The 42,460-nt window shown below is 74.5% G+C and carries 32 protein-coding genes; 20 read left to right on the top strand and 12 right to left on the bottom strand.

Annotated features, from left to right (window positions below; translation table 11 throughout):
• Positions 1-45: 45 nt before the first annotated feature.
• The 6 genes from FHE66_RS04625 to FHE66_RS04600 form a co-directional block, all read right to left on the bottom strand.
• Complete coding sequence (locus FHE66_RS04625) at positions 46-6,006, bottom strand: carboxypeptidase regulatory-like domain-containing protein (protein ID WP_139071807.1); 5,961 nt, start codon at positions 6,004-6,006, stop codon at positions 46-48.
• A 7-nt stretch (positions 6,007-6,013) separates the two neighbouring features.
• Positions 6,014-8,581, bottom strand: a complete 2,568-nt coding sequence (locus FHE66_RS04620) for a carboxypeptidase regulatory-like domain-containing protein (RefSeq protein ID WP_139071806.1) — start codon at positions 8,579-8,581, stop codon at positions 6,014-6,016.
• Positions 8,574-10,793, bottom strand: coding sequence for a carboxypeptidase-like regulatory domain-containing protein (locus FHE66_RS04615; protein WP_139071805.1), 2,220 nt, complete (start codon positions 10,791-10,793; stop codon positions 8,574-8,576). Before FHE66_RS04615 ends, FHE66_RS04620 begins: the two co-directional genes overlap by 8 nt.
• A 7-nt stretch (positions 10,794-10,800) precedes the next feature.
• Entirely contained in the window at positions 10,801-11,457 is a 657-nt protein-coding gene (locus tag FHE66_RS04610; protein WP_168202673.1) for a DUF4255 domain-containing protein, read from the bottom strand.
• 111 nt (positions 11,458-11,568) lie between these two features.
• Positions 11,569-11,961, bottom strand: a complete 393-nt coding sequence (locus tag FHE66_RS04605) for a DUF4280 domain-containing protein (RefSeq protein WP_139071803.1) — start codon at positions 11,959-11,961, stop codon at positions 11,569-11,571.
• A gap of 18 nt (positions 11,962-11,979) precedes the next feature.
• Positions 11,980-12,444: a septum formation family protein gene (locus FHE66_RS04600; protein WP_139071802.1), complete on the bottom strand. Its 465-nt coding sequence runs from the start codon at positions 12,442-12,444 to the stop codon at positions 11,980-11,982.
• Between the two features lie 177 nt (positions 12,445-12,621).
• Here FHE66_RS04600 and FHE66_RS04595 point away from each other — a divergent pair, with 177 nt between their 5' ends.
• The 3 genes from FHE66_RS04595 (at position 12,622) to FHE66_RS04585 (ending at position 18,221) form a co-directional block, all read left to right on the top strand.
• Entirely contained in the window at positions 12,622-14,529 is a 1,908-nt protein-coding gene (locus tag FHE66_RS04595) for an ATP-binding protein (RefSeq protein WP_139071801.1), read from the top strand.
• Positions 14,530-14,611: 82 nt separating this feature from the next.
• On the top strand, positions 14,612-17,722 hold the full coding sequence (locus FHE66_RS15355; protein WP_218013609.1) for a DUF4157 domain-containing protein: 3,111 nt from the start codon (positions 14,612-14,614) through the stop codon (positions 17,720-17,722).
• A 25-nt stretch (positions 17,723-17,747) separates the two neighbouring features.
• Positions 17,748-18,221 carry a hypothetical protein gene (locus FHE66_RS04585; RefSeq protein ID WP_139071800.1) on the top strand — a complete coding sequence of 158 codons (474 nt, stop codon included), beginning with the start codon at positions 17,748-17,750 and terminating at the stop codon, positions 18,219-18,221.
• Here the strand turns inward: FHE66_RS04585 and FHE66_RS04580 are convergent.
• Positions 18,172-19,050 (bottom strand): alpha/beta fold hydrolase, encoded by an 879-nt coding sequence (locus FHE66_RS04580; RefSeq protein WP_139071799.1) that lies wholly within the window; start codon positions 19,048-19,050, stop codon positions 18,172-18,174. The genes FHE66_RS04585 and FHE66_RS04580 overlap by 50 nt on opposite strands.
• An 85-nt stretch (positions 19,051-19,135) precedes the next feature.
• On the opposite strand from FHE66_RS04580, the gene FHE66_RS04575 reads away from it, so the two are divergent.
• Positions 19,136-19,852, top strand: coding sequence for an HAD family phosphatase (locus FHE66_RS04575; protein ID WP_139071798.1), 717 nt, complete (start codon positions 19,136-19,138; stop codon positions 19,850-19,852).
• Between the two features lie 18 nt (positions 19,853-19,870).
• On the opposite strand, the gene FHE66_RS04570 is transcribed toward FHE66_RS04575, so the two are convergent.
• On the bottom strand, positions 19,871-20,800 hold the full coding sequence (locus FHE66_RS04570; protein WP_139071797.1) for a RecB family exonuclease: 930 nt from the start codon (positions 20,798-20,800) through the stop codon (positions 19,871-19,873).
• Positions 20,801-20,887: 87 nt separating this feature from the next.
• On the opposite strand from FHE66_RS04570, the gene FHE66_RS04565 reads away from it, so the two are divergent.
• From FHE66_RS04565 to dop, 6 genes are all read left to right on the top strand, one after another.
• On the top strand, positions 20,888-22,012 hold the full coding sequence (locus tag FHE66_RS04565; RefSeq protein ID WP_139071796.1) for a site-2 protease family protein: 1,125 nt from the start codon (positions 20,888-20,890) through the stop codon (positions 22,010-22,012).
• A gap of 48 nt (positions 22,013-22,060) precedes the next feature.
• Positions 22,061-22,495: an MmcQ/YjbR family DNA-binding protein gene (locus tag FHE66_RS04560; protein WP_139071795.1), complete on the top strand. Its 435-nt coding sequence runs from the start codon at positions 22,061-22,063 to the stop codon at positions 22,493-22,495.
• A gap of 66 nt (positions 22,496-22,561) precedes the next feature.
• Entirely contained in the window at positions 22,562-22,840 is a 279-nt protein-coding gene (locus FHE66_RS04555) for a DUF2277 domain-containing protein (RefSeq protein WP_139071794.1), read from the top strand.
• A gap of 44 nt (positions 22,841-22,884) precedes the next feature.
• A complete protein-coding gene (locus tag FHE66_RS04550; protein ID WP_139071793.1) occupies positions 22,885-23,925 on the top strand; it encodes a tRNA (adenine-N1)-methyltransferase in 1,041 nt (346 codons plus the stop codon).
• A gap of 65 nt (positions 23,926-23,990) precedes the next feature.
• Entirely contained in the window at positions 23,991-25,628 is a 1,638-nt protein-coding gene (arc, locus tag FHE66_RS04545; RefSeq protein WP_139071792.1) for a proteasome ATPase, read from the top strand.
• Positions 25,629-25,641: 13 nt separating this feature from the next.
• The gene (gene dop / locus FHE66_RS04540) at positions 25,642-27,210 is read left to right on the top strand and encodes a depupylase/deamidase Dop (protein ID WP_139071791.1); all 1,569 of its coding nucleotides are present in this window, start codon (positions 25,642-25,644) and stop codon (positions 27,208-27,210) included.
• A gap of 20 nt (positions 27,211-27,230) precedes the next feature.
• On the opposite strand, the gene FHE66_RS04535 is transcribed toward dop, so the two are convergent.
• On the bottom strand, positions 27,231-27,833 hold the full coding sequence (locus FHE66_RS04535) for a hypothetical protein (protein WP_139071790.1): 603 nt from the start codon (positions 27,831-27,833) through the stop codon (positions 27,231-27,233).
• A gap of 191 nt (positions 27,834-28,024) precedes the next feature.
• Here FHE66_RS04535 and FHE66_RS04530 point away from each other — a divergent pair, with 191 nt between their 5' ends.
• The 4 genes from FHE66_RS04530 (at position 28,025) to FHE66_RS04515 (ending at position 31,947) form a co-directional block, all read left to right on the top strand.
• A complete protein-coding gene (locus FHE66_RS04530) occupies positions 28,025-29,380 on the top strand; it encodes an aromatic acid exporter family protein (protein ID WP_168202674.1) in 1,356 nt (451 codons plus the stop codon).
• 83 nt (positions 29,381-29,463) lie between these two features.
• The gene (locus FHE66_RS04525; RefSeq protein WP_139071788.1) at positions 29,464-29,655 is read left to right on the top strand and encodes a ubiquitin-like protein Pup; all 192 of its coding nucleotides are present in this window, start codon (positions 29,464-29,466) and stop codon (positions 29,653-29,655) included.
• The gene (gene pafA / locus FHE66_RS04520; RefSeq protein ID WP_139071787.1) at positions 29,652-31,034 is read left to right on the top strand and encodes a Pup--protein ligase; all 1,383 of its coding nucleotides are present in this window, start codon (positions 29,652-29,654) and stop codon (positions 31,032-31,034) included. The genes FHE66_RS04525 and pafA overlap by 4 nt, the downstream gene beginning before the upstream one ends.
• A 1-nt stretch (position 31,035) precedes the next feature.
• A complete protein-coding gene (locus tag FHE66_RS04515; RefSeq protein ID WP_139071786.1) occupies positions 31,036-31,947 on the top strand; it encodes an FKBP-type peptidyl-prolyl cis-trans isomerase in 912 nt (303 codons plus the stop codon).
• Position 31,948: 1 nt separating this feature from the next.
• Here the strand turns inward: FHE66_RS04515 and FHE66_RS04510 are convergent, their stop codons facing one another.
• From FHE66_RS04510 to hisF, 3 genes are all read right to left on the bottom strand, one after another.
• Positions 31,949-32,293, bottom strand: coding sequence for a VOC family protein (locus FHE66_RS04510; protein ID WP_255303604.1), 345 nt, complete (start codon positions 32,291-32,293; stop codon positions 31,949-31,951).
• A 73-nt stretch (positions 32,294-32,366) separates the two neighbouring features.
• Positions 32,367-33,008 carry a TIGR03085 family metal-binding protein gene (locus tag FHE66_RS04505; RefSeq protein ID WP_168202675.1) on the bottom strand — a complete coding sequence of 214 codons (642 nt, stop codon included), beginning with the start codon at positions 33,006-33,008 and terminating at the stop codon, positions 32,367-32,369.
• Positions 33,009-33,062: 54 nt separating this feature from the next.
• Positions 33,063-33,833, bottom strand: a complete 771-nt coding sequence (gene hisF / locus FHE66_RS04500) for an imidazole glycerol phosphate synthase subunit HisF (protein WP_139071783.1) — start codon at positions 33,831-33,833, stop codon at positions 33,063-33,065.
• Between the two features lie 71 nt (positions 33,834-33,904).
• Here hisF and FHE66_RS04495 point away from each other — a divergent pair, with 71 nt between their 5' ends.
• From FHE66_RS04495 to FHE66_RS04470, 6 genes are all read left to right on the top strand, one after another.
• Entirely contained in the window at positions 33,905-34,450 is a 546-nt protein-coding gene (locus FHE66_RS04495) for a 4-amino-4-deoxy-L-arabinose transferase (RefSeq protein ID WP_139071782.1), read from the top strand.
• A 174-nt stretch (positions 34,451-34,624) separates the two neighbouring features.
• The gene (gene bsh / locus FHE66_RS04490) at positions 34,625-35,572 is read left to right on the top strand and encodes a choloylglycine hydrolase (protein WP_139071781.1); all 948 of its coding nucleotides are present in this window, start codon (positions 34,625-34,627) and stop codon (positions 35,570-35,572) included.
• Positions 35,573-35,709: 137 nt separating this feature from the next.
• Positions 35,710-37,116 (top strand): glutamate decarboxylase, encoded by a 1,407-nt coding sequence (locus FHE66_RS04485; RefSeq protein ID WP_139071780.1) that lies wholly within the window; start codon positions 35,710-35,712, stop codon positions 37,114-37,116.
• 12 nt (positions 37,117-37,128) lie between these two features.
• A complete protein-coding gene (locus FHE66_RS04480) occupies positions 37,129-38,784 on the top strand; it encodes an APC family permease (RefSeq protein WP_139071779.1) in 1,656 nt (551 codons plus the stop codon).
• Between the two features lie 144 nt (positions 38,785-38,928).
• Positions 38,929-40,815 carry an ABC transporter ATP-binding protein gene (locus FHE66_RS04475; RefSeq protein ID WP_369692752.1) on the top strand — a complete coding sequence of 629 codons (1,887 nt, stop codon included), beginning with the start codon at positions 38,929-38,931 and terminating at the stop codon, positions 40,813-40,815.
• On the top strand, positions 40,812-42,460 hold a 1,649-nt coding region (locus FHE66_RS04470), incomplete at its 3' end, for an ABC transporter ATP-binding protein (RefSeq protein ID WP_139071823.1). The genes FHE66_RS04475 and FHE66_RS04470, both read left to right, overlap by 4 nt.

Below are 42,460 nucleotides of genomic sequence, written 5' to 3'. Positions count from 1 at the left end.
TGTGGACTTCTGGACCTCACAGGTCCAGAAGTCCACACCGAGGCGTCAGGGCTCCGCCAGGACCGTGAAGGGCACCGGGGAGGACGTGCTCGGGGCGCGGCCGGGGTCCCGCGGGAAGAGCTGGGCGTAGGCGCTGTAGGTCCCGGGCGCCGCCGTCCACGTGAGGCTGACGGGCCCGGAGGCGTCGGCCTCGAGCACCGTGCCGGCAGGCCCGGTGACGACGACGCGTACGACGCCCGGGACGTCCGGGGTCACCGTGAAGGTCACGGAGCCGGCGCCGGCTGCCGCGGAGAGCGCGACGCTCGACGGCGCCGTCCCCGGGTCGGCCGCGAGGACGAACGCCGAGGCCGCCGTCGCCGAGGGCGCGAAGCCCGTGGCGCCGGAGTACGTCGCGGAGAACTCGTGGATCCCGGCGGTGAGGCCGGGGACGACGGCGGTGGCCGTGCCCGAGGTGAGCGCGACGGGCCCCAGCGCCCGGCCGTTGTGGACGAACGTCACCGTCCCGCCCGCCGCCGGCGGGGACGATGCCACCCGGGCGGTGAGGGTGACGGACCCGCCGGTGGTCACCGTGGCGCGGTCGGCCGCGACCGTCGTCGTCGTGACGGCGGGCAGGACGACCGGGGTGTCGCTCGTCAGCCGGAAGGCGGCGACGGCCTCGGAGGCCGGGCCGGTCGCGTCGACCTCGACGGTCGGGCTGGCGAGGGTCCAGCCCGGCACGGCGGTGGCCGTGACGGTGTAGCGGCTCCCGGCGGGCAGGTACACCGACTCCTGCGTCCCGCCCACGCCGACGCTGAGCTCGGTACCGGGCGTGTCCCCGGTCGAGCGGACGGTCACCCCGAGGGTGGCCGGGGGCTCCGGCCCGTCGGCCGTCGCCGAGACCCGCAGGCGGACCTCGCGGACGTCGATCGTCGCCGTCGTGCCCGAGATGCTCGCCCGGTGCGTGCCGAGGTGGCCCACCGGGCCGGAGGCGACCGCCTCCCAGTCCGGTCCTCCGCCGCTCACCGGCGGGACCTGGTTGAAGACCGTGCGGTAGGTGCCGTCGGTGGCCCGGGCGACGGGCTGCGGGGCGAGGGAGCCGGCCGGGCCGCCCGGCGGCTCCAGGCGCACGAGCATGCCGGTGAGGTCGAAGCCGTTGACCGAGCGCACCGTCACCTCGACCTGCCGGGCGGCGGCGTACAGGACGATGTCCACGGTGAGGACCTGCCCGCGCTCGACCTTCACCGACCGGCTCGCGGCCGGGCCGAAGGAGGGGTGCTCGGCGGTGAGGACGTACTCGCCGTCGGGGACGCCGTCGAAGGTGAACCGGCCCGCCCCGGCGCCGCTGCTCCCGGTCTCCACCGTCTCGGTGTCGCCCGACGCGGACTGGAGCGTGACCGTGGCCCCGCCGACCGGTGCGGCGGCCCCACCGCCGGCCTGGCCCATGATCGTGCCCGTCACCGTGTTGCGCCGGGAGGCGATGGACAGGCTCACCGACGTCGCCTCACCGCTCGCGGGGACGGTGATCGTCGTGACGAGCGGGGCGTAGTCGCCGCCGGTCACGCTCACCGTGTAGACGCCCGGGACGACGTCGGCGAAGTAGTACCGGCCGTCGGGGGAGTCGAGGTCGGCCCCGGTGTACCGCCGCGAGCCCTGGAGGAGGGTGACGCTCAGGCCCTCGACCAGGCCGTCGGCGGCGGCGTCGGGGTCGTAGACGTCGACGTAGACGTCCACCGGGAGCGGCGCCAGGGCGACGTCGAGGGGCGCGGGGGAGGAGCCCTCCGAGACGAGCACCTCGACCCGGTTGGGCTGGGAGGCGCCCGTGTCGCTCACGTACCCGGCGGCCGCGAAGGTGAGCACCCAGGGCTGGTCGGACTCACGCAGCCCCTCGCGGGAGTCGGTGCCCGTGATGCGGAACGAGCCCGTCGTGTCCGTCGTGGCGAGGAACGGCTCGCCGCCGTCGGGTGGCCGGGCGCTCACCGTCACGCCCGCGAGCGAATCGCCGCCGGTGCTCCGCACGGTGCCGGAGATGGTGCCCAGGCGCCGGACCTCCACGGGGACCGGCTCGGCCTGGGCCGGGGCCACGGTGATGGTCGAGACCGTGAACTCGTGCCCGGCGGCCTGGACGTAGACCTCGTAGGTGCCCGGTGCCACGGGACCGAAGTTCACCCGGTTGGTGCCGACCACCGCCCGGGCGGTCCGGTCGCCCTCCTGGGGGCGCATGAGCGTGACGACCGGGTCGAGCACCCGGGTGCACCCTCCGTCGGCGCACGAGCCGGTCTGCACCACCTCGACGACGAGCTGGCCGTACTGCGCGAGCGAGACCGTGATCCTCACGGGGTCGGTCACGCCCTCGCCGCGCGGGGCGACGAGCACCTGCACGGGGTTGGTCTCGTAGCCGCCCAGCTCGGGGGTGATCGTGTAGAGACCGGGCCGGATGAGCGTGCCCCGGCCGTACTCGCCGGGGACCGCGAAGGGCTGGGCGAGGTCGTCGTGCCAGACGTAGGTCGTGGCCGCGCCGGAGCCGTTCGTCGCGACCCGGGCGCGCTGGGCACCGGGCGGCGCCTGCGTGACCGTGAGCGCGAGGTTGGCGCGGTCGGCGTCCGCGACGCCGTCGACGAGGATCTCGACCGGCCGGCCGAGCGGCTCGAGCTCGAGTGTCACGGCGGGCTCGGTGATCGCCACGTCGGTCAGGCTCAGCGGGGCGTAGCGTCCGAGCGGGTCCTCGACGGTGATCGAGACGCGGTCGCTGACGAAGGTCATCCGGCCGGTCGGGTCGCCCGGGACGTCGGGGGAGCCGTCCTCCGCCACCACCTCGAACTGGCCCGCCGCGCCGGTGGTCATCGTCACCGTCTCGCGGACCGGGACGAGGCCCGCGTAGCCGGTGATGCCGTTGACCGAGACGGACACACCCGCCACCGGCGGTGTGCCGCCCGCCCCGAGGTTGGTGAAGACCGCCCCGTCGACCGCGTAGCCGGTGCCGCCCGTGAGGACGAGCTGGCGGGTGACCTCCTGGTTGAGCCCGACGGTGAGCACCGGCGTGGCCCCCGTGTAGGTACGGCCGCTGCCCGGCGGCGTGTAGGCGACCTCGAGGCGGTAGCTGCCCGGCGTGAGGTGGGTGAGGCCGGCCAGCCCGGTGGGGCCGGTGGTCACCGCGTCCGGGGTGTCGCCGGCGAGGCGCACCGGCGTGACCGCGGCACCGGCCGCCGGCTCCAGGACGCCGCCACCGCGGTCGTAGAGCACGGTGAGGTCGACGCGGCCCAGGCGGTTGAGCGTGGCGTCGTACCGGCGCAGCTCGCCCGGCTCAAGCACGAGACTCACCGCGGCCACCGGCAGGTACTCGCTGCCGTCAGGGGGCCGCACGGCCACCGACCAGGAGCCCGAGCTCAGCTGCTCGAGGGTGTAGGACCCGTTCGTGGCCAGGCCGGCGCAACGCGCCCCGGCGGGGAGCGTGGCCCCGGAGACCGTGCACACGCCGCCGGAGTCGACCGTGCAGTCGGCGTCGGCGGCGGCGCCGGTGCCGGGGACGGCGAGGACGCAGGTGCCGTCGGGGACCATGCCGACCCGCGTGGAGACGACACCCGTGACGGACGGCGAGCGGTAGAGGGCCACGGGGTTGGCCTGGACCGTCTCGCCCATGGGTACCTGGACGGTCACCCGCCCCGGCTCGTAGCCCGGGGCCGAGACGTCGACCTGGTACAAGCCCGGCAGCAGCCCCGGCTGGTCCGCCGGCGGCAGGGTGTAGGGCAGGTCCGGCGCCACGGTCACCGTGACGGTGCGGGTGGTGCCGTCGAGGGTCTGCGCGCGGGTCGTCACGGTGACGACGCAGTCCTCCGGATCCGTCCCGGCCGGGCACTCGATCTGGCCGTTCGTGCTCGCGTCGGACACCGCACCCTGGACGCGGGCCGTGTCGAGCAGGCCCTCGTCGGCCACCGGGGTGAGGACGAGGTCGGCCGACGCCGCCCCGCCCGCCGCGACGGTGACCGGGGCCAGACCGGTGAGGTGGCCGAAGAGCTCGGCCTGGAGCACGTAGTCGCCGGGGGCGATGCCGTTGAACCGGAAGGAGCCGCGCGCGTCGGACGCGCTCATCGTCTTGTACGTGCCGGAGTCCCCGCGCAGGGTGAGGCCGGCGCCACCCAGGCCGACGCCGTCGGGGGCGGCGACGGTGCCCTGGACGACGCCGGAGGAGACGCCGAGGCGCACGTCGACGGTGGTCGCGGCGCCGTGGCCGAGCTCCACCTCGCGGGTGTGGGACGCGTACCCGTCCCCGGTGACGGTGACGGTGTACCGCCCGGGCACCGGCAGGTCGGCGAGGACGTACCGCCCGGAGAGGTCGCCGGTGGCGGTGGAGGCGGTGCGGGTGGTGGTGCCGTCGGTGGCGGTCACCGTGATCCCGCCGAGCCCGCCGACGGCACCGAGGGAGTCGGGGCCGGTGACGACGCCGGTGAGGGTGCTGACGGCGGTGTCCAGCGCGAGGTCCACGCGCTCGGCGCCCGCTGCCGCGAGCGGGACGAGCGCGGCCTCGGTGCCGAGCCCGTTGCCGCTGGCGGTGACGAGGTAGGTGCTCGGGGTGGACAGGCCCTCGACCGCCCAGGCGCCGACGTCGCCGGTCGTGTTCGTGCTGGTCGTGATGGTGGTCGTGCCGTCGGTGATGGTGATGTCCACGCCGCCGACGGGGTGGCCGCCGGGGCCAGTGGTGGTGCCGGAGAGCCGGCCCGCGCCGGCCACGAGCTCGACCTCGAGCCCGGCGGCGGCCTCGGCCCCGGACATGACGAAGCGCTGGGTCTGGTAGCCCGGCTTGGACAGGGTGATGAGGTAGTTCTGGGTGGCGGGCAGGCCGGCGAAGGCCCAGGTGCCGTCCTCGTGGGTGGAGGTGCTGCGGGTGGCGTCCAGCGGCTCGGTCCGCGTGACGGGCAGGGCGCCCGAGGGCACCTTGCCGGCCGGGTCCGCCGGGGGCCGGGCAGCGCGCAAGAGGGGGACGGAGGTGCCGAGCGGCCCGCCGCCGGTCGCACCCGCGGCACCCGCCGGCGGGGCGCCGGTCGTGGCCGGGACGGTGCCGGTCTGCTGGTCGAGCAGCGACGCGGGGGCGATGTCGACGCGCACCCCGGCGGGGTCGGAGCCGGTGACCGTGCCGCCGATGCGCACGCCCTCGGGGGCCCCGGCCCCGTCGTCAAGCAGGTCGTCCGCCCCGCCGTCGCCGGTGCCCGTCGCGCCGTCGCCGCCGACGTCGTCCCCGGTGCCCCCGGCGACGACGTCGGCCTGGTCGGGGCCGGCGACCTGCTCGGCGACCCACGGCACGCCGAGGCCGAGCGCGCCGGCCCACACGGCCAGCGCCGTGACGACGGAGAACACCCGCAGGACCCCGGACGTGAGCAGGGGGCGCGAGGTCAGCGTGCCGTGGACGCGGGCCGGCGCCTGGCGCCCGCGCGCGGTCACGGTGAACGCGAGCCGGTTGTGGTGCCCGACGACGCGCGGGCGCCGGACGGACAGCCGCGCCGGCACCCGGACGGTGCCGTGCGCCGGGACGGTGACGTGCCGGCGGTCGAGGTGCAGGCTCAGCCCGCGCTCGGTCGTGCCGCCCATCTCCAGCGGGACGGGGACGTCGCCGCCGTTGGCGACGACGACGGAGACGGTGCGGCGGCGCACGGCGCGCGTCTCGGCGGGCTCGACGCTGAGCACGACCTCGCTCGGGGCGTCGACGCGCAGGCTGCCCTCCGTGACCGTCCGCGCGGTGGGCCGCCCGCCCGGCCGGTGGGCCTCGACCGCGAGCGCGAACGGGTAGTCGCCGGGGACGGCGCCCGCACCGACCGGGACGGCGAGCTCGACGGTGACAGTCGCGTCGGAGGCGACGTCGGCCACGCGGACGGGCGCGGGGAGCCAGTCGATCCCGAGCGCGGTCACCGTGAGGTCGCGCGGACCGTCGGCGAGGTTGCGCACGTGGACCCGCACGGTGGCGGCCTGCCCGGCGGGCGCGTGCGCGCCGGGCACGACCGTGACGGTCGGGGCGCTGGTGGGGAGGTAGGTGCTCAACGGTGCCTCACGGGGTGGTCAGGTCGGCGGTGGCGGCCTCGCTCGCGCCGAGGGTGACCGGCGCCGAGGTCACGAGTGGCGCGCCGGTGGGGGAGCGGCGCAGCTCGACGATGTAGTGCGCCGGTGCGTCGACGTCGGCGAACGCGTACCGGCCCCCGCGCGCGGTCGTCGTGGCCACCGGTGGTGCGGCGGTGCCGTACTGGGAGGCGAGGTAGAGGTGGACGACGGCGCCCTCGGCGGCCTCGCCGGCGAGCGAGACGCGGCCGGAGATCGACGCGGGCGCCACGAGCACGGGGTCGATCCGCAGCCGTTGGCTCGCCCCGACCGTGACGATCTGCGACGTCGGCGCCGTGCCCCGGCGGGAGAAGGTCACCGTGTAGGTGCCGGGGACGAGGTCCTCCAGGACGTAGGTGCCGACGGCGTCGGCCGGGGTCGACGCCGTCGTCACCGAGTACTCGTTCGTCCCGGACGTCGCGGTGACGCGGACGTTTCCCGCCGGTGCGGCGGAGCCGGCGGCCGCGTCGCGGTACTGGGAGACGGTGCCGGTGAGCACGCCCGTGGCCGAGCGCATCACCGCATCCACGCGGTCGGGCGCCGGTGCGCCGGCGGTGACGTTGCCGAAGCCGTCGATGCTCACCGAGACCACCTGGGAGGCGAGGTCGGCCCGGGTGAAGGTCACCGTGTACGTGGAGGGGATGCGTAGCCCTGCCACCGACCAGCTGCCCACGGGGTCGGTGGACTGGGTGACGGTCTGGCGGGTGCTCGACCCGTCGGTGACGGTGACGTTCACCCCGCCGCCGCCGTCGGGCGCGGTCACGGTGCCGCCGAGGGAGCCCGCGGCGGCACCGAGGGTGGCGGCGACGCCGTCGAGCTGCTGGCCGGCGCCGAGGTTGAGGCTGAGGGTGGCGGGGGCGTGGCCCTCGGCGGTGACGATGACGGTGAAGGTGCCCGGCGTGGGCAGGCCGCGCAGCGTGAAGGAGCCGACCTCGCCCTCGGTGAGGGAGACCGTGCGGGCGGTGACCTCGCCGGAGGTCGCGGTCACCGTCGCCCCGCCGAGCGGGCCGGCGGCCCCCGTGACGCGGCCGGTGATCGCGCCGTCGCCGTCGAGGAGCTGGAGCTGCAGGTCGGTGCGGTCCTCCCCGGCGGCCACGTCGACCCGCTGCACCTGCTCGCTGTAGCCCGGCTTGGCGACGACGACGTCGTAGACGGCGGGGGAGGGGATGTCGGCGAGCTCGAAGGCGCCGTCGGACCCGACCGGGACGGTGCGCACGACGGCGCCGCGCACCCGCCCGGCGCCGGTGTCCTCGCTCGCGCCGAGCTGTCCGAGGAGGGCGGGGGAGTCGAGCGGCAGCTCGAGGGTGGCGGTGGCGCCCGCGACGTCGTCGCCGCTCACGGTGCCGCCGACGGTCGCCGGGACCCCGCCGAGGAGGACGGCCAGGCCGGCGGCGCTCTCCCCGGGGCCGACCTCGACGGACGCGGCCTCCGCGTCCGTCGCCGCTGCGGGGTACCAGACCTCGTCGAAGCCGGCGCCGCGGAAGCGGAGCTTGTAGCTGCCGGCGGGCAGCGAGGAGACGGCCCACGCCCCGGTCTCTCCCGAGGCGGTCGTGGCCACGGGCGCGGAGGTGTCAGTCACGTCGAAGGCCTCGACGGACACGCCGGCCACCGGCTCCCCGCTGGAGAGCAGCAGGGCGAGCCCGGACAGCGAGGAGGTGCCGGTGGTCGCTACCTGCTCGCGGGCCTGGGAGACCTGGAGGGCGAGGTCGCGGTCGGCGGCCGAGCGGGCGGCGACGGTGTTGAGGGCGGTGACGATGACGAGGGCGAAGACCGTCACCGCGAGGAGCAGCCCTGCCAGGCTGACCGAGGCGCGGGACAGTACCGGCCGCTGGACGAACACGCCCATCGCCGCGGGAGGGGTGTCGGGCTGGGTGACGGCGCGGGCGGCGTCCCCGGGTGGGGCGTCGCGCCGCCTGCGCGGGGCGGGCTGGGCGCGCTCGTCGGCGCGCAGCTCGAAGGCCCGTGCCACGGGGGAGCCGAGCAGCCGCCGCTTGCCGCTGACGGTGAGGGTGGCGGTGAGGTGCTCGCCGGGGGCCAGCCGTAGCCGCGGGGGCTCGAGGTGGAAGTCGAGCCGGTGCTCGGGGTCGGTGCCCACGATCGCGGCGTCCACCAGGGTGTTGCCGGTGTTCTCCACGACGACGCCGTAGGCGGCCCGCCGCCCGCCGGTCACGGTGCCGGGCTCGAGGCGCACGCCGAGGCGCGGTGCGCCCGCGACGTCGACGACGAGCTCCTCGATGGCGATCGCCTGCTCGCCGGTGACCTCCCGGACCTGGACGGCCAGCCGGCGCTCACCCGCGGGCAGCCCCGGCGGCAGGCGCAGCTCGAGGGCGACCGTCGTCGACTCCCCTGGGAACAGCCGCGGCTCGGGGTCGCTCAGGCGCACCCACGCCGGGTCCGCGCCGAGGACGCGCACCGCGTACCCGCCGATGACGTCACCGGTGTTGGTGACCGTGACGATGACCGGCTCCCCGGTGCCGGCGGTCAGCCGGCGGGGCTCGAGCTCCACGCGCACGTCAGCCACCCGCCAGGGCGAGGTTGCGCGAGGCGGTCGCGCCGGCCGTGACCCGCACGACACCGGTGCTCTCCACGCGCCCGTCGATCGCCACCGAGACGGTGTAGGTCCCTGCGGGCAGGTCGGCGAAGAGGTAGTAGCCCGGCGTGTTGGCACCGCCGGGTGAGGACGGCGGGCGCGTGGTCGTCGTCGTGGTCCGGGTGGTGCGCCCGTCGGTGGCGGTGACGTCGACGCCGACGGCACCCCGGCCACCGTCGGTCACGATGCCCTCGATCCGCCCGGTGGCGGGGTGGAGGGTGACGGCGACCGGGGCGGGTGGGCCGTCCGTGAGGTCGACCGGGACCGAGACCGAGCGGTAGCCGGGGTGGGTGAAGGTGAGGGTGTAGGTGCCCGGGGCCAGGCCGCTGAGGGTGAAGCTGCCGACGTCGCCGGCGGTGAGGGTCGTCGCGGCGAGGGTGGTCTCGGCCCCGCCGGCGGTCACGGCGACGCCGCCCAGGCCGGCGCCGGTGGGCAGGGTGACGCGGCCGGTCACGGTGCCGGCGCCGCCGCGCAGCACGACGGTGAGGTCGGTGTGGGACTGTCCGGCCGTGAGGTCGACGACGGCGCTCGCGCTCGTGTAGCCCTCGAGGTCGAAGGTGAGGACGTAGGTGCCCGGTGTCGGCAGGCCGGGGACGACGAAGGTGCCGACCTGGCCGACGGTCGGGGTGCCGACGACGACCTCGGCGTCCGCGACCGTCGTGCGGACCGTGACGCCGCCGAGCGGCAGCACGCCGTCGGTCACGGTGCCGCTGATCTGCCCGGCGCCCGCCGCGAGGCGCACGTGCTGGGCGAAGCGCTGCTGGCCGCCGGTGATGCGCTCGGTGATGGTCGTCGGGGCGTACCCCTCGGCGGTGAACGTGAGCTCGTAGGTGCCCGGGGCGGGCAGCTGCGGCAGCACGTACGCGCCGTCCGGCCCGGCGGTGGTCTCGACGACGACCTCCTCACCCTCCTCGGTCCACGTGGCGACCGCCCGCACGGTGGTCTCCACCGGCTGGGTCGTGTCCCCGACGTCGACTGTGCCCGCGATCTCACCGGGGTGCCCGACGAGCGCGACGTCGAGCCCGCCGGTCACCGTCTGCGCCTCGGCGGTGACCGTGTCGGCCCCCGCGGCGTCGGGCGCCGCGGGGTACCAGACCTCGTCGTAGCCGTCGGCCGCCACCCGCAGGAGGTAGCCGCCGGGGAACAGGCCGGCGATCTCGAAGCTGCCGTCGGCCTGGGTCGCGGCCGACCCGACGAGCACGAGGCCGTCGCGGCCGTGGCGCCACGCCTCGGTGGTGATGCGCCCCAGGCCCACGCCGTCGGTGTCGCCGACGACCGTGCCCGTGAGCGAGCCGCCGACACCGGCCGGCAGCAGCCCGTCCTTGGCGACGGCACCGGCGGGGGCGTCCGAGCCACCCGCGCCGTCCTGCCCCGTGGCGGCGAAGAAGGACGCGGGGGCCGTGCGGGTCATCGGGTCGGTGCCGAGCATGCCGAGGATGCCGAGGAGGAAGATGCCCGCCCAGACCGCGATGATGCCGAGCAGGACGAGTGCCGTGAGCAGGCCGCGCCCGACGGCGGGCCGCTGGGTGAAGGTGAGCGCGACGTGCTGCTCGACCCCCTCGGCGGTCGCGGTGACCCGCAGCGGCCGCTCGACGTCCGAGCCGAGCAGGTGGCGCGGACCGCGCACCTGGACGGCGCACGCGGCGACCGCGCCGGGCTCGACGTGGACCGCGGAGGGCGTGATCCGCGACTCGACGCTGCGGTCGGTGTCCGTGGCGCGCAGCGCGACGTCGAGCGGCACGTTCCCGGTGTTGCGCACCGCGAGCTCGAAGCCCGCGCGGCGCCCGGCGCGGACGGCCGAGGGCACCGCGGCGAGGGAGAGCGCGGGTCGTGCGCCGACGACGACGTCGAGGTCGTGGTGGGCGGGCACCGAGCCGGGTGCCTGCCCGTCGACCTCCACCGTCACCGGGTGGGTGCCCGCCGGGAAGGTGTCGGGGACCGTGATCCGCACGTCGATCCGGCCGGTCGCGTCGGGGAAGAGCGCGAGGACGGGCGGGCTGGTCGTCACGTGGTCGGCCGGCAGCCCGAGGACCCGGGCGGAGATCGCGTCGATGACGGCGCCGGTGTTGACGACGTCGACGGGGACCTCCCCGGTCTCACCGGGCTGGACGCGCAGGACGTCGGTGGTGCTCAGTGCTCTCATGCGGGCGTCACGACCGCCCCTCGGTGAGCGCGGAGCGGACCAGGCCGCCACCCGAGCGGCGCACCGGGCCGGCGGCCTCCGCGGCGGCGTCGCGCGCCGTCGCGGGGCGGTGCGGGACGGGGGCGGCGAGGCCCTCGACCGAGGAGACGCCGGTGGCGGCGGGCTGCCAGCCGAAGGCGTCGCTGGCCATCGTGACGACGAGGGTGAACGCCGCGCGGTGGTTGCTGCCCAGCGCCGCCCACAGCTCGCGCGGACGGTTGACCTCGTCGCTCGCCAGGGAGAGCTGGACCGAGGAGGTGAGCGTGGCCGGCAGGTGCGCCGCGGGGACGGTCTGGTGGGAGAGGAACCGGGTGAGCACGTCACCCAGGAGCTGGTGCTCGTCGCGGGTGCTGCCCGCCCACGCGCTCACGAGGTAGGACAGCTGGACGAGCGGGAGCGAGGGGCGCCGCTCGGTGCCGCCGGGGCCGCTGCGCGCCGCCGGTGGCAGCGGGGGCAGCGGGCTGCGTGCGACGGCGTAGAGGAAGAGGTTGACCGTGACCCGGTTGACCTGCGCCGACCACGCGCCCGACGGCGCCTCGAAGGAGACGTCGCCGACCTCCTCGGGCAGCGGCAGCGTGGCGCGCAGGAGCGCCTCGAGGCCGTCCTCGACCGTGGGAATGAGCACGTGGGATCTCCTGGAGGGCGCGGGCCCTGGGCGCACGACAGGGCAGGACGATGGCGAGAGCGAGCGTAGGAACGGGCGGCCGGGACGGGCATCGGTAATCGCTACCGAACCTCAGGCCTCTGTGGTGCGGACCGCTCCCGGGTTGAGGATCTGGACGACCCCGCCGTAGGCGCACGCACACGTGGCACCGGCGGTGAGCGCCGGACTGCCGGCGACCGTGGTCGCCGCCGCCCCGCCCGTCCACGGCGTGCCGGTGGCCGGGACGCAGGGCATCGGGGTGAGCACGCCGAGCGCCGCGGCCGTCGCGGCGGCGACCATCGGGTTGGAGGGAGAGCTGCACATGCCGAAGGGCAGGATGTTGACCAGCGGGACGGAGTCGGTCACGGTGGCCGCAGGGCGGCCCTCGACGAGCACGCGCGAGACCGGCAGCACGTTGAGCGGGGCGGGGGACAGGCCCATGCTGCACTGGAGCATGGCGGTGGAGACGGCGGCTGGACGGCCCATGTCAGCGCCCCTCGACGGTCACAGCGCGCTGTCCCGCACGGTGGCGGTCAGTGGCTCGCCGGTCGTCGTGACGAAGCACGTGACCTCCCGGTCCCCGTCCTGCTCCCAGCTGCGCGCGGAGGGCAGGAGGTAGGTGAGGAAGAGGCTCGAGTCGCGGTAGTCCACGCCGACGTAGCCGGCGAACTCCGCCGCGCAGGAGCCGTCGGCGAAGTCCTTGAGCGCGCCGTCGCCGGGGTAGCCCTCCGTGCCCTCGCCGGTGACGTAGTCGACGACGGCGTAGGCCTCCTGGTCGTGGGCGCTGTCGCACGGCACCCGCGTGATCTCGGTGAGCTCGGCGACGATCTCCTCCGGCGCGAGGAAGCACTCACCCGGTGCGGCGTCGAACACCGACACCTGCTCGGGCCCCTGCCCGAACAGGGAGCAGCCCGTGAGGGCCGCGCCCGTGAGTACCGCCACGGCGGCCGGCGCCAGGCGTCTGCGCATCCCATCTCCTTCACTCGTGTGCGCTGTCGAACCTAGCCGCGCGGCCGACTCGTCCTCATCAGTAGTTGTTGCGCAACTTCCGCCTCATTTGCGTAGTGATTGCCGTAGCCGCCCCGGGCGGCCGGGCGGGACGCTGGAGCAACCGCCGCACCGGGCGGGCGGGACTGGAGGCAGTGGATGAGGGAGCTCGTCGCCGCGCTCGCGCGCGCGCTGGAGCGCCGGCCCGGCCTGCCCGCCACCGCCCACGCCGCGCTCGCCGCACTCGAGGCCGACGCCGCGGACCTCACCGCCGTGGACGGCCCGCTCGAGGAGGTCGCCGGCCGGCTCGGCCTCGGCGGGCTGGACAGCGGGCTCCTGGCCGTCGCCCTCGCGCCCGAGCTGCACCCCTCGGCGCACCTGCTCCTCGGTCTCCTCTCCGGCGACGACGGCGCCGCCCGCCCGTCCGTGGCTCTCGCCCTCGAGCTCACCGGCTCCTCGACGCTGGCGCCCGCCCCGCGCCGCCGGCTCGGCCTGCGCGCTCCACTGCGTCGCTTCGGGCTCCTCGACGTCCTCGGGGAGGACGTCCTGCTCTCACGGCGGCTGCGCGTCGCCGACCGGGTGGTCGCCCACCTGCTCGGGGACGACACCGTGCCCGCCGCGCTCGCCCCGCTGCTCGCGCCCGCCCTGCCGGTCACCGTCGAGGGCACGAGCGAGCTCGCGGGCTCGCTCGCCGGCGGCGCCGGACTCTGCTGGGTCAGCGCCCCGCCCGGCACCGCCGGCACCGCGCTCGCGGTGGCCGCCTGCCTGGAGCTCGACGTGCTGTGCCTCGTCGCCGACCTCACCCGCCCCGGCGCCCCCGACGCCGCCGACACCGCCGGCGTGCGGCAGACCGTCCGGGGCCTGGTCCTCGAGGCGGCGCTCGGCGGCGCCGTGCTCGTCCTCGCCGGGGCGGAGACCGCCGCGCCGGCCATGGACCTGCTCGCGGACGCCCCCGTCCCCGTCGTCGCCGTCGGGTCACGCCCGTGGGACGCCCGCTGGCACGCCTCCCTGCCGCCGGTGGTCACGGCGCCCCGGCTCACCACCGAGCAGCGGCGCCAGGAGTGGCGCACCGTGCTCGGCGGCGCCGACCCCGGTCCCGAGGTCACCGCGCTGCGCCTGGATGCCGAGCAGATCCACCTCGTCGGGCGCGCCGCCCGCGAGGAGGCGGCGGCCCGCGGGAAGCAGCTCTCGCCCGGTCTCGTCGCGGCGACCGCCCGCCGGCTGGGCCGCTCCACCCGCGCCGGGCACGGCGGCGGGACCGCCACGCTCGGCGACCTCGTGCTGCCCGCGCACGCCCGGGACGAGGTCGAGCGCCTCATCAGCTGGGCGCGGCACCGGGACGACGTGCTCGCCCTGGGGGACCTCCAGGGCAAGGGCGGCAAGGGCGGCGGCATCGCGGCCCTGTTCTCCGGCAGCCCCGGGACCGGCAAGACCCTCGCCGCGCACGTCGTCGCGGACGCCCTGGGGATGGACCTGTTCCAGGTCGACCTGTCGGCTGTGGTCGACAAGTACATCGGGGAGACGGAGAAGAACCTCGAACGCGTCTTCACCGAGGCGGAGTCGCTCAACTGCGTGCTCTTCTTCGACGAGGCCGACGCCGTCTTCGGCTCCCGCTCGGCGGTGTCCGACGCCAAGGACCGCTACGCCAACCAGGAGGTCGCCTACCTCCTCCAGCGCATGGAGGCCTTCGACGGCATCACCGTCCTCGCCACGAACCTGCGCGGCAACCTCGACCAGGCCTTCGCCCGCCGCCTGCACTTCATGATCCACTTCCCAGACCCGGACGCCGGGACCCGGCGCCGGCTGTGGGAGCACCACCTCGCCCCGCTCGCGCTCGACCCGCACGACCCCGTCGACCTCGACGTCCTCGCCGAGCACGTCGAGCTCGCGGGCGGCGACATCCGCAACATCGTGCTCGCCGCGACGTTCGAGGCGGTCGCCCGCGACCGGCCGGTGGGCATGGCCCACCTCGGGGGCGCGACCGTGCGGGAGTACGGCAAGCTCGGCCGGCGCCCACCCGCCGTCGTGCTCGCTGCGGCGACGTCCCTCACGCCGCTCGTTCAGTAGCGATTGCCGTAGCGCACCGCACCGCACCGCAGCGAGGCTGCTGACAGCCACGCCCCGCTCGACCAGACCACAGGAGGCAGCCGTGAGCACGTCCCGCGTCCACGAGACCGCCCGCACCCCCGTGCTCGACGTCGCCGAGCAGACCCCCGAGGCCGCCGGACCGGCGCGTCCCGTCCCGCTCGCCGGGGTGGCCGCCCTCACGGTGGGGGCGGCCGACGACCGTGCCGAGCACGACGCCGACGTCCTCGCCGACCGGGCGCTGCGACGCCTGCACGCCGGCGCGGGGGAGGAGGACGCGCAGCAGCACCGGCACGGGGCAGGCTGTGGCCACCTGCGCCGGTCCGCGGCGGCCCCAGCGCCGGGCGCCGTCGTCGGGCGTGAGGGAGGGGACCTCGACGCCGCCACCACCGCCGCCATCGAGGGCCGCCGCGGCAGGGGCGCCCCGCTGCCCGGCGGTGTCCGTCGCTCCATGGAGAGCGCATTCGGCACCCGCCTGGGCCACGTGCGCGTCCACACCGATCCCGCCGCGGCCGGACTCAACGCCCGGGTCGCCGCCCGCGCGTTCACCACGGGGAGCGACATCTTCTTCGGCGCCGGACAGTTCGCCCCTGGCACGCCGGAGGGCCGCCAGGTCCTGGCCCACGAGCTGGCGCACGTCGTCTCGGAGCCGGGCCCCGGCGTCCACCGCCTGTTCGGCGGGATCGGCAGGGCAGCCTCCCGGGTGAAGAACAGCGTCCTGCACCCGCGCGAGACGCCGACGGAGCGGGCGGCGCGCGAGATCGAGGAGGAGCGCAAGCGGCAGGACAAGGACGCCCGCAAGAAGCGCGAGGAGGAGGAGCGCGCCGGGGTCAAGCGCTCCAAGGTCCTCGAGACGAGCGAGCGGGCCGCACTCAAGCAGTCGCGCAAGGACGGTGTCGCCGGCAGGACGGCGATGACGTCGGCCGTCTACGGCGAGGGGACCGAGTGGAGCGACCCGGTCGAGCGCCACGCCGGGCTCGCCGAGGCCGGCAGCCACCTCGGCGTCCTCCAGCAGATGTTCGAGGACGCCCTGCGCTTCGAGAAGGCCGCCGTCAGCCACCTCGTCAAGGAGCACGCGGGGGACCCGACGTGGACGGACGAGCGGATCGCCGACCAGGCCTACCGGGAGACGTGGCTCGAGGGCCTGCCCGCCGAGCACCTCAAGCACGTGCGCCCGCCCCGGGAGACCGCGGCCGAGCGACTCGTCATCGACGTACGCCGGGCGCGCACGGCCGCGAACGTGCGCAAGACCGTCAACGACGAGGCCGCCGCGAGGACCGCCGCCGCCTCCGTCATGGGCACCCTGCTGCCGCCGGAGGTCGAGGCCGTCTACGAGAGCTACGTCAGCCACATCGACGCCGCGATGCAGGCCGACCCGACGCTCGACCCGCTCACCGCCGCCGCCCAGGGGGAGGCCGTCGTGTGGGCGACGACGGTCGCCAAGATCCGCACGAAGCGGCCCCCGCAGGGCTCGGCGCTCGACCTCGCGGCGATCGACCAGGCCCGCGAGCGCCTCGGGCTGCGGCAGCCCCCGGCCCCGGACGAGCGCGACACCCTCACGCGGGCGGAGGACGCGGTGGGGACGGTCGGCGGCTACGCCGGCACCGGGAGCACCGTGGCAGGACTGCTCGTCTCCGCCGGAGGAGCGCTCGTCAAGGACCCGGAGGAGACGAAGAAGCCGGAGGCGGAGTCGCCCGGTCTGCTCGCCAAGGGCCTGAGCAAGCTCCCCCTCCACTCCGAGATCACCGGCGCCCAGAAGCAGGTCGCCGCGAAGCAGCGGTCCAAGCCCTCCGACCCGCTGACCACCAAGGACAACGTCATCGCCGGGATCACCTCGGTCCGGGAGATCGTCACCGGCCTCACCGGCGCGGTCCAGTCCGCTCTCAAGTTCGCCAAGGCGACGAAGCGGGCCTACGAGGACCCCGACCCCCGCAAGGCGCTGGCCGCCGCCAAGGCAGGGGTCGACGGGCTCAAGGGCCTCAACAGCACGGCCAGGTCGACCGCCAACCTCGCCAAGGCGATCTCCCCGTCGGTCACCGAGTCCGTCGGCAAGGTCATCCCCGGGTTCAACATCGCCGGTGCGGCCCTCGGCGTCGTGAGCAACGCCATCGACCTGGCCGACAGGTCCCTGCGGCTGGGGCAGACGAACGAGACGATCTTCCAGGCCCGCAGCAGGGACAAGGCGGCCACCGCCGTCGACGTCCTCGTCCACCCGATGCTCGGCCTCGCGCAGAGCTACACCAAGCAGGTGGAGAAGGCGTCCTGGGACACCGGCGTGGCCGTCTCCGACCTCGCGACGGCGATCGCCACGGTCGCCAGCGGCGGCGGCTACGGCATCCCCGCCGCGGTCCAGGCCGGGGTCAAGCTGCTCGACACCCTGCACAGCCTCGGCCACTTCGTGGCCGACGAGGTCCTCGTCGAGATCGCGCGCACCGCCGAGCGGGAGTCCGCGGTCCTCCACCTCGAGGGTGGTGCGGAGAACGAGCTGCGCAAGCACCCGGCGATGGCGGTGGACGGCATCATCATGCGCGCCGTCCGCGGGGACCAGGTCGCCCAGTCGTTCCTCGCCACCTACGAGGTCGACGGCCGGCCGATCAGCCTCGCCATGCTGCGCGCACTGGACGCCCCCGACCTCGGCGCCGACGCCGGCGTGGAGGACGGCTTCCTCACCATCCGCAACGCGGTGCTCGACGACCTCGGCGCCGAGGCCGACCCCCAGCACGCCTACACCACGTACAAGAAGAAGGCCGGCGCGTTCCTCGGCGGGGTCCGCGCCTCGTGGCGCACCACCGGCGACCTCGCCACCAAGCGCAACAAGATGGACGACGCCGCCACCGGCGGGGCGAAGGGGCACCGCGGTCTCGCGTGGCGGCTGAAGATGATGCTGCGCGGGCAGGAGGCCACCACCCGGTCGGTCAACAGGACCGCCGTCCTGTGGACCCACGCGACCGGCGGCGTGGACACCGAGGGGGCGGCCGTCGTGTGCGGCACGCACGTCCTGCCGGCGGAGCCGACCGACGCCGAGCTCACCGCCTTCCTCGACGGGATCGGCGCGATGAGCACCGATGAGATCCTCAAGCACACCGCCAACCCCGCGAACGATGCGGCGGCACGCGAGTTCCTGCTCTGCGTGTGCGCCGAACGATGGAAGGAAGAGGAGCGTACGAGTGTCTGACGTCGAACTGCCGGAGGCAGTACCCATGACCGACCCCCTGCCGGAGGCCGCGGAGTCGGCCAGTGACCTGCTGACCGCCTCGGTCCGGGCCCTCGTGGCCCGGGGACGGAGCGTCGAGGTGGACTGGGAGCTGGAGACATTCGTCCTCGGCGACGTGGTCATGGGGGTGGTGATGTCCTCCTCCCGCTCGGTCGTGCTGCACGCCGTGCGGCCCCAGCTGGTACCCGCCGGGGCGCTGGTCAACCTCGTCGAGGCGGTGCCCCGCATCAACACGCGGCTGAGCACCTCCGCCGTCGAGGTCGACCTCGGCACCGGGGCGCTGTCCGTGCGCGCCGGGCTGGAGATCGGCGACGTCGACGTCCCGGAGGAGGTCTTCGCCGCCCTCCTCGGCAACGTGCTCGACGAGGTCGAGCGGGCCTGGCGGGTCTACGGCCCCGTGCTGGAGGCGGTCATCGAGGGGCGCCTGGACCCCGCCGAGGTGGCCGGCCACTGGGAGTGACGAACTCGGCGAGCAGCCGGGCGAGCACCGCCGGCTGGTCGACGGGGACGAGGGTGGCGGAGTCCTCGACGACGACGAGCCTCCCGCGCGGGAACAGCTGGGCCAGCGCGGGACCGTGCTCGGGCGGCATGAGGCGGTCCTGCGCCGCCCACACGACGAGGACGGGACGGTCGAACGTGCTCAGCGCGCAGGACAGCCGCTCCAGCTCGGTGCGGCTCGGGGTCGAGCGGGCGAAGGTACGCAGGTCGCGGCGGACGAGCCGGTCGCGGCGCGCCGGCCGGAACCAGCCGTCCATGACGTCGCGGGGGACCGGGCGCCTGCTCATCCACCCCCACCCGCCCGGCGCGCGGCGGAACCAGGTGAACCGCTGGAGCTGCATGACGAGCCAGAGCAGCGCGGGCACCCGCGCGGCCACCGCGACGGCCCTGCCGGCACGCCCGGGCGGGTAGTTGTCGAAGGACTCGCAGGCGACGAGGACGGCCGCGGCGACGCGGGCGGTCTCGCCCTCGGCCAGGAGCAGCTGTGCCCCTCCCCAGTCGTTGAGGACGAGCGTGACGTCGGTGAGGTCGAGCGCCTCGAGCAGCTCCCCGACGAGGGCCGCGACGCCGCGGTGGGTGACGAGCTCGGGCCGGTCCATCGCCCGCTGGTGGCTGCCGAGCGGCAGCGTCGGGCAGATGCAGCGCACGCCCGGGCCGAGGGCGCGCACGACGTCCCGCCAGAGGGTGGCGTCCATGTTCACCCCGTGCAGGAGGACGAGCGTGGGTCCGTCCCCGCCCGTGTCGACGTACTCGACGGTGCCCGCGGTGAGGGCGACCTCGCGTCGGTCCATGGTGCGAGGCTGCACCCTGCGGGCCGCCCGGGGGAAGGGAATATCACGGCCGGGCCGGACACGTCCGGCACTAGGATCGGGCACGATGCCTACCACCTCCGCTCCCTCCTCCGTCACGTCCACGCGCCGCCCCGGCCACCCGGCGGCGGTGCTGTGGGACATGGACGGCACGATCGTCGACTCCGAGCCGTACTGGATCGCGACCGAGACGGAGCTGGCCACCGAGAACGGCGGGACGTGGAGCCACGAGCAGGGACTGGCGATGGTCGGCAGGCCGATCGCCGACACCGCCGAGCTCCTGCGTGACCTCGGCGTCCCGGGCACCGTGGCGGAGATCTCCGACGAGCTCGTCCGGCGGGTGGCCGGCCGTATCCGCACCGAGGGCGCCCCGTGGCGCCCGGGCGCCCGTGAGCTGCTCACCGCGCTCGGTGAGGCGGGGATACCGTGCGCGCTCGTGACGATGTCCTACCGCGAGATGGCCGACGCCGTCCTCGAGGTGCTGCCCGAGGGCACGTTCGCGGCGGTCGTCACCGGTGACGAGGTCACCCACAGCAAGCCGCACCCCGAGCCGTACCTCACGGCCGCCCGCATGCTCGGCGTCGACATCCGTGACTGCGTCGCGTTCGAGGACTCCGTCCCCGGGGTCGCCTCCGCCGAGGCGTCCGGTGCCGCGACCGTCGTCGTGCCGATGATGATCCCCATCCCGCCGGCGCCCGGGCGCAGCATGGTCCACACGCTCGAGGGCCTGACGATCGAGGACCTCGCGTCCGTCCTCGCCGGGACCCCGCTCGTCCGCATGTGACCCCGGCGAGCGCCGCCGTCAGGCGAGGCCGGCGCCGACGGTCGTCCGGCGGGTGGCGGTGAGGAGGCGGTCCAGGCCCTCCTGCGGCGGCTCGGGGGGCGTGCCGCCGAACGCCGGGCACAGGGCGCGGAAGCTGCACCAGTCGCACAGCCGCGAGGTGCGCGGCACGAACCGCCCGCTCTCGGCCGCGCGGGCGATGGCGCCCCACACCGACTCGATCTGCTCCTCGGTGGCGAGCAGCTCGTCCTGCGTGGGGTCCAGGGTGAGGACCTGTCCGTCACCGAGGTAGACGAGCTGCAGCCGGCGCGGCGGGGTGCCGGTGAGCCGCCAGAGGATGAGCCCGTAGAAGCGCATCTGGAACAGGGCGTCGGCGGCCCACTGCGGCTTGGGGGAGCGGCCGGTCTTGTAGTCGACGACGCGCACCGCACCGTTCGGGGCGACGTCGAGCCGGTCGACGAAGCCGCGCAGGAGCACCCCGGAGGCGAGCTCCACCTCGACGAGCTTCTCGCGCTCCGCCGGCTCGAGCCGCTGCGGGTTCTCCACCTGGAAGTAGCGCTCGACGAGCTCGCGCGCGCTCACCAGCCAGGCGTGCAGCTCCTCCGGCGTCCCGAACATCTGCTCGACGTCTGGGCGCTCGGCGCGCAGGTCCTCCCAGGCGGGGGCGAGCAGCTCGACGCCCGCGGCCGGGTCGCGACGGTCGGCGGGCAGGTCGTAGAGCCGCTCGAGGACGCTGTGGACGAGGGTGCCGCGAGCCGCGGCCGGGCTCGGCGGCTCGGGCAGCCGGTCCACGGCGCGGAAGCGGAAGAGCAGCGGGCACTGCATGAAGTCCTTGGCACGCGAGGGCGACAACGCCACCGGACGGGGCTCCTGCGGGGCGTCCGCCGGGGGGACGGCGGAGGGCACGAGGGCCACCGGGGACGTCGCGGTCTCTGTGCTGCTCACTGCCATGGCGCCACTGTAGGCAGAGGCTCCGACACTGCCGGTGCCTCCCACGCCGGATGTGGGCAGGGCGGCACCGGGACGTAGGGTGCGGGAATGACACGTCTGGGGCAGCGCACCTCCTCGGGCTGGGTGATCGGCCGCATCCGCGGTGTTCCCGTCGTGTTCGCGCCGTCGTGGTTCCTCATGGCCGCCGTGCTCGGGATCATCGTCGCGCCGACGATCACCCGCGTGGTGCCCGAGGCCACGACCACCGCCACCGTGCTCGCCGCCGCGAGCGTCCCGGTCACCCTCATGATCGGCGTCCTCGCCCACGAGATCGCCCACGGCCTCGTCGGCCAGGCCGTCGGCTCCCCGCCGCGGGAGTACGTGCTCACCCTGTGGGGCGGGCACACGCAGTTCGACGCCGACATGCGCACCCCGGGCGCCTCGGCGCTCGTCTCGGTCGTCGGCCCGCTGGCCAACGCCGTGCTCGCTGGGCTCGCCTGGTTCGCCCTCGGGTTCGCCGAGTCCCCGCTCGTCGCGGTGCTCTGGCAGATCGCGGCACTGAGCAACGCCGCCGTCGCGTTCTTCAACCTGCTGCCCGGGTACCCGCTCGACGGCGGGCGCATCCTGGAGGCGGCGGTGTGGAAGGTGACGGGCGACCGGCTCGCCGGGCTCAGCGCGGCCGGCTGGGGTGGGCGCGTCGTCGCCGTTGCGGTCGTCGTGGTCGGCCTGGGCCGCCCCCTCGCGCTCGGCCTGCGCCCGACGACCTTCACGGTGCTGTGGGTCGGTCTGCTCGCCTTCTACCTGTGGGCGGGCTCCAGCCAGGCGGTGAACACCGCCCGGGCGCGGCGCCGTGCGGCGGGCATCGACCTGCGGTCGGTCGCCCAGCCGGCCCTCGCCCTGCCCGCCTCCGCCCCGGTCGCCGCAGCGGACGCCGCGGCCGGCCGTCGCGTCGTCCTCCTCGGCCCGGCCGGTGAGGTCGTCGGGCTCGTCGACGACGCCGTCCTCGCCCAGGTGCCCCCCGCCGCGCGGGCGACGACCCCGTTGACCGCCGTCGCCTCCGTGCTCCCGCCGACGAGCGTCGTCACCCGGCTCACCGGCGCCGCCGGGGTCGGGGCCGCGGCGCAGGCGGCCCGCACGAGCCCGGCGATCGTCCTCGTCGACGGCGCGGCGGGCGTCGTCGGGGTGCTCACGGTGGACCGCCTGGAGGAGGCGCTGCGCCGGACCCGGCCCTGAGTGTCGGTGGCGCGGTCTACTCTCGGCCGCACGAGAGGGGTGGTGGCGGTGGCGCATCCGCAGATGTTCGAGGACGACGACCCCTACCTCGCGCGCGTCCGGGCGATCGCCCTGGGCTTCCCCGACGCCACCGAGGCCGTCTCGCACGGCCGGCCCACGTTCCGGGCGCGCAAGATCTTCGCCGTCTACGGCAGCTCGACGAAGGGCGACGCCGCCACCCGGGTGCGCTACCCGCGGGGCCTGGTCCTCTCCCCGGAGGACAGCGAGCGGCCCGCCCTCGCGGAGGACCCGCGCTTCTTCCTGCCCGCCTACTACGGCCCCTTCGGGTGGGTCGGGCTCGACCTGGGCTACGCGTCGCCGGAGGAGGTCGACTGGCAGGAGGTCGCCGAGCTGCTCGACGGCTCCTACCGGCAGGTGGCCGGCCCCCGGCTCGTCGCCCGCCTCGAGCAGGAGGGAGGCCCCGCCGGCTCGGCAGCGCCCTGACCACCCCGGTCAGGGAACGGGCGAACCGCCCTTCCCGTGAGGTGTGAGTGGTGTCACCCTGGAGTCATGTGCCGCAACATCCACACCCTGTACAACTTCGCGCCGCCGGCGACCTCCGAGGAGGTCCAGGCCGCCGCCCTGCAGTACGTGCGCAAGGTGGCCGGCATGACCAAGCCCTCCCAGGCCAACCAGGAGGCGTTCGACGCCGCGGTCGCCCAGGTCGCCCACGCCACCCAGCACCTGCTCGACGCCCTCGTCACCACCGCTCCCGCGAAGGACCGGAAGACCGAGGCAGCCAAGGCACGCGAGCGCGCCCGGCAGCGGTACGACGCCCAGTACGCCTGAGCCGGCGACAGGCGGAGGACGCCGGGTTTGTAGACTCGTCGATCGTGACTTCACATCCCGACGCCCCCGCCGACCGTCCGCTCGGCCCCGCGGGGCGGCGCGGCCCCCTCGCCGTCGGGGAGCGCGTCCAGCTCACCGACCCCAAGGGCCGCCTCCACACGATCACCCTCGACCCGGCCGCGACGTTCCAGACCCACCGCGGCTACCTGCGCCACGACGAGGTGATCGGCCGTCCGGAAGGGATCGTCGTCGCCACGACGGGCGGGGTGGAGTACCTCGTCCTGCGTCCGCTGCTCGCCGACCACGTCCTGTCGATGCCACGGGGTGCCGCCGTCGTCTACCCCAAGGACGCCGCCCAGATCGTCGCGATGGCCGACATCTTCCCGGGCGCGCGCGTCGTCGAGGCGGGCGTCGGGTCCGGCGCGCTGAGCATGTCGCTGCTCCAGGCCGTAGGCCCCACCGGCCGCCTGCTGTCGGTCGAGCGGCGCGCCGACTTCGCCGAGATCGCCCAGGCCAACGCCCGCGCCTGGTTCGGGACCGACCACCCGGCGTGGGAGGTCGTCGTCGGCGACCTCGCCGAGGTGCTGCCCACCGCGGTCGAGCCGGGCTCGGTCGACCGCGTCGTCCTCGACATGCTCGCGCCGTGGGAGAACCTCCAGGTCGCCGCCGACGCGCTGGCCCCGGGCGGTGTGCTCATCGCCTACGTCGCCACGACCACCCAGCTGTCCCGCTTCGTCGAGGACGCCAAGGACTCCGAGCTGTTCACCGAGCCGCGGGCGTGGGAGACGCTCCTGCGCGGCTGGCACCTCGAGGGCCTGGCGGTGCGGCCCGACCACCGGATGGTCGGGCACACCGGCTTCCTCGTGACGACCCGACGCATGGCACCGGGCGTCACCCCGCCGCTGCGCAAGCGGCGCCCGGCCAAGGGCGCCTACCCCGTCGAGGAGGAGTGGGCCGAGGACCTGGGGGAGCGGACCGTCTCGGACAAGAAGATCCGCCGGGTGCGCCGCGACCAGGACCGCGCCGAGCGCCTGCGCGAGGAAGGCACCGCGACGCGTCCCGAGGGGGACTCTCCCACCCAGTGACCGGGCGCGCGCCCGGCGCGCCGGGTGACCTACCGTGGGGGCAGTCGAGCAGGGAAGGGGCCGTGATGGCCGAGGCGGGGATGGACGGGTTCCGGACCGACCGGGTCAAGGAGCTCGAGCAGCAGGCGGCCAGTCTCGCGACGAAGAACGAGCGGCTCGCCACGGCGCTCCAGGGGGCGCGTGAGCGCCTGGAGACCATGCAGGAGCAGATCGACGCCCTGTCCCGCCCGCCCGCGAGCTTCGCCACCGTGCTCGCCGTCGACGTGCCCGCCCGCGAGGTCGAGGTGCTCTCCAGCGGCCGTCACCTCCGCGTGGCCGCCGCGCCGTCCCTGCCCCTCGGGGCGCTGCGCCCGGGCCAGCAGGTCCGGCTCAACGAGGCGCTCGTCGCCGTGCAGCCCGGCGGCTACGAGGAGACGGGGGAGCTCGTCGCCGTCAAGGAGGTCGTCGACGACGCGCGGGTGCTCGTCGTCGCCCGCTCCGACGACGAGCGCGTGCTGCGCCTCGCCGCCCCGCTGCGCGACACCGGCATCCGGGTGGGGGACACGCTGCTCGCCGACCTGCGCAGCGGGTTCGCCCTCGAGCACGTCGAGCGCTCGGAGGTGGAGGACCTGCTCCTGGAGGAGACGCCCGACGTCGACTACGGGGACATCGGCGGCCTCGGTCCGCAGATCGAGCAGATCCGCGACGCCGTCGAGCTGCCCTTCCGGCACCCCGAGCTCTACCGCGAGCACGGCCTCAAGCCGCCCAAGGGCGTCCTGCTCTACGGACCGCCCGGGTGCGGAAAGACGCTCATCGCCAAGGCGGTGGCGACGTCCCTCGCCGGCACCGGTGAGGACGGCCGGCGCAAGGGCAGCTACTTCCTCAACATCAAGGGCCCCGAGCTCCTCAACAAGTACGTCGGGGAGACCGAGCGCCAGATCCGGGTGATCTTCGCCCGCGCCCGGGAGAAGGCCGCGCTCGGTCTGCCGGTCGTCGTCTTCTTCGACGAGATGGACTCCCTGTTCCGCACCCGCGGCACCGGCGTGTCCAGCGACGTCGAGACGACCGTCGTGCCCCAGCTGCTCGCCGAGATCGACGGTGTGGAGAAGCTCGAGAACGTCGTCATCATCGGCGCCTCGAACCGCGAGGACATGATCGACCCGGCGATCCTGCGTCCCGGCCGGCTCGACGTGAAGATCAAGATCGAGCGGCCCGACGCCGCCGGCGCCCGGGAGATCCTCGCCAAGTACCTCACCGCCGACCTGCCGATCCACCCCGAGGAGCTCGCGCGCCACGACGGCGACCCGCGCGCCGTCGTCGCCGCCATGGCCGAGGCCGTGGTCGCGCGGCTGTACTCCACGACGCACGACAACCGGTTCCTCGAGGTCACCTACGCGAGCGGGGACAAGGAGGTCCTGTACTTCAAGGACTTCGCCTCCGGGGCGATGATGGCCAACATCGTCGACCGCGCGAAGAAGGCCGCGATCAAGGACCTCATCGCCACCGGCGAGCGCGGGCTGCGCACCTCCCACCTGCTCGCCGGCTACGCCGCCGAGATGCGGGAGAACGAGGACCTGCCCTCGACGACGAACCCCGACGACTGGGCGCGCGTCGCCGGCCGCAAGGGCGAGCGGATCGTCTTCATGCGCACGCTCGGCAGCGGCGGGGGGACCGGGGAGGGCGCCGAGCCCACCCGCGTCGTCGAGACCCGCGACTACCTGTGAGCGGGGTGCCGCGATGACCGTGCGCCGGATGATGGGCATCGAGACCGAGTACGGGGTGCTCGAGCCGGGCCACCCCATGGCCAACCCGATGGCGCTGTCGGCGGCGGTCGTCGTCGCCTACGCGCAGACTGTGGCCACCGCCCGCTGGGACTACGAGGGGGAGGACCCGCTGGCCGACGCCCGCGGCTTCCGCCTCGACCGCGCCGCGGCCCACCCCGACCAGCTCACCGACTCCCCGGCTGACCTCGCCGCCCGGCTCGGGCCCTACCACCGGCGCCGGCCGGGGCCCGAGGAGCGGCCCGGGCCGATGACCTCCCTCGTCCTCACCAACGGCGCCCGTCTCTACGTCGACCACGCCCACCCGGAGTACTCCAGCCCCGAGGTCACCGGCCCGCGGGCCGCGGTGCTGTGGGACCGGGCCGGTGAGGAGGTCATGCGCCGCGCCGCCGCGACGCTGGCCGCCGAGCCGGCGATGCCCGACGTCGCCCTCTACAAGAACAACGTCGACGGCAAGGGCCAGTCCTACGGCACCCACGAGAACTACCTCATGGACCGCGCGGTGCCCTTCGGTGACGTCGTCCGCTACCTCACCCCGTTCCTCGTCACCCGCCAGGTCTTCACCGGTTCGGGCCGGGTGGGGCTCGGGCCGCGCTCGGAGGTGCCCGGCTTCCAGCTCTCCCAGCGCGCGGACTACGTGGAGAACGACGTCGGCCTGGAGACGACCTTCAACCGGCCGATCATCAACACCCGCGACGAGCCGCACGCCGACGCCGAGCGCTACCGCCGCCTCCACGTCATCGTCGGGGACGCCAACCTCCTCGAGACCGCCACCTACCTCAAGCTCGCCACGACCTCCCTGGTGCTGTGGCTGCTCGAGCAGGACGCCGTGCCGCTCGCCCTGGACACCGTCGCCCTCGACGACGCCGTCGCCGAGACGCGCCTGGTCAGCCACGACACCACCCTCACCCACCGGCTCACGTTGGCCGACGGGCGGCAGATGACCGCGCTGGAGATCCAGCGGCTCTACCTCGAGACGATCCGTGAGGCGCTCGGCCCGGACGTGGACGAGGAGACCCGCGACGTGCTCGCGCGCTGGGACTCGGTGCTCACCCGGCTCCGGCAGGACCCGATGTCCTGCGCCGCGGACGTCGAGTGGGTGGCCAAGCTCCGCCTTCTCGAGGGGATGCGGCGGCGCGACGGCCTGGGGTGGGAGCACCCGCGCCTGGCGGCGCTCGACCTCCAGTGGTCCGACGTGCGGCCCGAGCGCAGCATCTACCAGCGCCTCGCCGCGTCCGGCGCCGTCGAGCGGCTCGTCACCCAGGAGGACGTGGACGCGGCGGTGCACACCCCGCCGCACGACACCCGGGCCTGGTTCCGCGGTGAGACCGTGCGACGGTACGGCGCGGGCGTGGCAGCCGCCGGCTGGGAGTCGGTGGTGCTCGACGTCCCGGGCACCGAGCACCTCGTCCGCCTCCCGATGGCCGAGCCCGCACGGGGCACGCGCGCGCACGTGGGGGAGGCGCTGGACGCCAGCCCCGACGTCGCCACGCTCCTGGAGGAGCTGCGCCGCCGCCACCGCTGAGCGCGGTGCCCGGCGCGGGCTCAGTCGCCGGCGCTGCCCCCGGCCGCGAGCCCGTCCAGCCAGGTGAGGATCCGGTCCGCCGTCTCCTGCGCGTCGAGGTCGTCGGTCTCGATCCGTAGGTGCGGGTGCCGGGCCAGCAGGAGGACTCCGGGCAGGTCGGTCCGGGTGCCGGTGTTCATGACGAGCCGCTCCATCTCCCGGACGTTCGCGTCGGACCACTCGAGGTCACGCTTCGACCTCTTCTCGGCGAGCCGCAGCTCCGTCCGGTTGCGTCGCAGGCGCGTGTCGAGGTCCGCCGCGAGCTCGACGAACGCCACGTCCGCGCCCCGCTCGACGTAGGGGCGGACGTACTCGCTGATCTCCTCGAGGTCGGACTGCAGGTCCAAGCCCCAGACGAACGTGAGCAGCAGGTCGATCCCGGCGCCGACGGCCTCCTCGACGACGCGCACCCGCGACTCACCGAGGAGGCGGGTGAACGGCGGCGTGCCGTAGTCGAACACGTCGAGCAGCGGCTCGATGATCGCGTGGTTGTGGAGCATGCGGAAGGTGCTCCGCTCGACGACCGCGCGGCCGACGGTCATCTTCCCCACGGCCGGGGGTCCGAAGATCACGAGGAGACGCATGCGGTGACTCTGCCAGGTTCTCGGGCGTCGGTCCGGCACCTTGCGCGGGCGGTCGTCCGCCCGCTCCGACGTCCCGCTGGGGAGCCGCGGCTGGACCCGTTCGCATGGCCGTCTTCCACCCCGACACCGCCGCGCTCGGCCTGGGTCGGCTCTGTACGCTGGCCCCTCCGACCTGCGCCGTGGGAGCTGCCGTGTCCGATTCCGCCCGCAAGCGCCTGGCGCTGAGCCGGCTGCGTCACGGTCGCCGGCTGCCGGCGCCGTCCTGGTTGCTGCCCCGGCCGGTCGGACCGCTCCTCGTGTGGGTGGCCAGGCTGACGATCGCCTCGGTCGTCGCCTACCTGCTGACGGTGTGGCTGGTCGATGGAGATGTCGACCTCACGGGTGCGCTCACCGCGCTCCTGGTGGTCCAGGCGTCGGCAGCGGCGAGCCTGCGGATGGGCGTGGTCCGCGTGGGGGCCGTCCTGACCGGCGTGCTGGTCGCGGTCACGCTGTCCTCGTGGGTGGGCCTGACCTGGTGGAGCCTGGGCGCGGCGGTCGCCCTGGCGCTGCTGCTGGCGGCGGTCCTGCGCCTGGGCGACCAGCGACTGGAGACGGCGATCAGCGCGATGCTCATCCTGGGGACCGGGGGACAGGACATCGCCGCGGAGACCCGCGTGCTCACCACCCTCATCGGTGCGGGCGTGGGGATGGCGTTCAACGTGCTCCTGCCACCACCCGTCCCCGTCCGGGCCGCGGTGACCGACGTGCGCAACGTCGCGGGCAGCCAGGCGGCGTCCCTGCGGGCCGCCGCCTCGTCGATGTCCCGGGGGCCGGTCACCAAGGGCGCGGTGGGTGCCTGGCTGGACGAGGCCCGCACCATCGCTCGGGACATGGAGCGCACGGAAGCGGCGATCAGCACGGTCGCGGACCTGCGGCGGCTCAACCCCCGCGCGATCGGTGCCCCTGAGGTGGAACCGGTCCTGCGGGCCGGCCTGGACTCCCTCGACCGCTCCTTGCTCGCGATCCGTGCCCTCTTCGCCACCATGTTCGCCGAGGCTCCCGAGCACGAGACGCCCGACGACGGCTACGGCGACGACGTCCGCCCCGCGTTCGCCGTCCTGCTCGGTCACGTCGCGGACTGCCTCGACGCCTTCGGCGCGCTCGTCGAGGCCGAGGCGGAGCGCTCGGAGGCAGAGGTCGAGCGGCACCTGGCCGAGACGCTGGACGTCGCGGGTGAGGCCCGGGCCGTCCTCACCGAGCTGCTCCTCGTCGACCCGCGGGAGGAGACCGGCCTCTGGCTGCTCCGTGGCTCGATCCTCTCCGCGGTCGACCACGTGCTCGACCCGATGAGGCTGGAGGACCGCGTGCGGATCCGGGCGCAGCACCAGTCGCGCAGGAGACGCCTGACGAACCCGGACGCCGTCCTCACCCGCGACGTGCTGGTCCCACAGTCGGCCGGCCGCCTCCGCTCGCTCGCCGGCGGCCCCGCCCACGTCACTCGCCGGGCCCGGCTCGCGCTGCGGCGAGCCGCGGACCGGCGCCCGGAGCGTCCGGAGCGTCCGGAGTAGCAGGTGCCACGCACCGGGCGACCGGCCCGCACACCGCCGCGGCGAACTAGGATCGACGGGTAGTCGAGAGGGAGGCGGTCACCATGGCCCGTCAGGAGCAGCAGCGCCGGAGCGAGCGGGAGCCGGAGGAGCCCACGCCGCCGCCGTTGCCCGTAGCCGCGAGCGCGCAGGCCCAGTCCGCCGAGCTCGACGACCTCCTCGGGGAGATCGACTCCGTGCTCGAGACCAACGCCGAGTCCTTCGTCAAGGGGTTCGTGCAGAAGGGCGGGCAGTGAGCCTCGCTCCCCGCATCGTCGGGCTGGAGACCGAGTACGGCATCACCGTCGTCGGTGCCCGGCAGCCCGAGACGGGGCCGCCGCTGGGCGCCGACGAGGCCGCGCGCTACCTCTTCCGCAAGGTGGTCGAGTGGGGCCGGTCCTCCAACGTCTTCCTCCGCAACGGGGGTCGGCTCTACCTCGACGTCGGCTCCCACCCGGAGTACGCGACCGCCGAGTGCGACGACGTGCGCGACGTCGTCGTCCAGGACAGGGCGGGGGAGGCGATCCTCGTCGACCTCGCCGAGGAGGCCACCGCGCGACTGGCCGAGGAGGGCATCGGCGGGCGGATCCACCTGCTGAAGAACAACGTCGACTCCGCCGGCAACGCCTTCGGCTGCCACGAGAACTACCTGCTGCGCCGCCGCCGTGACTTCCAGCGCACGGTCGAGCAGCTCGTCCCCTTCTTCATCACGCGCCAGATCCTCACCGGCGCCGGCGCCGTGCGCGAGACCCCCGGCGGGGCCACCTACTGCTTCTCCCAGCGCTCGGAGCACCTGTGGGACGCGATGAGCTCGGCCACCACCCGCTCGCGCCCCATCATCAACTCCCGCGACGAGCCGCACGGGGACCCCGACCTCTACCGCCGGCTCCACGTCATCTCCGGGGACTCCTCCGTCGCAGAGACGACGACGCTCCTCAAGACCGGCATGACCGCGCTGCTCCTCGACCTCGTCGAGGCCGGCGGCCGGCTCGACGACCTCCTCCTCGCCGACCCGATGCGCGCCATCCGCGACATCTCCCGCGACCTCACCGCGACCACCCCCGTCGAGCTCGTCAACGGGCGCCGGCGCAGCGCGCTGGAGCTGCAGGAGGAGTACCTCGAGCGGGTGCTGGCCCACACCGCCGGGATGACACTGCGCCCCGTCGAGCTCGAGGTGCTCGAGCTGTGGGAGCGCGGCCTGCGCGCCCTGCGCACCGGGGACCACTCCCTCATCGACACCGAGCTCGACTGGGCGATCAAGCAGCGCCTCATCGAGCGCTACCGCGCCGGCAGCGGCGCCGGGCTCGCCGACGTGCGCGTGAGCCGCCTGATCCTCGCCTACCACGACATCTCGCCGGTCGACGGGCTCGCCGAGAAGCTGCGCGAGCGCGGCCTCATGGCGCGAGTGGCCTCCCACGAGGAGATCGAGGCCGCCCGCACCACCCCGCCGCAGACCACCCGCGCCAAGCTCCGGGGCGACTTCGTCGCCGCCGCGCAGGAGCACCGCCGGGACCACACCGTGGACTGGGTCCACCTCAAGCTCAACGACGCCTCGCAGCACACCGTGCTGTGCAAGGACCCGTTCGCGAGCACCGACGCGCGGGTCGACGCGCTCATCGCCGCGATCGGAGCCTGACGTGTCCCGCCCCCGCCGTGCCCTCGCCACCGCGCTCCTCGCCGTGCTCGCCCTCGCCGGCTGCTCCTCGCCCGAGGAGACGCCCACCGAGGAGCCGTCGGCCATCTCCGTCTCCGGCGCCTTCGGCCGGACCCCCGTGGTGAGCTTCGAGGCACCCCTCGAGCTCACCGAGGAGGAGAGCGAGGTGCTCATCGAGGGGGAGGGGCGCGAGCTCGAGGCCGGCGGCCCGGCCCTCCTCGCGCTGTCCGCCTACGACGGCGAGACCGGCGAGGCGGTGCCCGACCGCGGCGCCGGTGAGGCCCGCACGCTCCTGCTCACCCCCGAGGAGGTCGGCGAGGACGTCTACCCGCTGCTCCTCGGCGCCCGGGAGGGCAGCCGGCTGCTCGTCACCCAGCCGGTGGCCGGGGAGGACGGCATCGAGCGGATGCTCGTGCTCGTCGTCGACGTCCTGCCGACCGTGGCCCAGGGCGAGGAGCTCGCCCAGCGCGAGGACCTGCCGACCGTCACCGAGAGCGACGACGGCGTCACCATCACGCTGCCCGACGGCGACCCGCCCTCGACCCTCGAGGTCGAGACGCTCATCCGCGGCACCGGGCGTCAGGTGGCCCCGGGCGAGGCGGTGACCATCCAGTACCAGGCGGTGACCTGGCCGGGTGGCGAGATCTACGACTCCACCTGGGCCGACGGGAAGGTCCCGCGCACCGTCCTCGTCGACGACACGTTCGCCGGCCTGCGTGACGGCCTCGTGGACCAGACGGTGGGCTCGCGCGTCCTCGTCGTCGTGCCCCCGGCGCTCGGCAACGGCAGCCAGACCCTCGTCTTCGTCGTCGACATCCTCGCCGCCACCCCCGTCGAGGAGGCGGCCACGCCGGAGGAGGGCCAGAGCCCCCAGCAGACGACGCCGGCCGGCTAGGTCAGCCGCCGTCCTCCTCGATGTAGACCAGCCCGTTGCCGTCCGGGTCGGCGAAGGAGAACATCGGCGTCATCCCGTCCATCCGGACGAGCTCCTCGTTGTCGAGCCGCACCCCGGCCGCGCGGATCGCGGCGTGCGCGGCCGCGGCGTCCGGGGTGCCCAGCCGGACCGCCACCGGGATCTCGCTGTCCGGCGGGAGCAGGACGAGCGCGACCGCCGAGCCCGGCGGGCGCACCTGGACGAGCCGGGCGCCCGGCCAGACCTCGACGTCGGCCTCGAGCTCACAGCCGAGCACCTCGGTGTAGAACCGGAGCGCGGCGTCCTGGTCGGCCACCGGCACGGACACGCTCAGCACCCTCGTCGTCAGGCTCATGCACCGGCAGACCCGGTCCGGTTCCCGAACTCATCGGCGCGGCGGGTCAGCCCATCGCCGCGGTGAAGGAGGCGACGGCGCCGGGGGAGCCCTGGACCTCGACCTCCGCCCGCTCGGCGCGTCCCATGAGGTACAGGGCGAGCTCGACCGGCCCGCCGACCAGCGTCACCGGGTCCTCGCCCCGCCGCACGACGGCGCGGCCACCGTCGGTGCTCGCGAGCCGTACACCGACCGGGGAACGGCGCGCCGCCAGCCGGCCCATGGTCGCGAGCTGGCGCCACAGGGCGTCACGCATCCCCGGCGGCAGCCGGCGGGGCGGGCGCGGGGAGTCCCCGGCGCGTCGCAGGTCCTCGTGGTGGACGACGAACTCGACGAGGTTGACGGCGTCGCCCATCCGCCGGGTGGGGCGCAGCCCGTCGGTGCCGAGGAGGTCGTCGACGAGGGCGGCGTAGCCACCCGGCGTGCGCGCCGCGCGCGCGACCTGGGACTGGCGCTTCTCGTGGCCCGGCTCGGGCCGGCCCGCCATGTCCAGGGCGATGACCCACGGCCGGGTCTCGCGCAGCACGAGGTGCGCGAGGAGGTCCTCGCTGCGCCACCCCGCGCACAGCGTCGGGGCGCCGGGGCCCACCTCCCGGAAGGTGGCGGCCAGGGCCCGGCGCTCCGGCTCGCTCCACTTGGCTCGTGACACGTGCGTGCTCCGTCCGATCGGTGCTGGGGACCTCACGCTAGGGGCAGCGGCGGCTCAGCGCACCGGCACGCCCGCTGCCCGCATGTCCGCCTTGACCTCGCCCACCGTGAGGGTGCCGAAGTGGAACACCGACGCCGCGAGCACCGCGTCGGCCCCGGCCTGGGCGGCCTGGGTGAAGTGGGCGGCCGTCCCGGCCCCGCCGGAGGCGATGAGCGGCACGGACACCCGCTCACGGACCGCGGTGAGCATCTCGAGGTCGAACCCGTCCTCGGTGCCGTCCGCGTCGATGGAGTTGAGGAGGATCTCCCCGGCGCCGCGCTCGGCGGCCTCGACCGCCCACGCGACGGCGTCGATCCCGGTGCCGCGGCGCCCGCCGTGAGTGGTGACCTCGTAGCCGGAGGGCGTCTCGGCGCCGTCGCGGCAGCGCCGCGCGTCCACCGACAGGACGATGACCTGGCGACCGAAGCGCTCGGCGACCTCGGTGAGCAGCTCGGGGCGCGCGACGGCGGCGGTGTTGACCCCCACCTTGTCCGCCCCGGCCCGCAGCAGCCGGTCGACGTCCTCGACCGCGCGCACGCCGCCCCCGACGGTGAGCGGCACGAAGATCTCCTCGGCGGTACGCGAGACGACGTCGAGCGTGGTCGCACGGCCCTCGGTGGAGGCCGAGACGTCGAGGAAGGTGATCTCGTCGGCGCCCTCGGCGTCGTAGCGCCGGGCCAGCTCGACCGGGTCGCCCGCGTCGCGCAGGTTCTCGAACCGCACGCCCTTGACGACGCGTCCCGCGTCGACGTCCAGGCACGGGATCACGCGCACGGCCACACTCATCGTTCCTCCAGACTCTCGGCTCCGCAGAGAATATCCGGCGCGCACGGGCCCCGGCGGGTACCGTTCGCGGCGTGACCCCGCTCGAGCGCGTCCTCGCACTCCTCGCCGAGGCCGCCGGGTCGGGCGAGCCCGTCGTGCTGGGGATCGACGGGCGGTCCGGGGCGGGCAAGACCCGGCTCGCCGGGCAGGTGGCCGCGGCCGTGCCCGGCGCGCAGGTCCTCGCCCTGGAGGACGCCTACCGCGGGTGGCGCGGGCTGCGGGAGGGCGTCGAGGCCGTGGCGACCGGCGTCCTGGCCCCGCTGCGGGCCGGGCGCGCCGGCAGCTACCGCCGCTACGACTGGGTGCGCGGCGAGCTCGACGGCACGGTGCGGGTGGAGCCGACCGCCGTCGTCGTCCTCGAGGGGTGCGGGGCCGGGTCCGCACCGTGTGCGCCCTACCTGGACGCCCTCGTGTGGCTCGAGGCGCCCGAGCCCGAGCGCCACCACCGAGCCATGGCACGCGACGACGGCACCTGGCTGGACCAGTGGTCGACGTGGGCGGCGCAGGAGGGCGCGCTGCTCGCCGAGCGTGACGCGCGCGCCGCCGCGGACGTCATCATCGACACGTCCACCGTCTAGCCTCCAGGTGCCGAGAAGTGTGACGGAGATTACAGTTCCACTCCTGTGATGAGGATTATCATTGAACCGCTCCCGTAGACGCGCGGGGCGCGCGGCCGACCGGGAGCTCAAACACTGATCCCGTCGACGCGCGGGGCGTGCGCCGACCGGAGACCGACCACTGGGGGGTCCGGAATGTGCACCGGCATCAGATTCACGGACGGCAACGACAACGTCTACCTCGCGCGCAACCTCGACTGGACCTTCGGGTACGGGGAGCGGGTGGTGATCACCCCCACCGGCTACGCGACACGCTCACCCTTCGCCGCGGTGCCCAGCATCCGGCACGCCGTCATCGGCATGGGCATCGTCGAGGAGGACACGCCGCTGTACTTCGACTGCGGCAACGACGTCGGTCTCGCGGTCGCCGGGCTCAACTTCCCCGGTTACGCCGAGTACGCCCAGGCGCCGGTCGAGGGGACGACGAACGTGGCCGCCTACGAGTTCCCGCTCTGGGTCGCCTCGCAGTTCGCCAGCGTCGACGAGGTCGGGGCCGCCCTCGCGAACGTCACCATCGTCGACCGGCCGATCAACGAGAAGTACCCCAGCTCCCTCCTGCACTGGATCATCGGTGACGCGACGCGCGCCATCGTCGTGGAGTACACCGCCGACGGTATGCACGTCTTCGACGACGACGTCGACGTCCTCGCCAACCAGCCGGGCTTCGGCTGGCACCACGAGAACCTGCGCAACTACCTCAACCTCTCCCCTGAGTTCCCCGAGGTGACGCCGGTGGGGCGGGCGCGGCTCAAGCCGTTCGGCTCCGGGGCGCACATGCGCGGCATCCCCGGCGACTACTACTCACCGTCGCGGTTCGTCCGCGCGGCGTACGTCAACTCCCACTACCCGCAGAAGGGGAGCGAGGAGGAGAACGTCAGCCGCGCCTTCCACACCCTGCAGCAGGTGGCGATGGTCGACGGCGCCGCGGCGATGGGTGACGGCGACTTCGAGCGGACGATCTACACCGGCCTGTTCTCCGGGCGCACGAACACGTACTACTGGAACACCTACGAGGACCCGGCGATCCACTCCGTCGCCCTCGGCGACCACGCCGCGGACGGCACCGAGCTCGTCGTCGTCTGACCTCGTCACAACACACTGCGGTCGCCTCGTGCGGCCGTGGTCGACCCACGCGCGAGAGCGCGCGCGGCCGGCGGTCATACCGCCCTGCTGCGCAGCGGCAGGGTGCCACCACCTGACGCATATTGGGGGTAGACACGATGGTCACAACGTCGCGGCGTGTCGAGCGCCACGAGAACGAGCCCGACTCGGTCGGGCTCAACCCACTGTTCGCACGGCCCGGTGAGGCGACGGAGCTACCGAAGTTCCGGCTCCCCGCCGGGGAGTCCCTCCCGGAGACCGCCTACCAGATCGTCCACGACGAGGCCATGCTCGACGGCAACGCCAGGCTCAACCTCGCGACGTTCGTCGGCACCTGGATGGACGAGCACGCCCAGCGCCTCTACCTCGAGGCCGCCGACAAGAACATGATCGACAAGGACGAGTACCCGCAGACCGCGGCCGTCGAGACCCGGTGCTGGACGATGCTCGCCGACCTCTGGCACGCGCCGGACCCCGAGCACACCATCGGGACCTCGACGATCGGCTCCTCCGAGGCCTGCATGCTCGGCGGGCTCGCCCTCAAGCGTCGCTGGCAGCACGCGCGCCGGGCCGCCGGCAAGTCCACCGAGCGTCCCAACCTCGTGATGTCCAGCGCCGTTCAGGTCTGCTGGGAGAAGTTCTGCAACTACTTCGACGTCGAGCCGCGGTACGTCCCCATCTCCTGGGACCACAAGGTCCTCGACGGCTACGAGCTCGAGAAGTACGTCGACGAGAACACCATCGGCGTCGTCGCGATCCTCGGCGTCACCTACACCGGGATGTACGAGCCCGTCGAGAAGATCGCCCAGGCGCTCGACCGCATCCAGGAGACCACCGGCCTCGACGTGCCGATCCACGTCGACGGCGCGTCCGGGGCGATGATCGCGCCGTTCCTCCAGCCCGACCTGCGCTGGGACTTCGCGGTCGACCGGGTCGCGTCGATCAGCACCTCCGGGCACAAGTACGGCCTCGTCTACCCGGGCGTGGGCTGGGTGGTGTGGCGCTCGGCCGACGCCCTGCCCGACGACCTCGTGTTCAAGGTCAGCTACCTCGGCGGGGAGATGCCGACGTTCGCGCTGAACTTCTCCCGGCCCGGGGCCCAGGTGCTCCTGCAGTACTACATGTTCCTCCGGCTCGGGATCGAGGGCTACACCCGGGTCCAGGGGGCCTCCCGGGACGTGGCGCTGTACCTGTCCGGGGAGATCGCGAAGATGCCGGCGTTCGAGCTGTGGAACGACGGGTCGGACATCCCCGTCTTCGCCTGGCGGCTCAAGCCTGACCACACCAAGAACTGGAACCTCTACCACCTCTCGGACCGGCTGCGCATGAAGGGCTGGCTCGTGCCCGCCTACCCGATGCCGGCCGACCTCCCCGACGTCACCGTCCAGCGGGTCGTGGTCCGCAACGGCCTCAGTCACGACCTCGCCTCGGCGTTCCTCGCGGACCTGCGTGAGGAGGTCGCCTACCTCGACGCCCTGACCGGCCCGATGCCGGCCGAGGCCCACCACCCCGGGTTCCACCACTGAGAGCGAACGACCATGAACAAGTCACGGTCTTCCGGTCACCGGGCAGCACAGCCCGTCGTTCGCGCCGACGGCACGCCGGCGCCGTCACCGGAGCACGTTCCCGCCCACCCGTTCGGCACTCCCGACAACCGCAAGCCGCCGGGGCACGCCGGTCCGGCGATCGGCGCGCCGGCCACCGGGGCCACGGTGTTCATGTCCGTGACCCAGCTGGCGATGCTCACCGTCGTCGTCGTGGCCTCGCTGCGCTCCCTGCCGGCCATCGCGACGTACGGCCTCGGCTCGGTCACGCTGTTCATCATCCCCGCCATCGTCTTCCTCGTGCCGACCGCCCTCGTCGCGGCGGAGCTGGCCACGGGGTGGAAGGGCGGGGTCTACACGTGGGTGCGTGAGGCCTTCGGCCAGCGGATGGGGTTCGTCGCGATCTGGCTCCAGTGGGTCCAGAACGTCGTCTGGTACCCCACCCAGCTCGCGTTCATCGCCGCCAGCCTGTCGTTCGTCATCGGCGACCAGGGAATCGCCAGCAACGGGCTGTACACGGCTGCGGTGATCCTCGTCCTGTACTGGGGCTCGACCCTCATCACCCTCGCCGGCGGGAACCTGTTCGCCAAGGTCGGCTCGTGGAGCGGCATCCTCGGCACCCTGTTCCCCGCCGCGCTGCTCATCGTGTTCGGCGCGATCTGGCTCGCGACCGGCGAACGGTCCGAGACCACGCTCGAGGCCTCGGCGGTCATCCCGCCGTGGACCGGGCTCGCCTCGATCGTGCTCATCGTGTCCAACGTCCTCGCCTTCGCGGGGATGGAGGTCAACGCCGTCCACGCGAACGACCTCAAGGACCCCGGGCGCGGGTTCCCGAAGTCGATCGCCATCGCGACCGGGCTCATCCTCGCCGTCTTCATCCTGCCGACGATCGCGATCTCGGTCGCCGTCCCGAAGAGCGAGCTCGGTGTGACGAACGGGATCAACCTCGCGTTCGAGGCCTACTTCGACAAGTGGGACCTGCCGTGGGGCACCCCGGTGATCTCGCTGCTCATCGCACTCGGCGCCTTCGCCTCCGTCGTCACCTGGATCGCGGGCCCGTCGCGCGGCGTCCTCGCGGCCGCACGAACCGGCCTGCTCCCGCCCGTTCTGCAGCGCCGGAACAAGGCAGGCGTCCAGGTCGGCATCCTCATGGCCCAGGGCGGCGTCGTCACCGTTCTCGCGCTGCTCTTCGTCATCATCCCGAACGGGAACACCGCGTTCGTGGCGCTCGTCGACATGGCCGCGGCGCTCTACCTCATCATGTACATCCTCATGTTCGCCGCGGCGTTGCGCCTGCGCCGCAGCCACCCGGAGGTGGTGCGCACCTACCGCACCCCGGCGATGAAGCTCGTCGCCGGCGTCGGGCTCGTCGCGTGCGTGGCCGCGTTCGTGCTCGCGTTCATCCGCCCCGAGGGGTTCAGTGGACTGAGCAACATCACCTACCCGCTGGTCGTCTTCGCCGTGGTCATCGTGCTCGGCATCCCGCCGCTCATCTTCTACGCCGTGCGCAAGCCCAGCTGGGACCAGCGGACGCCCGAGGAGCGACAGACGGCGGACAACGTCCTGGTCAACCCGCTCCCGAGTACGCCGTCGGGCGCGCCGCCGGCGACTCCGGGCTCGCCGGGCGCGTCTCAGCCGCCCGCGAGCTGAGACGGGCGGGCCACGCCCGCCAGCACCCCGCCGCGTGCGGGTCGGCCCCGTCCACCGGGCCGGCCCGCGCGCGGCGGCGTGCCGTGCGAGGATGGTCGGCGGTCGGGCCACCGGGCCCGACGGCGACCAGAGGAGCAGACCGCCGTGCCGGAGACGACCACCCGGGCACGGCGCTTCGAGCCGGGCCCCGGACCGCGGCCCTACCGGCTGCCCGGCGGGACGCTGCGGCGCTCCCTCACCCTCATGGGACGCGGCATGCGCGACTCGCCGCGCACCTCGACGCTCGCGATCATCAGCTCGGTCCTGTACGGGCTCGGCACCGTCGGCTCCGGGCTCCTCCTCGGCCAGGTGACCGACCGCGTCGTCGTCCCCGCCCTCAGCGGCCGGGACGTCCCCACCTCCCACGTCTGGCTCGCCGGGGGCGCCCTGCTGGTCGTCGGGCTGCTCACCGCGGCGGCCGTCGCCGGCCGGCGCGTGTGGGCCGGGGCCGCCGTCTTCGAGATCCAGGCGGCGCACCGGCTGCGGGTCACCCGCCAGTACCTGCGCCTGCCGATGGCCTGGCACCGCCGCCACCCGGCGGGACGCCTGCTGTCCAACGCGAACGCCGACGCCGAGGCCGCCTCCGGGGTGTTCATGCCGCTGCCGTTCGCGATCGGCGTCGCCGTCATGCTCCTCGTCGCCGGCGCCGCGATGCTCCTCGCGGACCCGCTCATGGGCGCGATCGGGGTGAGCGTGCTGCCGGTCGTCGTCGTCGTCAACACCGTCTTCCGGCGCCGGATGTCGCCGCGCGTGGCCACCTCCCAGCGGCTGCGGGCCGAGGTCTCCGACGTCGCCCACGAGTCCTTCGAGGCGTCCCTGCTCGTGAAGTCGCTCGGCTCGGAGGCCGTCGAGGAGCGCCGGTTCGCCGAGGTCACCGAGCGGTTGCAGGACGCGAACATCGAGATGGGCAAGGTCCGCTCGGTCTTCGACCCGATCATCGAGCTCCTGCCCTCGGTCGCCACCCTCGCCGTCGTCGCCGTCGGTGCCTCGCAGATCTCCCGGGGCGCCGCCGAGACGGGCGACCTCGTCACGGTCGCCTACCTCCTCACCCTCATGACCTTCCCCGTCCGGGCGATCGGCTTCGTCCTCGCCGAGCTTCCCCGCTCGACCGTCGGGCACGACCGCCTCGCCTACGTCGTCGACGCCCAGGGCTCGATGCCCGAGGGGGAGGCGACCCTCCCCGGCCGCGGCGGCCTGCGCCTGGACGTCGAGCACGTCACCCTCGAGGTCCCCGCCCGCCTCGTCCCGGGCGAGCTCGGTGAGCAGGCGGTGAGCGCCACGGGCGACACGGTGGCCCTGCTGCGCGACGTCACGCTGCACGTGCCGGCCGGGCGCACCGTCGCCGTCGTCGGCCCGACCGGCTCCGGCAAGTCGACGCTCACCTCCGTGGTCGCCCGGCTCGTCGACCCCACCCGCGGACGCGTGCTGCTCGACGGCGTCGACGTCCGCGAGCTCAGCCACGCCGAGCGCACCCACCAGGTCGCCCTCGTCAGCCAGTCGACCTTCGTCTTCGACGACACGATCCGCGGCAACGTCGTGCTCGACGACGCAGATGCCGTGTCCGACGAGGACGTGTGGGCCGCGCTGCGCACCGCCCGCGCCGAGGACTTCGTCCGCGCGCTGCCCCTCGGCCTCGACACCCTCGTCGGGGAGCGCGGAGCCACCCTGTCCGGCGGGCAGCGCCAGCGCATCGCCATCGCCCGCGCCCTCGTCCGCCGACCCCGGCTCCTCGTGCTCGACGACGCGACGAGCGCCGTCGACCCCGTCGTCGAGCAGGAGATCCTCGCCGGGCTCGGCGGGTCGGGCGCCAGCGTCCTGCTCGTCGCCTACCGGACGGCGACGATCGCCCTCGCCGACGAGGTGGTCCACCTCGAAAGGGGACGGGTGGTCGACGTCGGCACCCACGCCGAGCTCATGGCGCGCGACCCCGGCTACGCCGAGCTCGCCTCGAGCTACGCCCGCCGCAGCGCCGAGCAGGAGGAGTCCCGATGAGCTCGACGATCTCCGCGTCCTCCGACCTCGGCGTCCTCGCCACCGTCCGCCGCGGTCTGCAGCTGTCCCCGGCGATGGTCCAGGGCATCGGCTGGACCCTCGCCCTCGCCGTCGTCGCCACCGCCGGGCGGGTCGTCGTCCCCATCGTCATCCAGCAGGTCACCGACAACGCGATCATGGCCGACGGCGGCCCGGACGTGCCGCTGGTCGTGCGCACCGTGCTCCTCGCCCTCGCCGGTGTCCTCCTCGCCGGGGTGGCGACGTCGGCGGTGAACATCCGCCTGTTCCGCGCCAGCGAGCGCGGCCTGGCCCAGCTGCGCGTGCGGACCTTCCGCCACGTCCACGACCTGTCCGTGCTCACCCAGAACGCCGAGCGGCGTGGCTCGCTCGTCTCCCGCGTCACGAGCGACGTCGACACCGTCTCGCGCTTCGTCCAGTTCGGCGGCCTGCAGCTCGTCCTCAACGTCGGCCAGCTGCTCGTCGCGACCGTGGCCATGGTCGTGTACTCGCCGGTGCTCGCGCTCGTCGTGTGGCTGTGCTTCGCCCCGATGTTCGTCCTGGCACCGCGCGCCCAGAAGGTCATCTCCCGCGCCTACGGGGCCGTGCGCGTCAAGGTCGGCGTCATGCTCGGCGCGATCTCCGAGTCCATCGTCGGCGCCGAGACGATCCGCGCCTACGGGGCCTCGGGACGCACCCAGCGCCGCATCGACGACGCCGTCCAGGACCACCGCGCCGACGCCATCAAGGCCCAGACGTTCACCGCCGTCGCCTTCTCCACGGGCATGGCCTTCTCCGGGCTGGCGCTGGCGGCCACCGTCGTCGTCGGCACCCTCCTCGCCCTCGACGGCCACCTGTCCCTCGGCCGCCTGCTCGCCTTCCTCTTCCTCGTCCAGATGTTCACCGGCCCGGTGCAGAACGCGACCGAGATGCTCAACGAGCTGCAGAACGCCGTCGCCGGCTGGCGCCGCGTCATCGCCGTGCTCGACACCCCGCTCGAGGTCACCGACCCCGCCCAGGGCCGCGCCGCCGCGCCGCGCGCCGCCGGCCACCGCGCCGCCGCGGTCGAGTACGACGGCGTCCGCTTCGCCTACCCGGGCGGGCCCGAGGTGCTCCACGGCATCGACCTGCACATCCCGGCGGGCACGTCGGTGGCGATGGTGGGGGAGACCGGCTCGGGCAAGACGACGCTCGGCAAGCTGCTCGCCCGGCTCATGGACCCGACCGCCGGACGCGTCCTGCTCGACGGCACCGACCTGCGCGAGCTCCCGCTCGCCACCCTGCGCAGCCGCGTCGTCCTCGTCCCGCAGGAGGGCTTCCTCTTCGACGGCACGATCGCCGAGAACATCGCCTACGGCCGGTTGACGCACGACCGCGCAGAGGTGGAGGCCGCGGTCGCCGAGCTCGGCCTCACCGACTGGCTCGCCACCCTGCCCGACGGCCCGGACACCCACGTCGGGCAGCGCGGGGAGTCGCTCTCGGCGGGGGAGCGCCAGCTCGTCGCCATCGCCCGCGCCTACCTCGCCGACGCCGACCTGCTCGTCCTCGACGAGGCGACCTCCGCCGTCGACCCGGCCACCGAGGGACGCATCAGCGCCGCGCTGGCCCGCCTCCAGGCCGGGCGGACCTCGGTGGCGATCGCCCACCG

This window comes from Georgenia sp. 311, from assembly GCF_006151955.1.
GTDB lineage: Bacteria > Actinomycetota > Actinomycetes > Actinomycetales > Actinomycetaceae > Oceanitalea > Oceanitalea wutianyii.
This window is presented reverse-complemented; position numbering and strand designations above follow the sequence as displayed.

Bases quoted from the DNA above. Each gene is read 5' to 3' on its own strand.
- FHE66_RS04605 (WP_139071803.1), bottom strand. From the start codon at position 11,961: ATGGGCCGTCCAGCCGCCGTCTCCACCGCCATGCTCCAGTGCAGCATG.
- FHE66_RS04600 (WP_139071802.1), bottom strand. From the start codon at position 12,444: ATGCGCAGACGCCTGGCGCCGGCCGCCGTGGCGGTACTCACGGGCGCG.
- FHE66_RS04535 (WP_139071790.1), bottom strand. From the start codon at position 27,833: ATGCGTCTCCTCGTGATCTTCGGACCCCCGGCCGTGGGGAAGATGACC.
- FHE66_RS04525 (WP_139071788.1), top strand. From the start codon at position 29,464: ATGGCCCGTCAGGAGCAGCAGCGCCGGAGCGAGCGGGAGCCGGAGGAG.
- FHE66_RS04480 (WP_139071779.1), top strand. From the start codon at position 37,129: ATGAACAAGTCACGGTCTTCCGGTCACCGGGCAGCACAGCCCGTCGTT.
- FHE66_RS04485 (WP_139071780.1), top strand. From the start codon at position 35,710: ATGGTCACAACGTCGCGGCGTGTCGAGCGCCACGAGAACGAGCCCGAC.
- dop (WP_139071791.1), top strand. From the start codon at position 25,642: ATGACCGTGCGCCGGATGATGGGCATCGAGACCGAGTACGGGGTGCTC.
- FHE66_RS04570 (WP_139071797.1), bottom strand. From the start codon at position 20,800: ATGGCAGTGAGCAGCACAGAGACCGCGACGTCCCCGGTGGCCCTCGTG.
- hisF (WP_139071783.1), bottom strand. From the start codon at position 33,833: ATGAGTGTGGCCGTGCGCGTGATCCCGTGCCTGGACGTCGACGCGGGA.
- FHE66_RS04580 (WP_139071799.1), bottom strand. From the start codon at position 19,050: ATGGACCGACGCGAGGTCGCCCTCACCGCGGGCACCGTCGAGTACGTC.
- FHE66_RS04555 (WP_139071794.1), top strand. From the start codon at position 22,562: ATGTGCCGCAACATCCACACCCTGTACAACTTCGCGCCGCCGGCGACC.
- FHE66_RS04615 (WP_139071805.1), bottom strand. From the start codon at position 10,793: ATGAGAGCACTGAGCACCACCGACGTCCTGCGCGTCCAGCCCGGTGAG.
- arc (WP_139071792.1), top strand. From the start codon at position 23,991: ATGGCCGAGGCGGGGATGGACGGGTTCCGGACCGACCGGGTCAAGGAG.
- FHE66_RS04575 (WP_139071798.1), top strand. From the start codon at position 19,136: ATGCCTACCACCTCCGCTCCCTCCTCCGTCACGTCCACGCGCCGCCCC.
- bsh (WP_139071781.1), top strand. From the start codon at position 34,625: ATGTGCACCGGCATCAGATTCACGGACGGCAACGACAACGTCTACCTC.
- FHE66_RS04565 (WP_139071796.1), top strand. From the start codon at position 20,888: ATGACACGTCTGGGGCAGCGCACCTCCTCGGGCTGGGTGATCGGCCGC.
- FHE66_RS04585 (WP_139071800.1), top strand. From the start codon at position 17,748: ATGACCGACCCCCTGCCGGAGGCCGCGGAGTCGGCCAGTGACCTGCTG.
- FHE66_RS04595 (WP_139071801.1), top strand. From the start codon at position 12,622: ATGAGGGAGCTCGTCGCCGCGCTCGCGCGCGCGCTGGAGCGCCGGCCC.